Annotated in this window: 51 protein-coding genes, 1 tRNA gene and 2 pseudogenes (1 of these 54 cut by a window edge); 28 read left to right on the forward strand and 26 right to left on the reverse strand. The window is 69.8% G+C overall.

The window, feature by feature from the left end:
• Positions 1-335: 335 nt before the first annotated feature.
• On the reverse strand, positions 336-1,277 hold the full coding sequence (locus tag FHR82_RS47755; RefSeq protein ID WP_184815113.1) for an ArsR/SmtB family transcription factor: 942 nt from the start codon (positions 1,275-1,277) through the stop codon (positions 336-338).
• Between the two features lie 96 nt (positions 1,278-1,373).
• Between FHR82_RS47755 and FHR82_RS35975 the strand changes: the two genes are divergently transcribed.
• Positions 1,374-1,832 (forward strand): DUF4440 domain-containing protein, encoded by a 459-nt coding sequence (locus FHR82_RS35975; protein ID WP_184815114.1) that lies wholly within the window; start codon positions 1,374-1,376, stop codon positions 1,830-1,832.
• Between the two features lie 51 nt (positions 1,833-1,883).
• Here FHR82_RS35975 and FHR82_RS35980 read toward each other — a convergent pair whose 3' ends face one another.
• Positions 1,884-2,204: a YciI family protein gene (locus tag FHR82_RS35980; RefSeq protein ID WP_184815115.1), complete on the reverse strand. Its 321-nt coding sequence runs from the start codon at positions 2,202-2,204 to the stop codon at positions 1,884-1,886.
• A gap of 141 nt (positions 2,205-2,345) precedes the next feature.
• Here FHR82_RS35980 and FHR82_RS35985 point away from each other — a divergent pair, with 141 nt between their 5' ends.
• The 4 genes from FHR82_RS35985 to FHR82_RS36000 all read left to right on the forward strand — a co-directional run bounded on the left by FHR82_RS35985 (position 2,346) and on the right by FHR82_RS36000 (position 4,758).
• Complete coding sequence (locus FHR82_RS35985) at positions 2,346-2,933, forward strand: ArsR/SmtB family transcription factor (RefSeq protein WP_184815116.1); 588 nt, start codon at positions 2,346-2,348, stop codon at positions 2,931-2,933.
• Positions 2,933-3,658, forward strand: a complete 726-nt coding sequence (locus tag FHR82_RS35990; RefSeq protein ID WP_184815117.1) for an SRPBCC family protein — start codon at positions 2,933-2,935, stop codon at positions 3,656-3,658. The genes FHR82_RS35985 and FHR82_RS35990 overlap by 1 nt, the downstream gene beginning before the upstream one ends.
• Entirely contained in the window at positions 3,655-4,446 is a 792-nt protein-coding gene (locus FHR82_RS35995; protein WP_184815118.1) for an alpha/beta fold hydrolase, read from the forward strand. The genes FHR82_RS35990 and FHR82_RS35995 overlap by 4 nt, the downstream gene beginning before the upstream one ends.
• 126 nt (positions 4,447-4,572) lie before the next feature.
• The gene (locus FHR82_RS36000; RefSeq protein ID WP_184815119.1) at positions 4,573-4,758 is read left to right on the forward strand and encodes a hypothetical protein; all 186 of its coding nucleotides are present in this window, start codon (positions 4,573-4,575) and stop codon (positions 4,756-4,758) included.
• Between the two features lie 121 nt (positions 4,759-4,879).
• Here the strand turns inward: FHR82_RS36000 and FHR82_RS36005 are convergent, their stop codons facing one another.
• The gene (locus FHR82_RS36005; RefSeq protein WP_184815120.1) at positions 4,880-7,621 is read right to left on the reverse strand and encodes an alpha-amylase family glycosyl hydrolase; all 2,742 of its coding nucleotides are present in this window, start codon (positions 7,619-7,621) and stop codon (positions 4,880-4,882) included.
• 303 nt (positions 7,622-7,924) lie between these two features.
• Between FHR82_RS36005 and FHR82_RS36010 the strand changes: the two genes are divergently transcribed.
• The 3 genes from FHR82_RS36010 to FHR82_RS36020 all read left to right on the forward strand — a co-directional run bounded on the left by FHR82_RS36010 (position 7,925) and on the right by FHR82_RS36020 (position 10,777).
• Entirely contained in the window at positions 7,925-8,905 is a 981-nt protein-coding gene (locus tag FHR82_RS36010; protein WP_311771440.1) for an LLM class flavin-dependent oxidoreductase, read from the forward strand.
• Positions 8,906-9,097: 192 nt separating this feature from the next.
• Positions 9,098-9,949: an aldo/keto reductase gene (locus FHR82_RS36015; RefSeq protein WP_184815122.1), complete on the forward strand. Its 852-nt coding sequence runs from the start codon at positions 9,098-9,100 to the stop codon at positions 9,947-9,949.
• A 408-nt stretch (positions 9,950-10,357) separates the two neighbouring features.
• Positions 10,358-10,777, forward strand: a complete 420-nt coding sequence (locus FHR82_RS36020; RefSeq protein WP_184815123.1) for a winged helix-turn-helix transcriptional regulator — start codon at positions 10,358-10,360, stop codon at positions 10,775-10,777.
• A gap of 53 nt (positions 10,778-10,830) precedes the next feature.
• Here FHR82_RS36020 and FHR82_RS36025 read toward each other — a convergent pair whose 3' ends face one another.
• The 3 genes from FHR82_RS36025 to FHR82_RS36035 all read right to left on the reverse strand — a co-directional run bounded on the left by FHR82_RS36025 (position 10,831) and on the right by FHR82_RS36035 (position 14,850).
• Positions 10,831-13,539, reverse strand: coding sequence for an MFS transporter (locus FHR82_RS36025; protein ID WP_311771441.1), 2,709 nt, complete (start codon positions 13,537-13,539; stop codon positions 10,831-10,833).
• 594 nt (positions 13,540-14,133) lie between these two features.
• On the reverse strand, positions 14,134-14,298 hold the full coding sequence (locus FHR82_RS36030; RefSeq protein WP_184815125.1) for a hypothetical protein: 165 nt from the start codon (positions 14,296-14,298) through the stop codon (positions 14,134-14,136).
• Between the two features lie 21 nt (positions 14,299-14,319).
• On the reverse strand, positions 14,320-14,850 hold the full coding sequence (locus tag FHR82_RS36035; RefSeq protein ID WP_184815126.1) for a TetR/AcrR family transcriptional regulator: 531 nt from the start codon (positions 14,848-14,850) through the stop codon (positions 14,320-14,322).
• A gap of 71 nt (positions 14,851-14,921) precedes the next feature.
• Here FHR82_RS36035 and FHR82_RS36040 point away from each other — a divergent pair, with 71 nt between their 5' ends.
• Positions 14,922-15,695, forward strand: a complete 774-nt coding sequence (locus FHR82_RS36040; RefSeq protein ID WP_184815127.1) for an SDR family NAD(P)-dependent oxidoreductase — start codon at positions 14,922-14,924, stop codon at positions 15,693-15,695.
• Here the strand turns inward: FHR82_RS36040 and FHR82_RS36045 are convergent.
• Positions 15,680-16,633, reverse strand: a complete 954-nt coding sequence (locus FHR82_RS36045) for a helix-turn-helix domain-containing protein (RefSeq protein ID WP_184815128.1) — start codon at positions 16,631-16,633, stop codon at positions 15,680-15,682. The two genes, FHR82_RS36040 and FHR82_RS36045, sit on opposite strands and share 16 nt — an antisense overlap.
• A 71-nt stretch (positions 16,634-16,704) precedes the next feature.
• On the opposite strand from FHR82_RS36045, the gene FHR82_RS36050 reads away from it, so the two are divergent.
• The 3 genes from FHR82_RS36050 to FHR82_RS36060 are packed head-to-tail and all read left to right on the forward strand — an operon-like array spanning position 16,705 to position 19,302.
• Complete coding sequence (locus FHR82_RS36050) at positions 16,705-17,646, forward strand: saccharopine dehydrogenase family protein (RefSeq protein WP_311771442.1); 942 nt, start codon at positions 16,705-16,707, stop codon at positions 17,644-17,646.
• A 5-nt stretch (positions 17,647-17,651) separates the two neighbouring features.
• A complete protein-coding gene (locus tag FHR82_RS36055) occupies positions 17,652-18,566 on the forward strand; it encodes an SDR family oxidoreductase (RefSeq protein WP_184815129.1) in 915 nt (304 codons plus the stop codon).
• A gap of 16 nt (positions 18,567-18,582) precedes the next feature.
• Positions 18,583-19,302 (forward strand): GTP pyrophosphokinase, encoded by a 720-nt coding sequence (locus FHR82_RS36060; protein ID WP_184815130.1) that lies wholly within the window; start codon positions 18,583-18,585, stop codon positions 19,300-19,302.
• Positions 19,303-19,556: 254 nt separating this feature from the next.
• Here FHR82_RS36060 and FHR82_RS36065 read toward each other — a convergent pair whose 3' ends face one another.
• The 5 genes from FHR82_RS36065 to FHR82_RS36085 all read right to left on the reverse strand — a co-directional run bounded on the left by FHR82_RS36065 (position 19,557) and on the right by FHR82_RS36085 (position 25,274).
• On the reverse strand, positions 19,557-20,564 hold the full coding sequence (locus FHR82_RS36065) for a helix-turn-helix transcriptional regulator (protein WP_184815131.1): 1,008 nt from the start codon (positions 20,562-20,564) through the stop codon (positions 19,557-19,559).
• Positions 20,565-20,669: 105 nt separating this feature from the next.
• On the reverse strand, positions 20,670-23,735 hold the full coding sequence (locus FHR82_RS36070) for a non-ribosomal peptide synthetase (protein WP_184815132.1): 3,066 nt from the start codon (positions 23,733-23,735) through the stop codon (positions 20,670-20,672).
• A 264-nt stretch (positions 23,736-23,999) separates the two neighbouring features.
• On the reverse strand, positions 24,000-24,200 hold the full coding sequence (locus FHR82_RS36075) for an MbtH family protein (RefSeq protein ID WP_184815133.1): 201 nt from the start codon (positions 24,198-24,200) through the stop codon (positions 24,000-24,002).
• A 192-nt stretch (positions 24,201-24,392) separates the two neighbouring features.
• Positions 24,393-24,818 carry an ATP-binding protein gene (locus tag FHR82_RS36080; protein ID WP_184815134.1) on the reverse strand — a complete coding sequence of 142 codons (426 nt, stop codon included), beginning with the start codon at positions 24,816-24,818 and terminating at the stop codon, positions 24,393-24,395.
• Between the two features lie 72 nt (positions 24,819-24,890).
• A complete protein-coding gene (locus FHR82_RS36085; protein ID WP_221464742.1) occupies positions 24,891-25,274 on the reverse strand; it encodes an STAS domain-containing protein in 384 nt (127 codons plus the stop codon).
• 485 nt (positions 25,275-25,759) lie between these two features.
• Here FHR82_RS36085 and FHR82_RS36090 point away from each other — a divergent pair, with 485 nt between their 5' ends.
• Complete coding sequence (locus tag FHR82_RS36090; RefSeq protein ID WP_311771443.1) at positions 25,760-26,530, forward strand: SDR family NAD(P)-dependent oxidoreductase; 771 nt, start codon at positions 25,760-25,762, stop codon at positions 26,528-26,530.
• Positions 26,531-27,010: 480 nt separating this feature from the next.
• Here the strand turns inward: FHR82_RS36090 and FHR82_RS36095 are convergent, their stop codons facing one another.
• Together FHR82_RS36095 and FHR82_RS36100 are read right to left on the reverse strand one after the other, a co-directional pair.
• Positions 27,011-28,984: an ABC1 kinase family protein gene (locus FHR82_RS36095; RefSeq protein ID WP_184815136.1), complete on the reverse strand. Its 1,974-nt coding sequence runs from the start codon at positions 28,982-28,984 to the stop codon at positions 27,011-27,013.
• A gap of 508 nt (positions 28,985-29,492) precedes the next feature.
• Positions 29,493-30,155 (reverse strand): type 1 glutamine amidotransferase domain-containing protein, encoded by a 663-nt coding sequence (locus FHR82_RS36100; RefSeq protein WP_184815137.1) that lies wholly within the window; start codon positions 30,153-30,155, stop codon positions 29,493-29,495.
• A gap of 69 nt (positions 30,156-30,224) precedes the next feature.
• Between FHR82_RS36100 and FHR82_RS36105 the strand changes: the two genes are divergently transcribed.
• Together FHR82_RS36105 and mug are read left to right on the forward strand one after the other, a co-directional pair.
• Positions 30,225-31,088: a LysR family transcriptional regulator gene (locus FHR82_RS36105; protein ID WP_184815138.1), complete on the forward strand. Its 864-nt coding sequence runs from the start codon at positions 30,225-30,227 to the stop codon at positions 31,086-31,088.
• 63 nt (positions 31,089-31,151) lie between these two features.
• Positions 31,152-31,688 carry a G/U mismatch-specific DNA glycosylase gene (mug, locus tag FHR82_RS36110; protein WP_221464743.1) on the forward strand — a complete coding sequence of 179 codons (537 nt, stop codon included), beginning with the start codon at positions 31,152-31,154 and terminating at the stop codon, positions 31,686-31,688.
• Between the two features lie 176 nt (positions 31,689-31,864).
• On the opposite strand, the gene FHR82_RS36115 is transcribed toward mug, so the two are convergent.
• The 3 genes from FHR82_RS36115 to FHR82_RS36125 all read right to left on the reverse strand — a co-directional run bounded on the left by FHR82_RS36115 (position 31,865) and on the right by FHR82_RS36125 (position 35,186).
• Positions 31,865-33,064, reverse strand: coding sequence for a hypothetical protein (locus FHR82_RS36115; RefSeq protein ID WP_184815140.1), 1,200 nt, complete (start codon positions 33,062-33,064; stop codon positions 31,865-31,867).
• Positions 33,065-33,078: 14 nt separating this feature from the next.
• Positions 33,079-34,584 carry an alkaline phosphatase D family protein gene (locus FHR82_RS36120; RefSeq protein ID WP_184815141.1) on the reverse strand — a complete coding sequence of 502 codons (1,506 nt, stop codon included), beginning with the start codon at positions 34,582-34,584 and terminating at the stop codon, positions 33,079-33,081.
• Positions 34,585-34,748: 164 nt separating this feature from the next.
• A complete protein-coding gene (locus FHR82_RS36125; RefSeq protein WP_184815142.1) occupies positions 34,749-35,186 on the reverse strand; it encodes a MarR family winged helix-turn-helix transcriptional regulator in 438 nt (145 codons plus the stop codon).
• A 112-nt stretch (positions 35,187-35,298) separates the two neighbouring features.
• Here FHR82_RS36125 and FHR82_RS36130 point away from each other — a divergent pair, with 112 nt between their 5' ends.
• Together FHR82_RS36130 and FHR82_RS36135 are read left to right on the forward strand one after the other, a co-directional pair.
• On the forward strand, positions 35,299-36,039 hold the full coding sequence (locus FHR82_RS36130) for a pirin family protein (RefSeq protein ID WP_184815143.1): 741 nt from the start codon (positions 35,299-35,301) through the stop codon (positions 36,037-36,039).
• A 14-nt stretch (positions 36,040-36,053) separates the two neighbouring features.
• Positions 36,054-36,518 (forward strand): VOC family protein, encoded by a 465-nt coding sequence (locus FHR82_RS36135; protein WP_184815144.1) that lies wholly within the window; start codon positions 36,054-36,056, stop codon positions 36,516-36,518.
• A 71-nt stretch (positions 36,519-36,589) separates the two neighbouring features.
• Here the strand turns inward: FHR82_RS36135 and FHR82_RS36140 are convergent, their stop codons facing one another.
• Positions 36,590-37,012 carry a hypothetical protein gene (locus tag FHR82_RS36140; protein ID WP_184815145.1) on the reverse strand — a complete coding sequence of 141 codons (423 nt, stop codon included), beginning with the start codon at positions 37,010-37,012 and terminating at the stop codon, positions 36,590-36,592.
• 290 nt (positions 37,013-37,302) lie between these two features.
• On the opposite strand from FHR82_RS36140, the gene FHR82_RS36145 reads away from it, so the two are divergent.
• Positions 37,303-38,760, forward strand: coding sequence for a plasmid pRiA4b ORF-3 family protein (locus FHR82_RS36145; protein ID WP_184815146.1), 1,458 nt, complete (start codon positions 37,303-37,305; stop codon positions 38,758-38,760).
• 203 nt (positions 38,761-38,963) lie between these two features.
• On the opposite strand, the pseudogene FHR82_RS48120 reads toward FHR82_RS36145, so the two are convergent.
• From FHR82_RS48120 to FHR82_RS36175, 6 genes and pseudogenes are all read right to left on the reverse strand, one after another.
• Positions 38,964-39,056: pseudogene (locus FHR82_RS48120) on the reverse strand (DNA/RNA helicase domain-containing protein); the annotation flags it as partial.
• Positions 39,057-39,095: 39 nt separating this feature from the next.
• Positions 39,096-39,460, reverse strand: a pseudogene (locus tag FHR82_RS36155) (nucleotide pyrophosphohydrolase).
• A gap of 45 nt (positions 39,461-39,505) precedes the next feature.
• On the reverse strand, positions 39,506-43,543 hold the full coding sequence (locus FHR82_RS36160; protein WP_184815147.1) for a TIGR02680 family protein: 4,038 nt from the start codon (positions 43,541-43,543) through the stop codon (positions 39,506-39,508).
• The gene (locus FHR82_RS36165; RefSeq protein WP_184815148.1) at positions 43,540-44,784 is read right to left on the reverse strand and encodes a TIGR02678 family protein; all 1,245 of its coding nucleotides are present in this window, start codon (positions 44,782-44,784) and stop codon (positions 43,540-43,542) included. The genes FHR82_RS36160 and FHR82_RS36165 overlap by 4 nt, the downstream gene beginning before the upstream one ends.
• Positions 44,781-46,286 carry a TIGR02677 family protein gene (locus tag FHR82_RS36170; RefSeq protein WP_221464765.1) on the reverse strand — a complete coding sequence of 502 codons (1,506 nt, stop codon included), beginning with the start codon at positions 46,284-46,286 and terminating at the stop codon, positions 44,781-44,783. Before FHR82_RS36170 ends, FHR82_RS36165 begins: the two co-directional genes overlap by 4 nt.
• 86 nt (positions 46,287-46,372) lie before the next feature.
• Positions 46,373-47,512, reverse strand: a complete 1,140-nt coding sequence (locus tag FHR82_RS36175; protein ID WP_311771444.1) for a TIGR02679 family protein — start codon at positions 47,510-47,512, stop codon at positions 46,373-46,375.
• A gap of 319 nt (positions 47,513-47,831) precedes the next feature.
• On the opposite strand from FHR82_RS36175, the gene FHR82_RS36180 reads away from it, so the two are divergent.
• Together FHR82_RS36180 and FHR82_RS36185 are read left to right on the forward strand one after the other, a co-directional pair.
• Entirely contained in the window at positions 47,832-48,785 is a 954-nt protein-coding gene (locus FHR82_RS36180; RefSeq protein ID WP_184815150.1) for a hypothetical protein, read from the forward strand.
• Positions 48,763-49,053: a hypothetical protein gene (locus FHR82_RS36185; RefSeq protein ID WP_184815151.1), complete on the forward strand. Its 291-nt coding sequence runs from the start codon at positions 48,763-48,765 to the stop codon at positions 49,051-49,053. The genes FHR82_RS36180 and FHR82_RS36185 overlap by 23 nt, the downstream gene beginning before the upstream one ends.
• Positions 49,054-49,196: 143 nt before the next feature.
• Here the strand turns inward: FHR82_RS36185 and FHR82_RS36190 are convergent.
• Both FHR82_RS36190 and FHR82_RS36195 read right to left on the reverse strand, forming a co-directional pair.
• Positions 49,197-49,272, reverse strand: a tRNA-Arg gene (locus tag FHR82_RS36190).
• A 38-nt stretch (positions 49,273-49,310) separates the two neighbouring features.
• Positions 49,311-50,141: an NAD(P)H-binding protein gene (locus FHR82_RS36195; RefSeq protein WP_184815152.1), complete on the reverse strand. Its 831-nt coding sequence runs from the start codon at positions 50,139-50,141 to the stop codon at positions 49,311-49,313.
• 85 nt (positions 50,142-50,226) lie between these two features.
• On the opposite strand from FHR82_RS36195, the gene FHR82_RS36200 reads away from it, so the two are divergent.
• The 8 genes from FHR82_RS36200 to FHR82_RS36235 all read left to right on the forward strand — a co-directional run.
• On the forward strand, positions 50,227-50,916 hold the full coding sequence (locus FHR82_RS36200; protein WP_184815153.1) for a helix-turn-helix domain-containing protein: 690 nt from the start codon (positions 50,227-50,229) through the stop codon (positions 50,914-50,916).
• Between the two features lie 71 nt (positions 50,917-50,987).
• Complete coding sequence (locus tag FHR82_RS36205; protein WP_184815154.1) at positions 50,988-51,320, forward strand: ArsR/SmtB family transcription factor; 333 nt, start codon at positions 50,988-50,990, stop codon at positions 51,318-51,320.
• Positions 51,317-52,036, forward strand: coding sequence for a DUF4440 domain-containing protein (locus FHR82_RS36210; RefSeq protein ID WP_184815155.1), 720 nt, complete (start codon positions 51,317-51,319; stop codon positions 52,034-52,036). The genes FHR82_RS36205 and FHR82_RS36210 overlap by 4 nt, the downstream gene beginning before the upstream one ends.
• Positions 52,037-52,046: 10 nt before the next feature.
• Positions 52,047-52,694 carry a VOC family protein gene (locus FHR82_RS36215; RefSeq protein WP_184815156.1) on the forward strand — a complete coding sequence of 216 codons (648 nt, stop codon included), beginning with the start codon at positions 52,047-52,049 and terminating at the stop codon, positions 52,692-52,694.
• A gap of 54 nt (positions 52,695-52,748) precedes the next feature.
• A complete protein-coding gene (locus tag FHR82_RS36220; RefSeq protein ID WP_184815157.1) occupies positions 52,749-53,705 on the forward strand; it encodes an ABC transporter ATP-binding protein in 957 nt (318 codons plus the stop codon).
• Positions 53,702-54,907 carry an ABC transporter permease gene (locus FHR82_RS36225; protein ID WP_184815158.1) on the forward strand — a complete coding sequence of 402 codons (1,206 nt, stop codon included), beginning with the start codon at positions 53,702-53,704 and terminating at the stop codon, positions 54,905-54,907. Before FHR82_RS36220 ends, FHR82_RS36225 begins: the two co-directional genes overlap by 4 nt.
• Positions 54,908-54,989: 82 nt before the next feature.
• Positions 54,990-55,637, forward strand: coding sequence for a response regulator (locus tag FHR82_RS36230; RefSeq protein ID WP_184815159.1), 648 nt, complete (start codon positions 54,990-54,992; stop codon positions 55,635-55,637).
• Positions 55,638-55,670: 33 nt separating this feature from the next.
• On the forward strand, positions 55,671-56,374 hold the 5' portion of the coding sequence (locus FHR82_RS36235) for a zinc-binding dehydrogenase (RefSeq protein WP_184815160.1). 256 nt of this gene lie beyond the right edge of the window; the window shows 704 of its 960 coding nt (coding positions 1-704); its start codon is at positions 55,671-55,673; the stop codon falls past the right edge of the window.

The raw sequence follows: 56,374 nt of genomic DNA on the forward strand, positions 1-56,374 counted from the left end.
AGCGCGAAAAGTGCTCACCCACCGGCCGGCTACCACCAGGAGTGTGCCGGATAACCCACTCCCACCACTGATTAGGCGCGTTCAGGACATCGCCGACGCTGTGAAAGGCGCGTTGAGGACGGTGAGCGCCCTGAAAGCGCCTTTCACAGCGTGGCCAACGCCGTGAAAGCGCCTTTCACGGCACCACGGGACGTCGTGAGGGTGCGCAGGACGCCGGGGGCGCAAGCCCCACACCCGAGGCAAAGCCCGCCGGAGGCAAACCCGTCCGGCGACGACGCCCGTCCGGCGAGGACAAACCACGAACCCACCCCCGGCCAACGCAAGTGGACGCGGCACTAGCCGCGAGCTAGTGCGTGGCCCGCGTCGGTGCGCTGGTAGAGGACGAACAGGCCGTCGCGGTGGGTGACGACCAGGCCGGTGCGTTGCAGGACCTTCAGGTGGTAGGAGACCGTCGGTGGCGCGAGGTGGTGCCGGGCCGCGAGGGTGGCCGTCGAGCGCGGTACGTCCAGGTCGCGCAGCAGCGCGGCGCGGGTCGTGCCCACGAGCCGGTCCACCGCGTGCGGGGCGCCCGCGCGCCTGCCGACGCCGGCGGCGGGGTAGCCGAGGACCGCGTCGTCCGGGTCGCACAGCTGGATCGCGAGCTTCGGCCACGCCAGCACCGCGGGCACGCAGACGATCTCCACGCCGTGCAGTGTGAACTCCTCCTGCCACGCCGACTGGATGCTCAGCGTGCCGTCCGCCCAGGTCACCGCCTCGTGCAGGGAGCCGAGCAGCGCGCCGACACCCTGTGTGGCCATGGTGCGGGCGCGGTCGGCGAGGTCGGCGTCCATGGTGGCCTTCAGCGCCGTCCACCCGTCCCCGATCGCGGATCGCCAGAAGCGGCGGAGCCCCCGCGCGGCCCTCGGCGCGAACGTGCCGTCGTCGACCGCCGCGCGCACCTGCGGCGGCAGCGGCCTGCCGGTGCTCGCCAGCTGGTCGGCGACCATGTCCTCGGGGGTGGCGGCGATGCGGTCGAGCTGGTCGTCCAGGTCCTTGCCCGGTTTCGGGGTCAGCAGGTCCGGCGTGTACGCCCGCGTGCCAGGCGGTGGCAGTACCGACGCAACGAGCCGCGCGTCCTCGTCGGCGAGCGCGGCGCGGGCGGCGGCGCCCGGATCGCCGAACACCGGGTGCCGTCCCCGGCCCGCGGTCAACGTCAGCCACGCCGTCGCCTCGGCGGCCGGGGACATCGCGAGCCGCACCTTCGCGAGGGTGTCCGCGTCGAGATTCGCCCTGATCACAGGTGGAGGGTACGTCGGTGGAGCACTGATTAGACCCTCCTCGAATCGCTGCTGTGCGGGCCCGGTGCGCGGTGGACTACGCCCATGTCACTTCGTATGAGAATCATCGCCACCGGGCTCGCGCTCGTCGCCGCCGCGGGTGGCGCCACCGCCGCGGCCGCCGCCCCCTCCGCCACCGCCTCGGGCACCGGCTGTGCGCGCCAGTTCGACGCCGCCGTCGACACCTACGTCCGCACCACCGACGACCGCGATGCGCGCGGCTTCAACGCGCTGCTGCACCGCGACGTGACGGGCGTCCTGCCCGGCGGCGCCGTGTTCAGCGGCAAGCGGGAGATGGCCTCGTTCATCGACGGGTTCTTCGCCCGCACCGACTGGACGCAGACCTTCGCGGAGAAGCGCAGGTCAGCGGACTGCGACACCGGGTTCGTGCTGTTCGAGTCCGTCTACGCCGAACCGGCGGCCGGGTTCTCGCAGTCGCTGATGATCGGGATCACGTGGACCCGCGAGCACGGCCGCTGGCTCGTGCTCGCGGACCAGAACACCGAGGTCCTCTAGCCCGTCCAATTCGCCGCACCGGCGAAGGAGCCCCGCGCGGACCGGCAACGATCAGAGGACCTGCCGCACCTCGATGAAGCCGATCCTCGCCCACGGGTGCGTCGCCGCGATCTCGCGTGCCTCCTCCTGCGACGCCGCCTCGATCATCGCGAAGCCGCCCATCTGCTCCTTCGTCTCGGCGAACGGGCCGTCGGTCATCAGCACCTCGTCGCCGCGGACCCGCAGTGTGCTCGCGGTCCGCGGCGGGTGCAGGCCCACGGTCGTGACCAGCTTGTCCCGGGCGGCCAGCCCGTCCTGCCACTCGGCGCAGCCGGGCAGGTCGTCCGGGGCGGGGGTCGTGTCGTCGGCGCACATCAGGAGCAGGAACCTCATGTCCGCGATTCTGCCCGTCCGCGCGCGTTCCTTCGAGGCATCCACGTCGCGTCCGCCCCGGTCCTGGCCTGAGTGATCGCCGCTCCAACCGACAGGTCAAGTTGTCTTGACAAACAATATTGTCGGTGCGATGGTTCTCGCATGTTCGATGTCACGGTTATCGAGGACCCGGCCGCCGCCGAGGTGTCGCTCGACCCCATCCGGGTCCGGCTGCTCGCGGCGCTGGCCGAGCCGGGGTCGGCGACCACACTCGCCGGCCGGGTGGGGCTGCCCCGCCAGAAGGTCAACTACCACCTGCGCGCGCTCGAGAAGCACGGGCTCGTCGAGCTGGTCGAGGAGCGCCGCAAGGGCAACGTGACCGAACGCGTGCTGCGGGCCACCGCCGCCTCGTACGTGATCTCACCCGTCGCGCTCGCGGCCGTCGCGCCCGACCCCGACCGGTCGTCCGACCGGCTGTCGGCGCGCTGGCTGCTCGCGCTCGCGGCACGGCTGGTCAAGGACGTCGGCTCGCTGATCACCGGCGCCGACAAGGCCAGGAAGCGGGTCGCGACGTTCGCCGTCGAGGGCGAGATCCGGTTCGGGTCGGCACAGGACCGGGCCGCGTTCGCCGAGGAGCTGGCCGCCGCGGTCACCGGCCTCATCGGCAAGTACCACGACGAGTCGGCCGAGGGCGGGCGCAAGCACCGCCTGGTCGTCGCCGTCCACCCGAGTGCGGAAGGAGACTCGTGATGGGACACGAGTTCAGCAGGACCGACGAACTGCGCGTGGACGCGACGCCCGACCAGGTGTGGGCCGCGATCGCGACCGGTCCCGGCATCGACTCCTGGTTCATGGGCCGCAACGAGGTCGATCCCGGCCAGGTGGTGCGGCAGGCGTTCGCCGGCTACGAGCCGTCCCACACGGTCACCGCGTGGGAACCCGGGAAGTGGCTCGCGTACGGCGGCGACCGCGCGCCGGACGGCCGGTTCGTGGCGTTCGAGTTCCTCATCGAGGGCCGCGACCACGGCAGCACCGTCCTGCGCATCGCCAACAGCGGCTTCCTGCCCGGCGACGACTGGGCCGACGAGTTCGAGGCGATGGCCAAGGGCAACGCGCTCTTCGTGAGCACCCTCGCCACGTACCTCAACCACTTCGCGGGCCGGTTCGCGACGCCGATCACCGCGGTCGGCCCGATGGTCACCGACTGGCCGCGCACCCGCGCGAAGCTCGTCGAGGCGATCGGCCTGGACGGTGACCGCGTCCGGTTCACGCCCGACGGTCTCCCGCCGGTCGACGGCGTCGTCTACTTCGAGAACGAGGACATCATCGGAGTCCGCGCCGACGACGCGATCTACCGGTTCATGCGTGGTTTCCGCGGCCCGGTGCTGGCCTGCCACCACATTTTCTCCGACATCTCCCGGGAAGCCACCGAGCAGGCCTGGGTGGCCTGGCTGAAATCAAAGGACCTGACATGACCACGACGATTTCCGCGGACGGCACGAGAATCGCGTACGAGGTCACCGGCGACGGTCCGCCGCTGGTGATCGTGGACGGCGCCATGTGCTACCGCGACTCCGGCCCGTCCCGCCCGCTCGCGGCCGAACTGGCGGCCGACTTCACCGTGTACACCTACGACCGCCGTGGCCGCGGCGAGACCCCGGACGCGGAGTTCACGCGGGAACGGGAGATCGAGGACCTCTCCTCGATCGTCAAGGAGGCGGGTGGCTCGGCGTACGTGTTCGGCGCGTCGTCGGGTGCGATGCTGGCGCTCGAGGCCGTGAACGCCGGTGTGGGCGCCACGAAGCTCGCGATGTACGAGCCCCCGCTGATCGTCGACGGCACCCACGCGCCCGCGCCGGAGTCGGCCTTGCCGGAAATGCGGAGAATGGTGGCGGAGAACCGTCGCGGCGACGCGGTGAAGGCATTCATGAAATCGGTCGACGTGCCCGGCTTCGGCATTGTGATGATGCGGCTCATGCCGGTGTGGAAGAAGCTGAAGGGCATCGCGCACACGCTGCCGAACGACCTGGTGCTCGTCGAGGGCCTGCGGCAGGGCCGCCCGCTGCCCACCGACCGCTGGACGACCGCGACGATGCCCATGCTGGTGGCGGACGGCGGCAAGAGCCCCGAGTACATGCGCAACAGCGCGGCGGCGCTCGCCGGCGTGCTGCCGGACGCGCGGCACGAGACCGTGCCGGGGCAGACCCACCTGGTGAAGGCGAAGGCCCTCGCACCGGTCCTGAGGGCGTTCTTCCTCGGGTAAGGGGTGCCCTTACCCCCTCTTACCCGCTGGTCCGCCGCGAGTGGTGGGTGATCGTCCGATGCCGGGGTGCCCGCCTCAGGACGAGTCTTCTCCTTGTCAGCACGAAGACCGGACGAGGAGATCGAGATGAACTGGGCACCTGAGGCGCTGCGGGCAGAGATGGACTACCGGGTCGAGCGAGCCCTTGGCGACCCGAAGACCACCCTGGCTCACCGGCGCGCGGCACAGCACGCACACCGGAGCTGGTTGCAGCGGTACCGCGCCAACCACGCAGCACACCACGACGAGACGGGGTCTTCCCGAGCCGCCTGACCCGGCTCGGACCGCGCCACCGCCACGCGCTCCGGCGACGGCACGGTCCACGAGTCCCTCGTCCGAGAAACACAAGGGCCCGCGACCATTTCCGGTCGCGGGCCCTTGCTCATGCGCTCGGTCAGGCAGGCGGCTGTGTCGCGTAGACCACCGGATCGCCCTGCTTGATCCACACCTCCGGGGTGTCGATCGGGCGGAAGGAGCGGTCGCCGCCGGGTTCGCGGGTGTCCGGGACGGCGTCGCCGCCCGGCAGGTGCATGATGAAGTTCACCGGTTTGGTGTCGTCCACCAGCGGGATCTCGTACACGGCCCAGCCGTTCTCGACCCTGGTCACCGGCCACGGCTTGTCCCACGCGATCTGCGCGAGCACCGCCGGGTCGACCGCGTCGCCCCACAGGTGCAGGCCCCACTGGCCGTAATCACCGGCCGGGCGCAGGTACCGCAGCGTCGTCGTCTCCAGCGGCGGGCCCGCGTACCGCACGTTCCGCACCTCCGACCGCGCCCCGCCCAGCGTCGCCCGGTACGCCACCGGCGTGCCCGGTGCCAGGTTCAGCGCGCCGAGGTCGTCGAACACCGTGTACGCGGGCGAGGTGCTGTCGCTGCCGATCGCGGTCCACGGGCCGCCGTCGACGCTCCGCTCGAACGACACGACGTGTGTCGCCTTCTCCGGGTCCGCCGACGCCCGCACCTCGACCGTGCCGCGCACGCCGCCACCCTCGGCCGGTGCCTCGATCGTCAGCTTCGGGTCGGGCACGCGGCCGCGGACCGTACCGCTCGACCGCGTGTGCTTGCCGTTGTCCAGCACCACCGCGCGGTACTCGACCGGCGTGCCGGGGGCGAGCGCGGTCGTGTCGTGGAAGACCCGGTACGGCGCGTTGTCGTCGGTGCCGATCGGCTGCCAGCGGCCACCGGCCACCCGCGCCTCGAACGACACCTCGTACAGCGACGACCCCCGCACGTCGGCGGCGATCCGCACCCGGCCCTGCGCGTCGGCGGCAGGCGCCGCCAGCGAGATCGCGGGCGCGTGGTGCGAGCGCGGGATCCGGCCGTCGAGCGCGTAGACCACAGTGGACAGCGCGGGCACGGTGACCGTCAGCTTGCCGTCCCTACCGGACTTCACGCGGGACGCGCCGGTGCCGTACACCTTGCTGTAGTTCGACTTCGTCGTGTACGTCGGGATCGCCGCGGTGACCGGCGCCTCGCTGTTGTTGAGCGCCACCACGTACTCGCGCTGCCGCGACCGGTCGATCCGCGAGAACGCGTACACCCCGGCCGAGGCCGACGACAGCCTGCTCTGGTGCACGCCGTCCCGCAGCGCCGGGTGCCGTTCGGTCACCGACGCGAGGCCCGCGATCGTGCGGTACAGCGGGTGCCGGGTGTCGTAGTTGTCGGCCGCGTGGGTGGCGTCGGTGCCGAGCAGGTCGTCGTCGAGGTACTCGGGGACCTGCGAGGCGAACAGCGTCTGCCGCGCGTCCTGGTCGCCGCCGGGGCCGGTGAAGCCCTGCTCGTCGCCGTAGTAGATCACCGGGTTGCCGCGCGAGAAGTACATGAGCTCGTGGCCGAGCCGGTCCCGCGCCAGCCACTCGTCGTCGCCGGCACCCGGGTTGTCGGCGACGACGAACCCGCCGAAGCGGCCCATGTCGTGGTTGCCGAGGAAGGTCGGCAGCTCGTAGACGTTGGAGTCGGCGTCGGTGTACCAGTCGTCGTCGGCGAAGAACGTGGCGAGGTTGTCGGTGGGGGCGCTGCTCGCCGCGAACTCGCGCGCCGCGTCCTGGAACGGGAAGTCCAGCACGGACTGCATCGTGCCGGTCGTGGTGAAGTGCGACGTGTAGCTCTTCGTGGTGTCGAAGACCTCGCCGAACATGAAGAACTCGCGCTTGCCGTGTTCGTGGGCAAACTTCAGCACGCGCGGCCCGAACTGCTGCCAGAACGCGTCGTCGACGTGCTTCATCGTGTCGATGCGGAAGCCGTCGATCCCGAAGTCCTTGATCCACTTCTGGTAGATCTCGACCATGCCGTCGACGACGCGCGGGTTCTCGGTGAACAGGTCGTCGAGGCCGAAGAAGTCGCCGTACTGGGAGTCCTCGCCGACGAACGTGGTGTCACCGCGGTTGTGGTAGAGCGTGACGTCGTTCAGCCAGTCCGGGACCTTGAGGTGCTGCTCGGCGGGGTCCAGCACGGGCGTGTACGGGAAGGACGTCGCCGGGTCGAGCGCGGGGAAGTCCGTGCCGCCCGCGTAGTCGCGGTCGTCGAAGACGGTGCCGTCGGCGGTCGTGTAGGGCGAGACGTCCTTGGACGTGTACGCCTTGCGGGCGCCCTCTTCGTAGCCGATGACGTCGGCGGTGTGGTTGGTGATGATGTCGAAGTAGACCTTCATGCCGCGGTCGTGCGCGTCGTCGATCAGGGCGGCGAGGTCGTCGTTGGTGCCGAGGTGCGGGTCGATCTGGGTGAAGTCGGTGATCCAGTACCCGTGGTAGCCGGCCGACGGGCCGTCCTCCAGCTGGACCGCCTTGTTCTTGAAGCTGGGGGTCAGCCAGATCGAGGTGGTGCCGAGGTCCTGGATGTAGTCGAGCTTGCCGCGCAGGCCCGCGAGGTCGCCGCCGTTGTAGAAGCCCTTCCTGGTGGGGTCGAACCCGGAGACCAGCGGGTCGGCACCCAGCCCGCCGCGGTCGTTCGCGGTGGAGCCGTTCGCGAACCGGTCGGCCATCACGAAGTAGAAGTTCTCGTCGGTGACCGGCCCGCGCAGTGAGTGACGCGCCTGCGGCCCACCGTCCCGGTACTCACGACTCGCGACGGCCGGTGTCGCCAACCCGGCCATCAGCAACGGAACCAGAAGCGCCACCGCGGCGCGACGGACAGACATAAGTGGGCCCTCCATCGGGATTTTCTCGGCGGGGAACGATAACCGCGCCGGGGCCCTCCCAGCGAGCGCCAACCAGACCAATTCCAGTGCCGGGCGAGGCCCCTGTGGACAACCACCCGGAACTGTCGGTGCCCACTGGTAGCGTCGAATCCGGGGGCCCCTGGGCGTGCGAATGGGACTTTCGTACGGACTCGATGGCCGGGAACCTTGCACCGCGTCTGCCATGCGGGTCGGGCGCGGCGAGCGGGAAGAAACCAGCGTGCGCGCGGGTTGTCGTCTGCTGTGACTCCGGTACCGCTTTCCGTGCTCGAACTCGCTCCCGCCGCCCGCGACGCCACCGCGACCGAGGCGCTGCGCAACACCGCTGAGCTGGCAAAACGGGTCGAACAGCTCGGCTATCGGCGGATCTGGGTCGCCGAGCACCACAACATGCCGTCGATCGCCAGCTCGTCGCCCGCGGTGCTGATCGCGCACCTCGCGGCGGTGACGTCGACCATCCGCGTCGGGTCCGGCGGTGTGATGTTGCCCAACCACGCGCCGCTCGTGGTCGCCGAGCAGTTCGGGACGCTCGAGGCACTGCACCCGGGGCGCGTCGACCTGGGCATCGGCCGCGCGCCGGGCACCGACCAGCGGACCGCGCTGGCACTGCGCCGCACGATGGCGGGGCTGTCGGCGGAGGGGTTCCCGCAGGAGCTTGCCGATCTCATCGGCTACTTCCAGGGCGACAACGACCTGATCGAGGCGGTGCCGGGCCACGGCAACGAGCCCACGATCTGGCTGCTCGGGTCCAGCGGTTTCTCGGCCCAGCTGGCGGGGATGCTGGGGCTGCCGTTCTCGTTCGCGCACCACTTCAGCTCGGCCAACACGGTGCCTGCGCTCGAGCTGTACCGCGAGCACTTCCGCCCGTCGCGGTGGCTGTCGGAGCCGTACGCGAAGGTCGCGGTGAACGTGATCTGCGCCGACACGGACGACAAGGCCCGCTGGCTGGCCGGCCCGTCGGCGCTGGCCTTCCTGAAGCTGCGGACCGGCAAGCCGGAGGCGCTGGTGCCGCCGGAGGAGGCGGCGGAGTACCCGTACAACGAGCTGGAGCAGGCGTTCGTCGAGGACCGCTGGCGCGACCAGGCGGTCGGCTCACCGGAGACGGTGGAGCGGCAGCTGCAGAACCTGCTGACCCGTACCGGCGCGAACGAACTGATGCTGACGACGATGGTCTACGACCTCGAAGCCCGCACCCACTCGTTCGAACTGGTGGCGGAGAAGGTAGCCCCGACCCTGACCCGCTGAGCCACCCCCGGAAATCGCTCGCGCGCGTTACCCAGCCCCCACCCTGTCCCGGGGGCGTCCCGCCTTGCCAGCTTACCGGGTGGTACCGACGGATACCCCGTTGTCGATCTTGCCTGTGGACAACTCGGTCGGCTGTGGACAACTCGGGGTTCGCGGCAGGCGGGTGTCATGGCCCCGGCCTACTGTGGCGGCATGACTGACGCGGTGGCTTCTGGCACCTTCCAGCTCGGCGGCGATCTGCCGGTGGTGCGGCTCGGGTACGGCTCCATGCAGCTCACGGGATACGGCGTGTGGGGCGAGCCGGACGACCCCGCGCAGGCGGTGCGCGTGCTGCGGCGAGCCGTGGAGCTGGGGGTCAACTTCATCGACACGGCCGACTCGTACGGGCCGTTCGTGGCGGAGCTGCTGATCCGCGAGGCGCTGCACCCTTACGACGGGGTGTTCGTCGCGACGAAGGCCGGGTTCACGCGGCAGGGGCCGCACCAGTGGACGGCGGTCGGGCGGCCGGAATATCTGCGGCAGCAGGTGGAGCTGTCGTTGCGGCACCTCGGCGTGGAGCGCATCGACCTGCTGCAGCTGCACCGGATCGACCCGACGGTGCCGGTCGCGGACCAGGTCGGGGAGCTGGCCGAGCTGCGGTCGGAGGGCAAGATCCGGCACATCGGGCTGTCGGAGGTGTCGGTCGCCGACATCGAGGAGGCGTCGCGGACGGCGCGGATCGTGTCGGTGCAGAACCTGTACAACGTCGCCAACCGGCGCGCGGAGGACGTGCTGGAGTTCTGTGCGGCGGGGGACATCGGGTTCATCCCGTGGTTCCCGCTGGCGACCGGTGAACTGGCGGGGGAGCGCGGGCCGTTGGCCTCGATGGCCCGGGAGCACTCGGCTTCGCCTTCACAGCTGGCGCTGGCCTGGTTGCTGCGGCGGTCGCCGGTGATGTTGCCGATCCCGGGGACGTCGAGCGTCGAGCACCTGGAGGAGAACATCGCGGCCGCCGGGATCGAGCTGACCGACGACGAGTTCGAGGCGGTCTCCAAGGCCGCGTGAGGTCGTCGGCCTGGCCACCGGGGGCCGCGCCCGTCGATCCCGGGCGGCCCGGCCCACTCCCATCGAGGCGTTGGGGGCCGCCTGAGGGGCGGCTCAGGCGGCCGGAGCAGGCCGACGGTGGCGCCGACAAACGTGGATGAGGATGGTCATCCACGGCTCGGATTGTCTTGGCGCCACCGTCGTCCCGGCTCCCCGACCCGCAACCGAAGTTGGCGCGGTCCCCCATTTCGTACACGGAAGGCCTCGGCACACTGCAAGGTGCGTAGCACCCTGACATGTGGGTGCGCCGCCGCGACCTGCGGAGACGAAGAAGTGCCTTCACTCGTTCGGCGTAGTGCATCCAGGGGAACACGGAGCGTTCCCATCGGGCACACTGGGATCCGAACACCATGTCTGGAGGGGGCAGGGATGCACGAGGAGAACCTGCCGTACCGGCACGGCATCCACGAGGCGATGGGCGTGCTGTCCGGGCAGTGGGTGACCGCGGTCCTCGCGTCGCTGACCGCCCGGCCGATGACCTACTCAAAGTTGCTCGAACACATCAACCACTCCGAAGAGCGACACGGATGGGTTACCCATGAGCGCCCACTACGACAGAAGGTGCTCACCGACACGTTGCACCGCATGCAACGCGACGGCCTCGTGGTCAAGATCAGCCGCCCGAGCCGCTTCGGCTCGACGTGGTACCAGCTGACCCCGATGGGACGGTCGTTGTTGCGGTCGTTGCTGCCACTCGCGAAGTGGGCGGAGGACCACCGGGGCGATCTGTCACAGGCGCGGGCGGCGTACTTGGCGGCACAGCAAGCCGCGGTGAAGTCGGACAAGTAGGCGCGCCAGGGCCGCCGAGCCCAGCGCGCCCCGACCGGACCGTTCGCCCGGCCTCAGTGCCCGTTGAGGTCACCGATCGCCGCCACGATGCTCTGCACCTGGTTCCGGCCGGAGTCCTTCGCGACGAACAACGCGTCGTCCGCCGCGAGCAGCACATCCTGCAGCTCAGGCCCGAACTCCGGGTACAACGCGATCCCGATGGACACGGACAGCCCGTCGATCACCGCGCCGCCCTCGGTCGGGACCCGCAGCTCACGCACCCGCTCGCACATCCGCTCGGCGATCGCCCGCAGCGCCTCGGACGTGACCTCCGGGCACAGGACCACGAACTCCTCGCCGCCCCACCGCCCCACCACGTCGTACCGACGCGCTGACGCGGCCAGCACATCGGCGACCGCCTGCAACACCTGGTCGCCGACCAGATGCCCGTGGGCGTCGTTGACCGCCTTGAAGTGGTCCAGGTCCACCATCAGCACCCCGACCTGCGACTCGTCCCGCGCGGCGCGCTGGATCTCGGCGGTCGCGAGGTTCGTCCACGATGTCGCGTTGGCCAGCCCCGTCTTCTGGTCGGTGGAAGCGGCCTCCTCCAGCTGCCGCATCAGCACGCTGCGGTGCAGCACCAGCAACGCGGGCACGATCATCACCGCCCACAGCGGGTTGAAGCTGATCAGCAGACCGGTGATCGCACCGAGGCCGAGGGTGCCGTACTCGAGCGCGTTCTCCTTGCCGGTGCCGAGCGCGCGACGAATGTCGAGGCGCTTCTCGTGCAGCGTGATCGCGCAGGCGACGAGACCCGAGTTCACGCACGAGTAGGCGACCACGGCCACCGCGACCGCGACCACCACCAGCGGCTGGTCCCACGCGCCGAGGCTTTCCGGCGCGAACAGGTGCCGGATGGTCCACGCGGTGTGCGCGGACAACACGACCGTCGACGCCGTGAACACCAGCCGGTACGGGCGGACGCCGCGGACGCGGTACCAGCTGCGCCAGAACAGGTGGATGTAGAGCAAGCAGATCACGACCGGTGTGAGCACGGGCGGCAGCACGAGCGCGGCGGAGAACGTCCACACCGACGTCAGGTTCACGTGCGGGGTGTCGTTGAAGCGCCGCCGTACCCGCTCGACATGCCGGGACAGCTCACCCATCGTCACACCGAGGAAGACGATGATGCCGAGCGTGACCATCGCGTTCCGGTCGACGACGGAGTGGCCGGCGAGGAAAGCCGTGACCCCGATCGCCGCGGCTTCCACGAACAGGATGAGCGCCAGCACTCTCGCCGGCTCGTCCCACAGCGCCCAGCGCCACGGTGCCCTGGACCGCTCACCAGTCGAAAGGGATGCTGGTTGGGCCGATCGGGCGAAAACCACCTGATCAGCGGCGCCATTGCCGTGCTCGGCGGCAGTCCCCGCGGGAGGAGGTGCGAACGATGACGAACAAGGACTGGTGATCTCCGTGCTCTGACCTATGGCCTGGTCAGAGGCCTTGACGTCGGATTCGTCATCCCCATCCGCGGGAGGAGGTGCCTTCGATGATGAACAAGGACTGGTGAGCTCCCCGTGCTTCTCGGCGTCGTCGGGTTCGCGCCCACCCGTCCGTTCGGGTGACAGCTCTCTGCGGGAGCGGGCGCGAAGCCACGACACGCCACTGAGTCCGGTCAACGCCACTCCGGCTACACCTCCGGTCGCGACCGCGAGGACGGGATCGGTCGCGTCGGCCAGGACACCGGCGGCGAGCACCGCGACGCCCTGTGACGACAACACCCCCGCGCCCGCGAGTCCGGCGGCAGCGCCCCGACGGTGGTCGGGGACGCCGACGACGAACGCCGCCTGCGCGAGGATCAGATAGGCGGTGGCGCACGCTCCGGAGATCGCCCAGAGCAGCACCACCACGACCAGCGGTGGCTGGAAGAAGCACAACACGAGTGGCACGCCGGAAGCGACGGCGAGCCAGGACGTCATCTCGGCCCGCCGATCCTGCGGCAGCCTCGGCACGAGCCATGCGCCGACGATGCTGCCCGCGGGATCGGCGGCCATCAGCAACCCGACGCCGATGGCGGCGGCGCCGAGCGTGTCGGCGTACGGCGCGGCGAGACCTTCGGGGATGGTGAAGATCCCGACCGTCCAGGACAGTGCGACCAGCGCGCGGAGCCTGCGGTCCGCCCAGAGCATCCGGACGGTGCCGGTGTCCCGCGGGTGGGACTGGGGTGCGGACGGCACGGGCCGGTGCCGGACGCGGGTGGCGACCACGACCGCCGCGACCACGAACGTGACGGCGTTGAGCCCGAGCGCGACGTGCGGGTCGAGCACGACGAGCAACGCGCCGCCGCCGAGGAACCCGGCGACCTGCGCGAACTGGTTGCTGACGGTCCGCAGTGAGAGGCCGGTGACGTACCGGTCGCCTTCGAGGATCGTGGGGAGGAGCGCTTGCTGCGCGGCCTTGAACGGCGCGCCGCCGAGGGTGAGCAGGAAGACCAGCGGCAGCAGTACGGGCAGCGGCAGGCCGGGCAGGGCCATGCCGCCGGCGATGACGGCCCGTGCGAGGTCGGAGCCGATCATCAGCTCGCGGCGCGGGAACCGGTCGGCCAGCGGGGACAGCAGAACCCCGCCGAGGAGGGCGGGGAGAAAGGTCAGCGCGTAGGTGAGAGCGGTCCAGCCCGCCGAGTTCGTATGTCGGTACACGAGCACGGCGAGGCCGACGCGCGCGAGCTGGTCACCCGCGACCGACAGCAGCTCCGCGGCCCACAGCGCGCGAAACTCACGCACCGCGAGAACATCGCGAAACCCCGCCTGACGCCCCATCCCGCCGTCCTCGCTCCGCTGCCGACGGGCCGTCCGGCCGAACTCGCACGACCCGTCGTCACGACCCTAGGTCCAACCCAGACCGAGAACGCGGTCACGCCCGTTGTCCACCCAAATGGCCCATCGGGGTAACTGATAGTGATCTCGCTGGGGAGCCTCCGTTTCGTCTCCACGCTACCGGTACCCACCGACAGGCCCGTTTCACCTGCGGTTCAGGGGTCCGGTCAACCCCGTGCGCCGGGAGGACGGTGGGCTGGGGACAACCGGCTCGCGACGGCCCGGACCTGTCGGTGGACGCCGGTAGCGTGGAAACCGGGGGCCCCTGGGCGTACGAATGGGACTCTCGTACGGGTTCGCGCCGGCCGGCACTTCGGGTTCGGCGGCGCTCGGTCGTAGGCTGGAAATCGGGGGACCCCTGGGCGTGTGAATGGGACTCTCGTACGGAGTCGCGTTCTTCGGCGCTTCCCGGCCGGCCGCGGTCGCCGTAGGCTGGAAACCGGGGGACCCCCGGTCGTACCAATGGGACTTTCGCTCGGGGTCGCTCGGATGTCGCCCGGCTCAGCGCCCGCGCAGGTCCGCTCCAGCACCGGCTCCGTGTCCGGACCAGGCGCCGGCGTGTCGAACCCGCACCCGCAGCTCCCCGTCGAGAACGTCCCGCTCCGCCAAGCCGTCGGCCAGCAAGCAGTCCGCGACCGCCTCGAGCGACGAGTCCCGCAGCGCCACGTTCGGAATCTGACGCGGTCGTTACGACCTCGCCAATCCGCGCAGCGTCAGCGAGACGTGCCGCTCGACCAGTGAAGGTCCCGCCAGCTGCGCCACCCGTATCAACCCCAGCAGCTGGTAGGCGATGTCCGGCGCCGTCACGTCGTCGGCCAGAGTGCCGTCGTCGCGGTCCAGTGCCTCCTGGCCCAGCCCTGTCAGGTGCGCGACGCACCGTGCCACGTCGGATTCGGATGGTGCCCCGGCCGCCAGCAGGTCCGTCATCGCCTTGTTGTCCGCCAGTTCGGTCAACATCGTCGTGACGAACTCCCCGAGCGCGGTCAGCGCCGGACCCTCCGGCAGCGCCGCGAGCCCGGCCAGGTCCGTGCCCGTCACCGCGTGGATCAGGTCCTCCCGCGTCGGGAAATGGCGGTACAGCGTGCCGACCCCGACACCCGCCGCCGCCGCGATCGCGCGCATGTCCACGCCCATGCCGTCCTCGCGCAGCACCTCGGTCGCGGCGGCCAGGATCCGGGCGCGGTTCGCTACCGCGTCCCGTCGTTGCCTGCGCTCCACGCAGCCAGCATAGCGGAACCAGCGTTCCGGTTACTATGGTCAAACGGAACCTACGTTCCGGAAAGGGCACCATGAGGACGATCGTGATCACCGGTGGCACCGACGGCATGGGCGCCGCACTCACACGCCACTTCATCGAGGCGGGCGACCGCGTCGTCGTCATCGGCCGCAGTCAGGCCAAGTTCGACGCGCTCACCGACGGGTCGGCCGAGTTCGTCGGAGCCGACCTCTCCTTGGTGGCTGACAGCCGTCAGGTGGTGGACCACCTGACCGCGCGCCGCGAACGGATCGACGCCCTCGTGCTCGCCGCCTCCTTCATCCGGCAGCGGCGGCACACCACCACCGAAGGCCGCGAAGCGTCCTGGGTGCTGTTCTTCGTCTCCAAGTACCTGCTCACCACCGGGCTCGCAGGCCTCCTCCGCGCCGCGGACCGGCCGGTGATCGTCAACACGGCCGTGCCCGGCGCCCGCGCCGACGCGATCGACTTCGCGGACCTCGAGCTGACCCGCGGCTTCACCTTCCGCCGCGCCAACGCCCAGCAACGACGGGCCAACGAACTCCTCGGCATCACCGCAACGCGCGACATCCCCGGCCTCTCGTACGTGACCTGGGGTCCCGGCCGCCTCGTCCGCACCAGCTTCGCCGGTGAACCGGGCCTCGCGATGAAAACCGCCGCCGCGGTCCTCGGGCCCTTGCTCGGACAACGTGCCGATGACGCCGTCCGCCCGGTCGTCGAGCTCATCGACAACCCCGTGCCCGGCCGGTCCGCACGCCGCGGCGCCAAGGAGGTCCCGCTCGTGGTGGGCCCCGACGACGAGCGGGACGCGGCTCAACTGTCCACATGAGACGCGCGACGGAACGTGCGCCGGTAGGTGTCCGGGGCGACGCCCACGGTGCGGTGGAAGTGGCGGCGCAGCGTCGCGGCCGTGCCCATGCCCGTGCGGGTCGCGACCACGTCGATGTTGAGGTCGGTCGTCTCCAGCAGCTCCTGCGCGCGGTGCAGGCGCTGGTTGTGCAGCCACCGCAACGGGGTCGTGCCCGTGGTGGCGACGAAGTGCCGCGCCAGGTTCCGCGAGCTCATGCTCGCCATGGCCGCCAGCTGCTCGACCGTCAACGGCTCGTGCAGCTGCTCGATCGCCCACCGCATGACCGGCTCGAGCGGGTTCCCCGTGACCGGCGACGGGGTGCTGATGAACTGCGCTTGACCACCGGACCGGTGCGGCGGCACCACCAACCGCCGCGCGAGCGTGTTCGCGGCCGCGGCACCGTGGTCCTTGCGCACGACGTGCAGGGACAGGTCCATGCACGCCGCCTTGCCCGCCGATGTGAGGATCGGCTCGTCGTCGACGTACAGCACGTCCGCGTCGACCTCGACCCGCGGGTAGCGGCGCGCCAGGTCCGCCGCGTGCGCCCAGTGCGTCGTGACCCGCCTGCCGTCGAGCAGGCCCGCCGCCGCCAGCACGAACGCGCCCGTGCACAGCGACATGATCCGCGCGCCACGCGCGTGCGCGGCCCGCAGCGCGGTGACCACATCGGACGGTGGGTCGGCGTCGACGTCGTGGCACGACGGGACGATCACCGTGTCCGCGCGGGCCACCGGGCCGAGGTCGGCGCACGTCGGCACGCGCGCCAGCTCACCGAGCCACGCCGCCCTCGGGCCGCAGACCGTGAAGTCGTACCAGGGGTCCGCGATGTCGTCGCGGACCACGCCGAACACCTCGACCGCGGTGGCGGCCTCGAACAGCATGGCGCCCTCGTACAGTGCCAGCACCACCGATCGCATGTCCGAAAGTATACGGACGTGGTCTGATCGGACACTCGTGTCGGCGGCGTGACCGCGTGACCATGGTCTTCGTGAACACCACCGTCGCCGTCGTGGGCGCCCACGGGCACACCGCGAAGTTCGTCCTCACCCACCTGCGTGCCCTCGGGCTCACCCCGGTCCCCTTCGGTCGCGGCACCGCGCTCGACTTCGACGGCGTCGCGGCGGTCGTCAACTGCGCTGGCCCGTTCGCGGACACCGCCGTGCACGTCGCCGAGGCCGCGGTCCGGGCAGGCGCCCACTACCTCGACATCTCCGCGGAACAGGCCGTGACCATGGCGCTGCTGGCCCGGTTCCGGGACGCCGGCGTCGTGGTCGCACCGTCGGTCGCGTTCTACGGCGGGCTCGGTGACCTGCTGGCGACCGCGGCCATGGGGGACTGGCCCGACGCCGACGAGATCCGGATCGGCATCGTGCTCGACAGCTGGCGGCCGACCGCGGGCACGCGCCGCACGATCACCAGCAACGCGGGGAAGCACGTCGTCTACACCGGCGGCGAGTTCGTGCCACCGCCGAGCGCGCCGAGCACGGTCGTGTGGGACTTCCCGGCACCGATCGGCGAGCAGAAGCTGGTCGAGCTGCCCACCGCCGACCAGGTGACCATCGCCCACCACCTCCGCACGCCGCGGATCACCGTCCACATGAACGCCGCGCCGCTCGCCGACCTCGCCGACCAGCAGACCCCGCCGCCGGTCCCGGCCGACGACCTCGGCCGGTCCGGGCAGACCTTCCTCGTCGAGGTCGAGGTGCGCAGGGGAGACGAGTGCCGCCGGGCGAGCGCGTCGGGCCAGGACATCTACGCGGTGACCGGTCCGATCGTGGCGACCGCGGTCACCCGCGTGCTCGGCGGCCGGTACGCCGGTGCGCGCACGGCCGGACAGCTCGGCGACCCGGCCGCCTTCCTGCGTGCACTCGCTCCGGAACACCTCGCCGTAAACCTTGACAGCGGATGTCAGGTTTATCCGGCATCGTGATCCACATGGACGAACTCAAGGGAAAGGTCGCGCTGGTCGCCGGTGCGTCCCGGGCCGCTGGCCGGGCAATCGCGGTGGAGCTGGGCAGGCGCGGCGCGACCGTGTACGCGACGGGCAGGACGACCCGTGCGCAACGGTCGGAGATGAACCGGCCGGAGACGATCGACGACACGGCCGAGCTGGTGACCGCGGCGGGCGGCGAGGGCATCGCCGTGCGGGTCGACCACCTCGAACCGGAGCAGGTGAAGGCGCTGGTCGAGCGGATCGACCGCGACCACGGACGGCTCGACGTGCTGGTCAACGACATCTGGGGCGGCGATGTCTACCTCAAGTTCGGGCAGAAGCTGTGGGAGCACGACCTGGCAGGTGGCCTGCGCATGCTGCGGCTGGGCGTCGACACGCACGCCATCACCAGCCATTTCGCGTTGCCGCTGTTGATCCGGCGGCCGGGCGGGCTGGTGCTGGAGATGACCGACGGCACCACCGAGTCCAACGCCACCTACCGCGCGGACGCCGGGTTCTTCTACGACCTCGTGAAGGTGTCGGTGCAGCGGATGGCGCTCGCACAGTCGGTGGAGCTGGCGCCGCACGGCTGCACGGCGGTGGCGCTGACACCGGGCTGGCTGCGGTCCGAGGCGATGCTGGAGGCCTTCGGTGTGAGCGAGGACAACTGGCGCGACGCCACCGCGCACCAGCCGCACTTCGTGATCTCCGAGTCACCCGCGTTCGTGGGGAGGGCGGCGGCCGCGCTCGCGACGGATCCCGACGTCGCGCGGTGGAACGGGCAGTCGGTGTCGTCGGGCGAGCTGGCGAAGGTCTACGACTTCACCGACGCGGACGGCAGCAGCCCGGACGCGTGGCGCTACATCGCGGAGGTGGAGAGCCAGGGCAAGCCCGCCGACGCGACCGGCTACCGCTGAGGCACTATGGATGTCGATGAGATCTTGGCAGCCCACCCTGGACATCGATGACTTCCGTGCACTGCGCGCGCAGTTCACGGATTTCATGCTGGGTTACAAGTTCGCGATCGACGAGATCACCACGAAGATCAACATCCTTCGTGAGGACTTCAACAACGCGCACGAGTACAACCCGATCGAGCACATCAACTCCCGGCTGAAGGCGCCGGAAAGCGTGCTGGAGAAGGTGCGGCGCAAGAACTACCAGATGAACCTGGCCAGCATCCGCGAGAACGTGCTCGACATCGCGGGCGTCCGGGTCATCTGCAGTTTCATCTCGGACATCGTCAAGATCCGCGACATGATCGCGGGCCAGGAGGACGTCACCGTCCTCGACGAGCGCGACTACATCGCCCACCGCAAGCCCAACGGCTACCGGAGCCTGCACCTGATCGTGTCGATCCCGGTGTTCCGCTCCGACCGCACGGACCGCATCCCGGTGGAGATCCAGATCCGCACCATCGCGATGGACTTCTGGGCGAGCCTGGAACACAAGATCTACTACAAGTACCGCGGTGAGGTCCCACCGAACCTGCAGAGCGAGCTCACGGAGGCGGCGGAAGCCGCGGCCGCGCTCGACGAGAAGATGGAGTCCCTGCACCGGCTGGTCGACCACGGCAAGACCCGGTCGGCCCCGGTGGCGGACGAGCTGGACCTCACCGCGCTGTACATGGGCTTCCTGGGCAACAACGGCTGACCGGCGGCCTCGTGAGGCGTGTGGTTTGCCGGTCCGTGTGGCCTCCGGCCCCCGGTTCAACGCTACGGCGTACCACCGACATTTCCGGACGCCCGGACGACGGTTGTCCACAGCCGGCCGCGGGCTCGGTTCGGCAGCGTTGAGGGGTGTGGACAACCTCCGCTCCGCGGCCCGGAACTGTCGGCGCCTTGCCGTAGCGTCGAACCCGGGGGCCGGAGGCCACGCCAGGTGAGCGGGCTCACTCCCACCCAGCGTCATGACGACCCCGGCGACCCGTCCCCCCGCTGCCGGTCCTCGACCGGCGCGTTGCGGGCCGCGATGGCCAACCCCAGCTCGGCCAGAGCGGTCCGCAACTCAACCGGGGCCACCACCTCGACGCCGACCCCCAGCGAGAGCAGTTGGGTGGTGGCCACCGGGAGACTCTCGACCTCCAGCTCCACCTCCCGCCACCCCTCCTCATCCGCGGGCCCGGCCGAAGCGATGGCCGCCGCGGCCGCGTCCTCGTCGGTCACGCTCCGCAGCGCGCGCAGCCCGTGCCGATTCAGCCGCAGCCGCACCGTCTCCCGCAGCAGCGACCGCTCGAACCGGGCCGACGACCGTGCCCACCACGTCGCCAACGAGAAGTCCGGCGGCCGGGTGAACTCGGACAACGAAGCAGCAGCCGCGATCCGGGCCACCCGGTAGGTCCGGATGTCCGGCCCGACCCGCGCCACCAGGTACCAGACACCCGCCTTCACGACCAGCCCCAGCGGGTCCACCTCACGGGTCACCACCGACTCGCCGCGCCGGTAGTCCATCCGCAGCCGCCGCGTCGACGCCACCGCGTCCGCGACGACCGTCAGCAGCGTGGCCGTCTCCGGCTGCTGGAACCAGCCCGGCGCGTCCAGGTGGAACCGGTCCGCGATCGCCGACGCGTACTCCCGCAACGGTGCGGGCAGCCCGGCGAGCACCTTCGCCCGCGCGACCGTCAGCGACTCGCCGAGACCCAGCTGCGCCAGCAGCTCCGGCACGCCGACCGCGAAGATCGCCGCCGCCTCGCGGCCGGTCAGCCCGTCGAGCCGGGTGCGCCAGCCCTCCATCAGCCGGATCCCGCCCGCCCGGCCCTGCTCTGTCCACAGTGGAACACCGGCGGCGAGCAGCGCCTCGACGTCCCGGTACACGGTGCGTTCCGACACCTCGAGCGCCGCCGCCAGCTCGGCGGCCGTCGACCGTCCGCGCTGCTGCAACAGGAACAGCAGCGTCACCAACCGTTCAGCCCGCACCCCCGGATTCTGCCACCGCCGTGATCGGGTACCGGGCCTGCGAGTCCCGCCGAGCCGGACAACCGGCGCCCGCCACGAGGATCGGACGGTCACTGCCCTCGTCGATCAGGTGGCGAGCAGCTTGCCGATCTCGGCGTCGGACAGGTCGTCGAGCCGGTCGAGCAGCGTGCGTGATCGGTCACCTGCCTGCGCCCGCGCGATCGACGCGCCGAGGCCGGCGATCGTCGGCGTACCGAACACGGAAGCGAGCGGCAGGTTCACCGAGAGCTGGGTCCGGACCCGGGCCAGCAGTTGAGTCGCGGTCAGCGAATGGCCGCCGAGAGCGAAGAAGTCGTCATGCACACTCAGATCCACGGCAGGCCCGAGGTGCAGGACGTCCCGCCAGAGCAGGGCGAGCCGCCGCTCGACGTCGTCGCGCGGCGCGACCACCCGCGTGCGGGTCGGCGCCCACACCGGATCCGGCAGCGCGGTCCGGTCGACCTTGCCCGTCGGCGTCCTCGGCACCGCGTCGAGCGTCATCACCAGGTTCGGCACCAGGTAGTCCGGCAGCCGCGCGGACAGCCAGGGCCGCAGCTCGTTCGGGTCCAGCCGGGGACCGGGCAGCACGTACGCGACGAGCCGCACGTCGGTCTCGCTGCCGCGCCACACGGTCACGACCGCGTCCCGCACCAGGTTGTGCTCGCGGAGCACCGACTCGATCTCGCCCAGCTCGATGCGGAACCCGCGGACCTTCACCTGGTGGTCGGCGCGGCCGAGGAACTCCAGCCGCCCGGACCGCATCCGCACGAGGTCGCCGGTGGCGTAGAGCCGCGCGCCGGGGGTGGTGCTGAACGGGTCCGGCAGGAACTTCGCCGCCGTGAGCCCCGGCCGGTTGAGGTAGCCACGCGCGACCCCGGCGCCCCCGATGTACAGCTCACCCAGCACACCGTCAGGCACCGGCCGCAGCGCCGGGTCGAGCACGTGCAGGGTGGTGGCGCCCACCGGGTCGCCGAGCCGGACCGGCGCCGGGCTCGCCGGGACGGTCCCGGCGGTCGAGTACACCGTGGTCTCGGTCGGGCCGTACCCGTCGACCAGCCGCGCGCCGCCGGACTGCAGCGCGTCGGCGAGTTCGCGGGTCATCGCCTCGCCGCCGCTGATCCGCAGCCGCACGGCTGCGGGCACCCCACCCGCGGTGACGAGCATCCGCCACGCGGACGGCGTCCCCTGCACGACTGTCGCGCCGGTGTCGATCAGCCGTTGCCGCAGGCGTAGCCCGTCGGACACCTCGCCCGCGGGGACCACGGTGACCCGCGCGCCCCGCAACAGCGGCACCAGCAGTTCGACGGTTGACACGTCGAACGATGGCGTGGTGATCGATGCGACGCGGTCGTCCGGCCGCAGGTCGAGCAGCTCGTCCATGGCGGACAGCAGGTTCTGGACGCCGCCGTGGGTGACGGTGACGCCCTTCGGCGTGCCCGTGGAGCCGGACGTGTACAGCAGGTAGGAGACGGTGCCCGGCGCGGCGGTCGGGCCGGGCGGGGTGGCCGGCTGTGCCGCGAGGTCGGCGGTGTCGAGGTTGATCACCGTGCGCTCGCCGGGCAGCGCCACCGCGGCCGCGTCGTGGGTGACCAGCACCGGGCAGCCCGCGTCGGTGACCATCGTGGCGAGCCGGTCGGCGGGCCAGGCCGGGTCGAGCGGCAGGTAGCCACCACCGGCCCGCCACACGGCGAGGATGGCGGTGACCACGGGGACGCCGCGTTCGAGGCACAACGCGACCGGCACGTCCGGGCCGACCCCGTTGGCACGCAACAGGTGCGCGAGCCGGTTCGCGTTCTCGTCGAGCTCCCGGTAGGTGAGCAGGCGGTGCGCGTCGGCGACGGCCGGGGCGTCCCCGAACCGGGCGAGGTCGAACGTGACGGTGCCCGCGGCCGGGGTGTCGACGACCGTGCGGGTGCCGTCGCGCAGCGGCAGCTCGGCGATCGGCCGGTCCGGGTCGGCGGTCACGGCCGCGCAGAGCACCGCGTACAGGTCGGCGAACCCTTCGACGGTCGACTGGTCGAACAGGTCGGTGTCGTAGTTCCACCTGGCCAGCCACCGGTCCGGGCCGGGCTCGACCGTGAGGCACAGGTCGAACTTCGACCCGCCGGTGGGCAGCAAGCGTGGCGCGATGGTCAGACCGTCCACAGTGATCGGCTCGGGCGCCGGCTCGACCGCGAACATCACCTGCGCGACCGGCGCGTGCGCGCGCGAGCGCTCGGCGGGGAGCAGGTCCACGAGCTCCTCGAACGGCATGTCCTGGTTGGCGAGCGCGCCATGGACGGCGTCGGAGGTGTGCTTGGCGAGCTCGGCGAACGTGGTGCCGGGCGGGATGCGTGCGGGCAGCGCGAGCGTGTTGGCGAGGAACCCGACCAGGTGCTCGGTCTCGGGGCGGGTGCGCCCGGCCACCGGGGTGGCGATGAGGAACTCCTCCTGCCCGGTCAGCCGGTGCAGCATCGCCTGGTAGACCGCGAGGAGCGTGCCGAACGAGGCGTCCGGCACCGGCTCGAGGTCGCGCACGAGGTCGGCGCCGTGGCCCGCCGCTGCCGACCGAGGGCGGTCGGTCGGCAGCGGCAGGACTGTGGGGATGCCTGCGAGCTCGGCCTGCCAGTACCGGGCCGCGTCGGCGAACGCGTTGGCGTCGGCCTGTTCCCGCTGCCAGACCGCGTAGTCCGGGTACTGGATGGCGGGTTCCGGCAGGTCTTCGCCCGCGTAGGCGCGGGCCAGCTCGTCGACCAGGATCGCGCAGGACCACTCGTCGACGACCGCGTGGTGCACGACGAGCACGAGCACGTGCTCGTCGGGGCCGGTGGCGGCGAGCCCGGCCCGCAACAGGGGCCCGGTGGCGAGGTCGAACCGATGCCGCACCAGAGTGTCCACTTCGGACTCGACGAGGTCGGTCAACCGCACGTCGGCCCGCGTGGTCACCACCTGGCTGGGCACCCCGTCGGTGGCGGTGAACGTGGTGCGCAGGGCTTCGTGCCGGTTGACCGCGGTGGTGAGCGCGTGTTCCAGCCGTCCTCGGTCGAGTGTCCCGGTGAGCGTGATCCGCCAGCCAACGTGGTACGCGGGGCTGCCCGGGATGAGCTGGTCCAGGAGCCACAGTCGCCGCTGGCCGGAGGAGGTGGGGAATACGAACGTGTCGTCGGTGTTCACGACTGACCTTCCTCAGCGCGGGCAGCCTGCTCCGGCTGTTTTCGGGTGCACGAGACCTCCAACGCACTCCTGGCGGAATGCGAAGTCGTCAAATCCGGGGGCAAATGCTGATCGTCATATGCCCATGGTGCGTTTCCGGCACGCGTTCGCCGGCACCCCGAAATATGTGCGAACCTGGTCAAGGGCACGTGAAGCCCGAACAGGTGACAAGAACCCCAGTTCCTGCGGGTTGTTCAGCGGGCGCCGGCCGTCACGGCCGCCCGGTTATGCGGACAGGTACTCCCGCACGCTGCGTGGCCGCATGTCCGTCCAGACCCGCTCGATGTGATCGAGGCAGACCGGCCGGTCGCCTTCGGTGCCCTCCACGTGCCATCCCGCGGGTAGCTCCTGGTCAGCAGCCCAGATGGAGTACTGCTCCTCGTCGTTGACCACCACCCGGTACCGGCGGCCGTCGACATCACTCATGTCCCACGCCTTTCCTGCCATGCCCTCTCGGAGCAAGACGCTACCGGCGTAGTGACAAGGGCGAATCGCCCGAACGGCCTCATCCGACCATCCGGGACGGACCATCGAGAGTAAATCGATTACGGACCGGAAGCAGTCGGATACGGGATGACAATTGCTTCCTTTGCGAATGGATTCGCAGATTTCGAATGGCTACTTCGGCAGTGGCCAGAACATCGTCACCGTGGTGCCTGCGGTGGTCGGGGTGATTGTGGACGTACTCGTGAGGCCCTGGATCAGCGGCAGTCCGCGGCCGCGCAACCCACCACTGGGTTGTGGCGGCCGCCACTTGCCGTAGTCGGTGACGGTGACGACGACACGGCCTTGCTCGGTGTCCACTTCGCCTCGGAGGTCGAGCAGGCCCTGCGTCTGATCGCGGTAGGCGTGCTCGACCGTGTTGGCCATGGCCTCGTAGCTGGCGAGCACGAGCGCCTCGGTGTCCGCGTCGGACAGTCCGACGCGGCCCGCCCAGACGGCGAGTGCGTGCCGCAACCCGGCCAGGCGCGCGGCCACCGCGGGCACCCGGAAGTGCAGTTCCCCTTCCGGGACGTCATCCGGGTCCAGTTGCCCCAGGTTCACGGCCGAAGCCTCCAACGTTCAGCCTTCCGATCCTCCTGCTCACAGGCGTGAGCCGACCGGAGTAAATCGCGTTCAGTCGGCAGTGAGCGCCTCATCGCGGGTGGGGAAGATCGAGATCTCGTCCGTCATTCCTGTCAGTTCCATCGGGCGGAACGTGGCGCTGCCGGTCGCGACGATCCGGAACCGGATGGTGCCCTTCGCCTGCTGGTGGCAGCCGATGAGCACAGCCATGCCGGCTGAAGCGAGGAAGTCGACCTGACTCAGGTCCACCACCAGCGTCTCCGGCCGCTGCTCCATGGCAGCGTTGATCGATTCGCCCAGTTGCGGGGCGGTGGCCAAGTCGATCTCCCCGGCCACGTTCAGCACCACTGCCTCGCCGTGGGGTTCCACCAGAACAGACAGTCCGGGTGCGGCGGGCGTGCTCGTGTCAGCTTCTCGGAACGGCTCTGAACTCACCGGACCATCATCCAATACTTCTCAAGGCCACGTGTGACCGCCGCTCCTACTGACACTTTGGGCTGGTCGCCCCGTACATCCACTCGGTCCTCCGCTCGGCTCACGGCTGATCGACGCCGGGGGTCCAACCGGCGTGTCTCGAGGGATAGCCGTCCACGCGAACTTCAAACATTTCGTGCCAAGGAAGTTGCAAATGCGCGTCGACCAGCGGTTTCGCGCAGTCTGTGCACTCGTACGGTACGAACGTATGGGAGGACACCGACCTCCGCACACGCCTGTCCGAAAGCGGGCCTGACGGACGACCAAGCCGCCCAGCTGGCACTTCTGGACGGCGCGGCACTCCACTGCCCGGTGCTCCCGATGACATCGCGGCAGATGTGATCGATCGCACAGTGCTGCCGTTTCTGGCCAGGCTGACGGAATGAGCGCCGACCGGCCGGGTAACCGCCCGCATGACCGATGCGAACGATCGCCCACTGGCAGTGGTGACAGGAGCGTCCAGCGGGATCGGCTACGCCTTGGCGGCGGAACTCGCCGACCAGGGCTTCGACCTGCTGGTAGCGGCCGAGAACGAGGAGATCACTAGGACGCCGGCCCGCCTGGAACGCCCAGGAGCACAGGTGACGGCCATCCAGGTCGACCTGACGGTGCCGAAGGAGGTGGACGCCTTCGCCGAAAGGATCATGACGTTGAACCGCCCGGTGGCCGTGCTGGCGATCAACGCGGGCGTGGGCGTCAGCGGGGGCTTCGTCCAGGACACGTCCCTGAAGGACCAGCTGGCCGTGGTGGACCTGAACGTCCGCTCGGCGGTGCACCTGGCGAAGCTGATCGTCCCGGACATGGTGGACCGGTCCCAGGGAAGGGTGCTGTTCACGTCGTCCATAGCGGCGACCGCCCCGGCCCCGTTCCAGGCGGTGTACCACGCGTCGAAGGCGTTCCTGCAGTACTTCGCACAGGGCTTGCGCGAGGAACTGAAGGGCACCGGCGTGACGGTCACCGCCGCCATGCCCGGCCCGACGGAGACCAGGTTCTTCGAACGAGCAGGCATGACGGACACCAAACTGGGCGCAGGCCCCAAGGACGACGCGGCCGAGGTCGCCAAGGAGGTTGTGCAGGCCCTGCTGGCCGGCAAGGACCACGTGGTGACCGGCTCACTGCGCAACAAGGCCCAAGCGGTGGTCGGCCACCTCCTCCCGGATCGCATGCTGACTGCCATCCAGCGCCGCGTCTCGGCCCCGGGCACAGCCAAGAAGTGACTCGGCCCGGCCGGACCTACGACGCGGAGCCCGCAGCCCGCAGCCCGCAGCCTGTCGCCCCGGAGCCCCGGAGCCCCGGAGCCGAAGCCGAAGCTCGCTGCCCGAACTCGCAATCCGAGCCTGCGGCTCGAACCCTCATCCGAGCCTGAGCCTGAGCCTGAGCCTGAGCCTGAGCCTGAGCCCGAGCCCGCAGCTCGAAGTCGAAGCCCGAACTCGGAGCCTGAGCCCGAGCCGACGCCGAAGCCCGCGCCCGAACCCGTCAGCCGTCGCCTGCCCGCCTGCCCGCAGCCCGTTGACTGGAGTGGCAGCCTTAAGCGCCCGGAATCGGTCGCTCAGAACCCGTGCCCCGAGGTCTGCCCCGAGCGCGCATGCTCGGAGCCAGCCGCGCAGAGCCCACCCCGGGAGTTCTGCGTTCCGGAGCGCGCCGTCGGAGTCAGCGCGGGGCCCCCACTCCCCAGAACGTCCCGGCGGCGTCCTGGGTCAGGTCGAGCCGTGGGTTTTGCCGGTGACGTTGCGTTGTAAGCGGAACACGACGAACAGCAGCCGCAGGCCCAGTAGGGCGCTCACGACCAGCAGGTTGTAGCCGAACAGCTGGTTCAGCGTCAGCTCCGGGCTCACGCGCGGCCCGCCAGTGCTCGCCAGCAGCAGCACCGCCATGACACCCGTCGCCGTGCCGGTGAACGCGAGCAGCAACTCGTGCAGCATGCCGGTGACCACCGCGCGGTCGCGTTCGTCGGCGAACAGGCGGATGTTCACCGACAGGCGGCCCTGTTCGAGGGCGGACGTCACCCGGTCGATGCGCCGCGGGATCCTGCGCAGCACCGGCAGCAGTGACATCAGTTCCTCGGTCGCGGTGCGGCGCAACGACTCCGGCTGCAGCTGTTCGCCTATCAGCTTGTTCGCGAACGCCCGCGACGCCACCAGGATGTTGAAGCCCGGGGACAGCAGACCCAGCGTGCCCTCGACCGTCGCCAGTGCACGGAACACCGCCGCGATCGCCGGTGGGATCGACAGCCGGAACTCGGCCACGACGCGGAACAGGTCCGTGAACATGTCGATGTCCGGTGCCTGTCCGTGCGACAGGTGCTTCGCCATGAGCGCACCCAGCGCACGTTCGAGCCGTTGTTCGTCGATCTCGTCCGGGCGGTCGACGATCTCCAGGAGTCCGTCGCGCAGGCCCGCCGGGTCGCCTCGGTCGATGGCCGCGAGCAGGTTGCGCAGGCCGCCGCGCAGTGTCGCGTCGAGGCGGCCGACCGAGCCGAAGTCGAGCAGGCCCAGCTTGCCGTCGGCGAGGAGCAACACGTTGCCCGGGTGTGGATCCGCGTGGAACACGCCGTGCAGTAGCACTTGTCGCAACACGCAGTCGAGCAGCGCCCGTGCCAGGTCGTCACGGCGGTCGTCCGCCACGTCGCCGATCCCGGTGCGCACCGGTGTGCCGTCGAGGCGTCGCATCACCAGGACACGCTCGCTCGACAGTTCACTGTGGACGGCCGGCAGTGCGATGTCCGCTCCGCTGTCGACCGCACTCACCGCTGCGATGTTGCGTGCCTCGACCCGGAAGTCGAGCTCCTCGGTGAGCGCGGCGGCGAACCCGTCGGCGAGGTCGACCACCCCGAGCGACCGTGCCCACGCCGCCCGCAGCTGCAGCGACCGCGCGACCCGGTAGACGATGTCGAGGTCCCGGTCCACCACCCGGTCGATGCCCGGCCGGCGGACCTTCACCACGACGTCGTCGCCGTTGTGCAGCCGCGCCCGGTACACCTGCGCGATGGACGCGGAGGCCAGCGGTTCCCGGTCGAACTCCGCGAACACCTCGGCCACCGGCCGGCCCAGCTCGTCTTCCAGTTCCTGTTCGACGCGATCGAACGGAACCGGGGCGACCTGGTCCTGCAGCTTGCTGAGCTCATCGATGAACGCGGGCGGCAACAGATCCGGTCGCGTCGAAAGGACCTGGCCGAGCTTCACGAACGTCACCCCGCCGTCCTCCAGCGCCTTGCGCAGGGAACGTGCGAGCACCGTGTGGCGAGTGCCGTCGGCGGCGCGTCCGCCACCGAGGTACGGCCCGATGCCGTGCTTCACCGCGATCCGGCTGACCTGCGAGTACCGACGCGCTCGAGCCATCCGGCGCCGGATCGACCGCAACCGCCCGACGAACCCCAGCCCACCACCGCTGGGAAACGCCATCTCGGCGAGGAACAGGAACGTCAGCGTCCCCAGGAACGCACATCCCGCGACCGGGATGAGCAGCCCCGCGAACAGCCCGGGTGACTCGTGGACGCTCGGGAACAGCCAGGTGAGCATCCGCCCCGCCACGACCCATCCGACCGCGGCACCGATCAGCGCCCGCACGGTTCTGATCCGCACCCCAAGCACCCGCCGCGACGCCACAACCAGCGGCCACAGCATCAGGAGGTAGAAGGGGAGCGAGAGCAAACCGAAGAGCAAGGCGGACATGCGGTTCCGAACGTCGGCTGGACTGGCTGGTCGCCGTCGATCGAAACACAGCCGGGCTCGGCGCACTGGCGAAACGTCAACCGCGTGTCGCGTTGGTTCGTGAAACATCACCTCTTTCGGGGTCGGGACGGTCGGACGGTGGTCTGTGGACGTACAGAGGCCCCCTTTGGGCGTGGATTGATGGGTTGGTGCCGGACGAGGTCATGGGGCCAGACACGGTCGACGGCGGCAGACCGGACTTGGCGAGATCGACTGGGGCGGACAGTTGGAAGGCGCGGACGCGGACTGGCAGACCTGGGACCGCGGGCGCGGGCGGAACGGATGTGCGATAGGCGGGCGGACCTGGGTTAGGTGGATGTGGGACGGCGACCAGCGACAAGTTGATTGAGGGACTGCTGGACGAGGGCGGGCAGATGACGAATCGGTGGGGCAGGGCGGTCGGACGAGGGACAGGCCCGACGACGGACAGATGGACGGTGAGACAGGGCGCAGTCGCGGTTCTCGGAGATCAGCGACGTGCCCTCAGCAAACGCACCACCTCCTCTGCGACCCGGGTGGCGGACGCGGGGTTCTGGCCGGTGACCAGCCGCTCGGACACCGAGACCTGGCTTTCGAAGTCAGGCGCCGAGACATGCTTCGCGCCTCGTTCATCGAGCGTTGACTGCAGGAGGAACGGAACGACGCCTGCCAGACCGACCGCCTCCTCCTCCGTGTTCGTGAACGCGGAGACTTCCTTGCCTTCCACCAGATAAGTGCCGTCGGACAGGGTCAGGTTCAGCAGCGCCGCCGGGCCGTGGCAGACCGCTGCCACCACACCGCCGCCCTCGTAGATGTCGCGGCCCAGGCGGGCGAGGCCTTCGTCGTTCGGGAAGTCCCACATGGTGCCGTGGCCGCCCACGTAGAAGATCGCGTCGTAGCCCACCGCGTCGGTCTCCATCGCTCGTGGGGTCGTTGCCAGGTCCGGCAGCTTGATGAAGTCGCGCTGGGTGGCGTCCTCCGGGTCGAAGCCGTCCATCGGTGGGCGGCCGCCTTCGACGCTCACCAGGTCCACCGCGAAACCGGCGTTGCGGAACAGCCGCCACGGGTGCGCGGCCTCGGGTACGTAGAAGCCGGTCTTGCGGAGTCCGCCGAGGTCGTCGTGGCTGGTCAGGGCCAGCAGGATTGCGTTCATGAGCCAAGGATGGCAGGCGAGAGGCATCGAGCACCAATAGAACTATTGGGCTGTATTATCAGTTTTCTGATGACTTCACTTGACCTGCTCAGGACCTTTCTCGCGGTGCACCGCGCCGGGTCGGTCACCGCCGCCGCGCAGCTCCTCGACCTGTCCCAGCCCGCCGTCACCGCCCAGCTCAAGGTGCTGGAGAAGAACGTCGGCAAGCCGCTCTTCCACCGCCACGCCCGCGGGGTCACCACCACCGCGGCCGGTGAGGACCTCGCAGGCAGGCTCGCCGGGCCGCTCGACGACCTGACCGCCGCGCTCGGCGACTTCGTCGGCGGCAAGGTGTCGCTGCACGTCGGCGGGCCAGCCGAGTTCATGACGCTGAAAGCCCTGCCCGCGCTGGTCGAGCTGCCCGACACCGCGCTGCGCGTCACCTTCGGGATGCCGGACGATCTGCTCGACCAGCTGGCCAAAGGCGGCCTCGACCTGGTGATCGCCGGAGCGCGACCGCGGATGCGCGGCATCCTGACCGCGGCGCTGTACGAGGAGGAGCTCACCATCGTCGCGGCGCCGCGCTGGTACTACCCGGACGGGGCCGGCGTGCTCGGGGACGCGCCCTGGGTGGCGTATGCGGAGGACCTGCCGCTGATCCGCCGGTACTGGAAGACGGTCTACAAGGCACTGCCGCCGGGACGTGCCGTCGTCGTGGTGCCTGACTTGCGCGCGGTGCTCGCGGCGACCGTCGCGGGTGCCGGGGCGACTGTTCTGCCCAGGTACCTGTGCGAGAACGAGCTGGCGACCGGTGCGCTGCGCGAGCTGATCGTCCGCGGGGACGGTGAGCTGCCGACAAACACCATCTACCTGGCCGTGCGCGCCGGTGCGTTCGCCGAGCCGCACATCGCGCGGGCCCGTGACGTGCTCATGTCCAGCGCGAAGGAGTGGTGAGCAGGTGCGCCACGCCTAGCGTGGCGGGGCAAGGTCGTCATGGTGATCCGTACGCTGGAGGACATGAGGCCGACCGCGGCCGAATTGGCCGCCGCACGTGCCAGGACCCTGCCCGACGTGGTGGGGCCGGGGTTGTCGGTGCTGTTCTGCGGGATCAACCCGGGGCTGTACTCGGCGGCGACCGGGCACCACTTCGCCAGGCCGGGCAACAGGTTCTGGCCCGCGTTGCACAACTCCGGGTTCACGCCGCGCCTGCTGCACCCGTCCGAACAGGACGAGCTGCCGACGTACGGGCTCGGTGTCACGAACATCGTCGCGCGTGCGACGGCGCGCGCCGACGAGCTGACCCGTGAGGAACTCCGTGCTGGGGCGCTGAGGTTGACGGAGCTGGCTGCCCGGTACACGCCCACATTCGTGGCGGTGGTGGGTATTTCGGCGTACCGGACGGCGTTCGACCGGCCGAAGGCGACGGTCGGGCCGCAGGTGGAGCGGATTGCCGCGTCGCGGTTGTGGGTGCTGCCGAACCCGAGCGGCCTCAACGCGCACTACCAGGCGGATGCGCTGGCCGCCGCGTTCCGCGAACTGCGCGAGGCAACGTGATCCACCGGCGATCGTGATCCCACAGCCATTTGACCCGCGACATTCGCCGAACCGGCCAGTACGCAACCCCCACCCGAACCCGGGGGCGTCCCGCCTTGCCATTCTACCGGCTGGGTGGGACGGCCCCGGGTTGTCGATCTTGGTTGTGGATAACCGGGTGTGCTGTGGATAACTTGTCACCACGTGCTGTTGATCAGTCCCGTGCCGACGTTCACCTCATCGAAGTCGTCGCCGTCCGCGTCGTCGCTGTAGGTCATCGTGATGTGGCCGTACGGGCTGACCGCCAAGGCCGGCTGGTTCTGCCGGCCCGTGGCGGACGGGTTGGCCCGCACCTGTGGCTGGCGGCCCGCGCCGGTGCCGTCCGGGTTGAGTCCCCGCAGGTACACGTCGTCGCCGAGGGTCCAGTACGCCACCGCGTAACGCTGGTCGTCCAGGCCCACCTGTGGGTCGTTGCCCGGGAGGAACACCTCGGCAGGCGCTGTACCCGTTGCGGTGAAGGAACGTACGCCGATCTGGTCCGCTCCCTGGTGATCGGTTTCCCAGCCCACCACGAAGTCGCCGTTGAAGTTCGCGGCCACCGTCGCGTTCCGCTGCTGGTCGCCGGTGGCCTGGTTCGCCACACGTTTGGCGATCTTCACGGCACCGCTCGGGGTGAAGCTCGCAAGACCGACGTTGTAGTACCCGTTGGCGTCGATGTCCTCGTCCCACACGACGATCGCGTTGCCTGCCGCGCCCATCGCGACGTCCGGGTGGCGGTTGGTGCCGCCCGCGGCGTGCACGCGGATCTCGTAGCTCTTCGACGTGACCGACGCGAAGCCGGACAGGCGGACCGTCGGTTCGGCATCCGTCTGCTCGTCCTCGAACACGACCGCGAAGCCCGCTCCGTCGGGGTCGGCGGCGACCTCGGGGTTGACCTGCTGACCCGCGGCGGTCGCGTTGGCCACTGTCGAGCCGGTCTGCGTGCCCGCGGCGTTGAACGTCAGGACCCTGATCTGGTAGTACCCGTTGCCGTCCGGATCCTCGGCGAACACGACCACCGCGCTGCCGTCGTCGCGGACCGCCACGTCGGGCTGGACGTGCCGCCAGTTCCCCGTGCCGCCCGTGGACACCTTCTTCTCGTACAGCGAGGTGCCGTCGCGATACAGCCGTATGAACACCTCGGTGTGCACACTGTCGTTCGGGGCTGTGGTGTCGCGGTCGTCCTCCCACACCACCGCCGTGTAGCCGGTGCGGGACACCGCGACCGACGAGTTGTCCTGGTCGCCGGCGGCCGTCGTGTTGACCCTGGCCCAGGTGAGCGTCCCGTCCGCCGTGGCGAGGGGAGCGGTCAGCAGTCCGAGGGCGACCACCAGCACCGGGATGATGACGTGTCTCATGAACACACCCCTGTTCACGGGTTCTGGAGGCCCGGGTTGCCGGCCTGGACCAAGTAGCTCTTCGCGGTCTTGATCGGGTGGTCTCGGACGGTGACCTTGTCGAGCACGCGGAAGTCGACGTTCATCTGCGTCGGCGTGATCCTCGTGCGGACGTAGCCGCGTTGGTTCTTGTTGAACTTGACGTGCGGGTTGCGGCTCGACGTGCCGTCGTCGGCCGCGTTGCCGTCGCCGCCGGAGGTGATCGACGTGGTCACCAGCTCGGTGCCGACGATCTTGTCCTGCGACGTGTAGTTGTTCATGAGGTTGGCGGCCCAGTGCTTGTGCACGTCGCCGGTGAGCACGACCGTGCTGGTGTTGCCTCTGGCCTGCCAGCCGTCCTGGATGCGCTTGCGGTTGGCGGTGTAGCCGTCCCACGCGTCCATGCTCCGCGCGCCCTCCGCGTTGTTGAGGCGCTGCGCGAAGAACACCTGTTGTCCGATCAGGTCCCACGTGCCGAGGCGCTGGCCGAGTCCGTCCAGCAGCCACGACTCCTGGGCGGCGCCGGTGATCGTGCGGGCCGGGTCGTCGGCCGCCGGGCACACCTTCGAACCGTCGTTGCACGCCTGGTCCATGCGGTACTGGCGGGTGTCGAGCATGTGCAGCGTGGCGAGGCTGCCCCACCGCAGACGCCGGTACAGCTGGAGGTTCTCCGCCGACGGCAGCTGCGCCGACCGCAACGGCATGTGCTCGTAGTACGCCTTGTACGCCGCCTCGCGCCGGGCGCGGAAGTCGCCGGACGGGCTGTCGTTCTCGCGGACCATCGCGGCGTAGTTGTTCTCGACCTCGTGGTCGTCCCAGACCACCACCCAGGGCGCGACGTGGTGTGCGGCCTGCAGGTCGACGTCGCTGCGGTACTGCGCGTGCCGTACCCGGTAGTCGGCGAGACCGGTGATCTCCTTGGCGGGCAGGTGGGCGCGGACGTCGGACGCGCCGGACTCGTAGATGTAGTCACCGAGGTGCAGGATCAGGTCGGGGTTCTCCTCGGCCATCCGCCGGTACGCGGTGTAGTAGCCGGAGGCGTAGTGGGCGCACGACGCGAACAGCATCGTGAGCGCGGGGGAGGTGTCGACTGCGGGCGCGGTACGAGTACGACCGACTTGCGAAGTGTGGCCGTTGGCGCGGAAGCGGTACCAATACACCCGACCCGGGACCAGGCCGGTGACCTCGACGTGCACGCTGTGCGCGGATGCCCGTACAGCTGTAACAGCACCGTTCGCGACGACGTCACGGAAGTACTCGTCGTTCGCGACCTGCCATTCGACGCTGACCGGCTGGTCCGGCATACCGCCGAACCCGTCGAGGTTGAGCGGGTTCGGGGCGAGGCGGGTCCAGATGACAAACCCGTCCGCGGCCGGTTCGCCGGAGGCGACACCGAGTGCGAACGGGTAGGTGGCAGCGGAAGAGGCGGAGCTGAAGGCGATCAGACCGGCGCCGGCTCCGGCAAGACCGCCCAGCAGGAAGGTTCTTCTTCGCAGGGGCATAGGTGCGATATGTACGACACCAAGGCGCACATTCAAGGTCTTGCAGGTAAATAACCCACATAAAGGCGCGTAACGGAGCCTTTTCACTGCTCCGAACGGGCTCACGACCGAAGATCGACGACCCGGGAGGCCCTGCTGGTCGACCGCGCGCGTGGTCGGCACTCCTAGCCGTTGGCGGTGCGCAGGTCCCGCATCGTCTCGGCCAGCGTCACGCACCGCTCGGCACCCAGTGGCCCGAGCAGTCGCTCCCGGAGGATGTCCGCGCAGGCCTTGCGGGCGCGCTCGGCCACGCCGCGCCCGTGGTCGGTGAGCACGGCGAACGTGACGCGCCGGTCGGTCTCGCTCGGTTCCCGGCGAATCAGGTCGGCCGCGACGAGCCGGTCGGCGACCTTGGTGAACCCGCCGCTGGACAGCGCCGCCTCCTTGGCGAGACGCGTCATCGGCAGCCGGTGATCGGGGGAGCGGAGCAGGCGGATGACGATGTCGAACGCGCCGGGAGCGAGCCCGACCTGCTCCTCGATCCCGCTCATGAGCTGGTTGTGGGTGGCGTAGTAGCCCTCGATGACCAGGCCCCACCAGCTCACGATCTCGTCGTCGTCCATGCGGTCACTGTAGCGAAAGAAGCTCGCTTGGAATAATCTCGCGTAGAGTTATCTTGCGCAGAAGAGATTGGCGAGCTACTGTCTTGCGCAGAAGACATCCGCAGGAGGCGGCATGAACCACCCGAAGATCGACGTCCGCCGAGCAGACGACCGCTTCACCACCAAGATCGACTGGCTGGACTCCAAGCACTCGTTCTCGTTCGGCGGCCATTTCGACGACGCCAACACCCACCACGGCGTGCTGCTCGTGAACAACGACGACATCGTCGAGCCGGGGACCGGGTTCGACACCCACCCGCACCAGGACATGGAGATCGTGACCTGGGTACTCGGTGGCGCACTGGTGCACCAGGACTCGGAGGGACATTCGGGCGTGATCTACCCGGGTCTGGCGCAACGCATGAGCGCGGGCACCGGCATCCTCCACTCGGAGAAGAACGACACGTGGCGCATGAAGAACGACCCGGAGCCGGTCCACTTCGTACAGATGTGGGTGCTCCCGGACGAGCCGGGCATCAAACCGGGCTACGAACAGCGGGAGATCGACCACGAACTGCTGGCGGGCGGCCTGGTCCCGGTGGCGTCCGGAATGGACAAGCACGAGTCGGCGATCCGCATCCACAACAAGTACGCGGCGCTGTACGCGGCAAGGCTGGCGCCGGGCCAGAGCGTCCAGCTGCCGGACGCCCCGCTGCTGCACCTGTTCGTACCGAGGGGAACCGTGACCCTGGAGGGCACCGGCACCCTGGCCCCGGGCGACGCGGCCCGCTTCACCGCGACCGGCGGCCAGCGGGTCACCGCGGTGGAACCCGCGGAACTCCTGGTCTGGGAAATGCACGCCACCATCAGCTGAGAAGGGATTCGGACATGACTACCCGAGAAGAACTACGCGACAAGTACCTGAACGAAGACCGCCCGGCCACCACAGCACGCGGCCTGCACCACACAGCCCTGATCTCGAGCGATGTCGAGCGGACGATCAACTTCTACCAGGGCCTGCTGGGCTTCCCGCTCACGGAACTGATCGAGAACCGCGACTACGAAGGTTCGTCCCACTTCTTCTTCGACATCGGCAACGGCAACCTGCTGGCCTTCTTCGACTTCCCAGGCCTGGACGTGGGCCCGTACAAGGAGGTGCTGGGCGGCCTGCACCACGTGGCGATCTCGGTGGACCCGGCCCTGTGGGACGAACTGGTGGCGCGCCTGAAGGAAGCAGGCGTGGACCACGTGGTGCACAGCGAGGTCTCGGTCTACTTCCAGGACCCCGATGGTGCCCGCATCGAACTGATCGCCGACCCCCTTGGCGAGATGTACGGCAACCAGGTCCTCTGACGCTCGAACCGCCGATGCGCCCAGCCCGACATGCCACAAGTCCACAGGATGACACCCGTCGTGGGACATCGTTACCGTAGGCCGGGTAGCGATCGGCACGACCGGTCGGATGCGCCTGCCTTCATCGCATCGGTGAGTTCGACGTCGGCCAACGGGTCACCGGCCACTGAGGCGACCTTTGGCCAGACGGTCCCCACCACACGGCCGGTATCAGCCTCGGTCGCCTCCGGCGGTAATGCCGTCAGTGTCCTTCGTCCGTCGACCGTGTCGTCGTGAAGATCGCTCAGTTTGCCGGCCAGGGTGGACACCGCTGTCGAACCACCGGAAGGTGGGGTCTCCGGCAATGACTCCAACTGGGACATGGTCGTCGCCAATGCCTTCGAAGCTGCGTCGAGTTGCGACTCTAAGCGGACTCGTAATGCGCCGGTGCCACCGTCCGCGCTGCTCCACAACGACGTGCGTAGGTCGCCGACCACGGTGCAGAACTCCGTCATCCACGTGACCGAGGATCGCGGGGCCGTTGACGCGACACCGGAACGTGGCGAGGAGGTGGAGGCGTCCCCACAACCTGTCGTGAGCGTCATGGCGAGGGCGAGGGCGAGGGCGAGGGCGAGGGCCAGTGCCAGTGCGAGGCGACTCATCGGCGTCTCTTTCTCAGAATGGGACTCTCAAGTCCGACCAGTCCGGCTGTGAGGAAAGCTGAGGCCAGGAGAGACCGTGCGGGGCTTGGGGACACATCTGCCCCGGTTCCCGGGGGATCTGATGCGTGGGCATAATCGTTGCGATGAGCCCGGTGAGTCGTGGACGGAAGTCCAAGAAGCGCAACAAGTCCGGTGGGCGGCCCGCGCCTATCAGTCTGGTGACCGACACCGAGCCGTGTGACTGTCCGGCCTGCGCCGGTCCGCCGGTCGAGCTGTCCGAGCTGGTCGACGGGATCCTCGCCGATGTCGCGGACGACGCCTCGCCTGCTGATCCGATCGCGGCCGAGTTCGGTGCTGCGCTCTTCGTCGCCATGTGCGAGATGGCCGGTGAGGAGTACGAGGACGCGCTGGCCGGCGGGTTCGTGCCCGAATTCGAGTCGCGGAACGACAGCCGGGCCCTGATCATGTTGCTCGCGCTCGGCTCGGTCTGTGGCGGCCGTGCGGCGACGGCCGCGGCGGACGCCGCGCGGCGGATGGTCGACACCGGGGTCGAACCGCCCGGCTGGGCCGCTGAGCTGACCACGCCGGTGACAGCCGGGGACTGCTGGCGGTTCGCCGACCCTGATGGCGCTGGGGCGATGTTGCTCGGCACCTTCGATCGCGCTGGGCGGGCGCACACCTTCGTGGTCGGCGTCGACCACACCGACTGCGGTGCCGCGGTGAACGTCGAACTGCTCGATGCCGAGGGGCTGCCGGAGGCGGTGGAGATCGTGCGGCAGTCCTTCGGAGCCGTCAGCGAGGAGCGGCTCGACCCGGCGGAGTGGCGTTGGCAGGTCGAGTGCGCCCTCGACGCGCGGGCGTTGCACGACGCGGGGGAGATGCCGTTCGACGAGGACGGTCTGCCGGACTACTACCCACTGGCGATGCTGCTCCGGGCGCGGCTGCGTGTGCTGCCCGAATCCGGCAAGCCCAAGCCTCCGCACGAGGAGTCGTTGACGTCGTTGCCGAGCCTGCTGGACGCGTGGCTGGAGCCGTTGCCGCCGATACCGGTCGGACCAGCGCAGGTGTACCAGCTCAAGGTGGGTCTGAAGGGCGCGAAGCCGCCGATCTGGCGGCGGTTGGAGGTGCCCGCCGACGTCACCCTGGACCGGCTGCACCTGATCATCCAGGTCGCGTTCGGCTGGGACGGCAGCCACCTGCACGTCTTCGAGACCCCGTACGGCGACTTCGGGATCGCCGACGCCGAACTGCGGCACCGGCCTGCCGACGAGGTCTCGCTGGCCCAGGTGCTGCCTGCCGCACGATCGAAGATCACCTACGTGTACGACTTCGGAGACGACTGGCGGCACGAGATCCTCGTGGAGAAGGTGCTCGACCCGGACGAGTCGGTGACCTACCCGCGCTGCACCGGTGGCCGCCGCGCCGCGCCGCCCGAGGACAGTGGCGGCGTCTGGTCCTACGCCGGCATGCTGGAGATACTCGCTGATACTGCGCACCCGGATCACGTCAGCACAATGGAGTGGCTGGGTCTCGACAGCTCGGCTGAGTTCGACCCGAGCACGTTCGACGCCCAGGCGATCACGAAGGCGCTCACGTCCTGACAAGTCCTATCGGGCCGGACCGAGAAGGCTGGTGAGGTACTCCTGTGTCTGCTCGTCTGTCTAGTACAGGCGGCACCCGCGAGTTCCCCGGCTCGCGAGGACGTAGTAGATGTTGGCGGCGAGCCGGGCGTACTCGGCCGGAGTGATTTCTCCTTGCATCGCCGGGTCTTTGGAGCGTTACGGGCGCCGACCCATCGACCTTCGCGGCGGACGAAGTCCGGTCCGAGGATGACACCCGCGTAGTCGTACTCGAGTCCCTGGCAGGTGTAGATGATAAGTCGGCGGAGACCTATCAGACCACAGGCTGGATAGCGTGGCGTGTATCTCGGGCCCTGCTAGGTCTCGTCTGCGTGTATCTGGTCGTACTTGTCCGCCCGCCCCTTGGCGAGTGCCACCGGGTAGCGCTGCTCGTTCCGGCGGACCTTCTCCCGCAGGGCCCCGGCGAGATCGATATCGAGATGGTCGGCGAGTTGCAGCAGGTAGGCGAAGACGTCCGCGACCTCCTCACGGACCCGTTCCGCCTGCCTCTCGGTCGTCATGACGGCAGCCGACTCATCGGGAGTGAGCCACTGGAAAAGCTCCACCAGCCGCCGGCCTCTCCGGCGAGCGCCATGACGAGGTTCTTGGGGGTGTGGAATCGCTGCCAGTCGCGCTCGGCGGCGAACGCACGCAGTTCTCGCTGAAGGTCGTTCAACACCATCCCGGTTGCGTACCACATTCCTCGGCCGGGCCCGTCTCCGGTGGTTCAGCCTTCGTCGGGAACAACGTCCTGGCCGTTCCACACGAATCGTGCCGTGGTGACCGCGTCGTCGCCGTCGTCGCCGGTGATCAGTTGGTGGATCGCGACGCCGCTCAGTTCGGGGTAGGTGCACCACTCGTGGTCCGACGTCAGCAGCAGGTCCAGGTCCAGTGCGGAAAGCAGCGCGAACACCTGCCCCCGGTTGTTGCTGTCGACGCCGACGAACACCTCGTCGAGCAGGATGATCCTGGGTGCCGTCGGTACCGCGTGGTAGTGCGCCGCGACGGCGGCGAACAGCGGCAGGTGCAGCGCGATGGCCTTCTCACCGCCGGAAAGCGCGCCGTGCAGTTTCTTCGTGAGCAACTGCCAACCCAGGCCGTTCGCGCGGTCCACCTTGACATCGAACCTGTGCCAGGCCGTGTAGTCGAACACCTGCGCCAGTTGCTGTTCCCAGCTCGCCGCGGTGTCGTCGGCTTTCGCCTGTTCGATGCGCTCCCGGAAGAACTGGTGCAGGGACTCACGGTCCGCGTCGGTCAGCCGGACCGGGTCTTTGAGGAGCAGGTCCCGCGCGGCTTTGGTGCCCGTCGGCAGGTCGGGTGCGATCTGCCAGACGAGCCGGACCGCCACGTTCGACGCCGTCCGCACCCGTTCCAGCCGGGCGTTCATCGCGTCCACCAGTTCGCCTGCCTGGCGGATGCGTGCCGCGAGGTGGCGACGGGTGTCGCCGGTCAGGGTCTGGTCGAACAGCTGCCGTTCGCGGTCTGTGATGTCGAGCCTGCTCTGCTCGGCGTCCTCCTTCAGGATCGTCAGCAGCTCGGCCGCGCCGACCCGGACTCCGTCGACCATGGCGGTGAACACCTGGACGTCCTCGTCGGTCTCGAGGTCGAGGTCGGCGCGTGCGGACAGCGCCGTGCGGCACTCGTGGACCGACTCGGAGAGCCGGTGCAGGGCGTCGCCGAGGTTGTTCGGCTCGTGCGGGACCGTCGGCCAGGCCGCGGCGACCAGTCGTGCGGTGTCCAGTGCGGCACGCACTCCCTCGGACCCGGCGAGCGTAGCGGTGAACCGGTCGAGCTCGCCGAACGCGCTGTCCTCGGGGAAGCTCGTGGTCGCGAGGTGCCGGAAACGGCGGGCCGCGGTGTCGCGGACCGCGGTCGCGTCATCCCGGGCCGCGGCGTCGGCCTTGCTCCGTTCCGCGAGCACGCCCAACCGCTCGGCGAGCGTCGTGACCCTAGTCCGTGCGGTGCCGATTTCCTTGCTGGCCCGGGACAACCGCCCGCGCAGTGCGGAGAGGTCGGCGAGCACCTCCCGGTAGTCCACCCCGACCGTGTGCTCGATCGCGTCGAGCTTCGCCGCGAGCCGGCGATGTGTGCTCTCGGCGTCCTCGGCCTCTTCCTCCCGCTGCGTGGCGGTCGCGTCCGACCGGCTGGCTCGCTGCGCGGCGTCGCGGGCGGCACCGCGGGCCGCGACCAGGTCGCGGTGGCCGTCGAGCCACAGCTCGGCCTGTTCCCGGAAGCCGTCCACGGCCTGTTCATGGGTGCTGAGCGCGGCCCGTTCCGTGGGAAGACCGTGCTCGGCCGCGACGACCGTGAGGGCGTGCAGGGCGGCGGTCGCCTCGCTTTCCCTTCGGGACAACGTGTCCAGCCGCTTCCGGACGGCCCCGTTGGCGGCGCCCACGACGGACTCCGCGCGAGTCAGCGCGTCCCGTGCGTCCATGGTCGTGGCATGGGCGGGCCGGGACTTCCGCTCGCTCGCGAGTATTCCGCGGCGTGCGTCGATCGCGACCTGGCGCGTCACCAGTCCGCTCAGCACGTCGTCGGCCTCGGCGATCAGCCTGCGCAGCTCACGCGCACGGCGTTCCCTGGCCCGTTCCCTGGCCACCGCGCCGATGTACTCGGCGTGGGACTTCCGCCAGCTGCCGCGCAGGTTCGCCAGTCGCCAGCCACCGTCCGCGCCGATGGCGACCAGGTGTTCGTCCGGAGTCCGCTCGCCGTAGGCGATCGCCGCGAGAAGCCGTGTCACGACGGCCACCGGCACGGGTGTGTCCACCTCGGGCACCACGACGTCCGACAGGGACCGCCCAGGTGCGGCGGGGACGGCGTCCGGCTCGGCGAAGACGTCGTTGCCTGCCACGGCTCCGGTCGCACCGACCCAGGCGTCCAGCAAACCGGCCGACTGCAGAGCGGCTTCGACGCCGGTCTGGGTGGCCTCTGGTACCTCGTCGGCGAAGCGGATCAGCCGCCACAGGGGAGCGCCGACCATGGTGGCGCGGTCTGTCGTGCGCGTCGGTGGTGCCTCCGGCGGTAGGTCCCGCTGACCGGCGAGGCTGTCCAGTTCCGCTGAGAGACGAACCCGCTCGGCCTGCGCCGCCGTGCGTTCCGTCGCCACGACGGTCTCCTCGCGCACCAGGTCGGCGCGCACCGCCTCGGCGACGGACTCGACGTGTTCGACGAGCGCGGTCTCGTTCTCGACCAGATCGGTGAACACGTCGAGGTCGCCGAATCGCAGTTCCCGGCATGCTGCGGCCCACTCGAGGAGTGCGCCGGTGAGCCGGTCGAGCTCCTGTTCGTACGCGTCGGCGGCCTCGGCCCGGTTCTCCTCCGCGTCGGTGAGGTCGGTGCGTGCGTCGTCGAGGTCCTCTTCGGCCTGCCGACGCCGGTCCACCGCCTTCTCGTGTGTGTCGAGTGCCTGCCGCACCGCCGTGATCTGGCTCAGCCGCCCCTTGACCGCCGCCCGGAGGAGCGGGCGGGACCGTTCGGGACCGGTGTCCAGACTCGCGGCCACCTCGCCGTGGACGCTCGCGAGCCTGGCCCGGGTCGCGGCCTGGCGGGTGTCGTCCGCGCGTGCCGCCACGGTGTGTTGCCGTGCGGCCACGTGGTTCTCCGCGGTCGCGGCGTTCTCGGCGTCGTCGCCGGCCTGCCCGCGCTTGCCTGCCGCGTCGGCGCGGACGGACGTCGCGCGCACCTCCGCCTCGGTCGTGCGCTGCCTGAGCTGGTCCAGCTCCCGGCCCTGCTGGTAGGCCTCGCTCTCGACGAGCCCATCGATCCGTGCCTTGGTCTCTTCCTCCTGGTGGACGAGGGTCTCGACGAGCGTCTCGGTGGCGGCCTTGTCGGTCGCCACGCGTTCGTGCTCGTCGGCGGAGCGGCGCGCCGACTTGGTGAGGTTGTCCAGGTCGGTGGTCGCGGAGATCAGCGCGGCCGACGCCGCGCGCAGGACCCGCTGCGCGTAGGTGCGTTGCCTGGCCGCGAGACCGCGGGCGGCGGCGACCTCATCGTCCAGTTTGGCCAGTCGTTCCCGCTGCCGGTCGAGCCGCTCGAAACCCTCGGCCAGGTCGGCCACTTCCTGCTGCCCCAGCGGTGGCAGCGCACGGGAGAGCAGTGTGGACAGCAGCGACGGGTCCAGCCGCTGCGACAGTTTGGGGGTGCGTAGCTGAAGGAGCGCGGTGATCAGCGCGTCGTAGCGTTGCTCGCTCAGTCCCGGGAAGAGGGTCGTGCGGACGGCGGACCGGTACTCGGTCGCGTTCGGGTGGAGCACGCCGTGCTCGCCGAGAGCCTGCTCGAGTGCGTTCCTGGTGAGCGGGGTGCCCGCCTCGGTGACGAGCGACAGGCCGTCCGGGGTACCGATCCGCAGGGTCGTCGTGAAGTAGTCGGCGTGCACCGTGGTGGTGTGGTTGCTCGCCTGCAGTCGTGCGCCACAGCTGAACCACTCGCCTGCGAGGTGGAACTCCAGCCACGCGTACCCGACCCGCGTCGTGCCGGACGCCCCTTCACCCATGAGGTTCCAGTGCATCGTGCGCTCGCCGGTGCCGAACGTCGACAGCCGGTTCGCCCGCAGGTTCGCGTCGAACAGGAACGGCAGCAACAGTTCCAGCGCCTTGGACTTGCCGGTCCCGTTCGGGCCCCGCAGCAGCAGCCTGCCCTGGTGGAACTCGAACACCTCGTCGTAGTACCGCCAGACGTTGAGGATGCCCGCGCGGGACGGGAGCCAGCGGGCGGCCCGGGGCTCCGGTGGCTCGGTCGTGTGCCGGGGCAGTTCGGTGACGGTCACGGCGTGTCCTCCCCGGAGTCGCTGCTCCTCGTGGTGCCCACGGCGTACCGCGCCGCCGCGGGCAACGGGTGCACCCGCCCGTCGGTGACCCGGACGAGACCGAACCCGCGCAGCACCTCCAGTGCGTCGGTCACGAGCGCGTGCGTGCCGTTGTCGCCGCGGTATCCCTTGGCCCACGAGGGAAACCGGGCCAGCAGCGCGGCCGCGGACACGCGGAGCTGCTCGGTCGTCGTCACCGGGCCGATGCCGTCCAGCAGGAGCAGGGCAGCCACCTTGGCGTTGTTGCCGTCGTCGGGGAACCGGCTGTCCGTGGCGATGCCGTCCTGGTCGACGAACAACACGCCCTCGGCTCGTTCCTCGACCAGGAAACCACCCTCGTCGGCCGCCCGCCGCAGCAGCCGGCGTCCGGTCGGCGAGTTGAGGTAGGCGCGCTCGTCCTCGGTCAGGTCGTCGAGGTGGACGACCGGGTCGTCGACGAGCCTGCGGAAGATCGAGTGCCGCAGCCACAGGTTGCGCTGGACCTCCGAGACCGGTGGGGTGCCCGAAGCGTGCTCCGCCGCGGCTCCGTACCGCCGTTCCCGCGAGACCGCCGACAGCAGCTCCTCGAACCGGGCCGGGACCTCGTCGACAGGGATGGCCAGCTGGGAGACCCCGGTCGGCGCGGCCAGCAGGCGCATGAGCAACGTGGCGTCGACCCGGTAGAGGACCTTGGCCTCTGTCGAGTCCACAAAGGATTCGGTGGCGCCGTCGAGCACCTCGATGGCGCCGAGGTGCTCCAGCATGCGCAGCGCGTCCACGAAGGCCATGCGCTCGCCGCGTGCCGACGTGTCGAAGTCCACGAGCACCGGATCGGTCGTCGTGGCACGGGTCATCCGGTCGGCGAGCAGCCCGATGGTCGTCACCGGGACGCTCAACAGTTCCGCGGCCGCCACGCACAGCAGGACGTAGCGGCGCCGGTCGAACGGCGCCCGCCCGGACCGGTGCCTGCGTGGCGGGCGACTCGCGTCGGCCATCGGGCGGACCTTGGCCAGCCGCGCGTAACCCTGCCGCGGCTCGACGACCAGGGTCCAGCCGCAGTAGTAGTCGAACCACTTCCTGATCGGCTCCCGGCGACGTCGTATGAGATCGAACGACTCCGGGGCGCCGCGTTCGTGGACGAGCGGACTCGCCAGCATGATCCGGATGCCCCTGGCGACCTCGTCCCGCTCCGCGATCACCAGCTGGTTGGACAGGTTGCTCATCGAGCGGCCTTCCGCAGGTGCCGGTTCCCGAACGCGCGGATCTCGATCTCGTAGTCCGGCCCGCTGAACCGGCCGTGGGGCGTCGTGAGGTGCGCGATCGCGTCGTCCACCGGCGGGCGCAGGATGATCTCGACTTTCCCGTCCGTCGTGGTGGCACGCCGGGTGCCCGATGTCGGACTGCTCGCGAGAGCTCGGCCGAGCAGTTCGAGGAGACGCTCGAACGCACTGTGTTCGAGGCGGCCGAAGCCTGACAGGCGTAGTGGCCCGCCGGTGTCGAGCAGGTTCCACGCGGCCTCGAGCTGAGCGCGTTCGTCCCGTGCCTGTTCCGCGCGGGCGGCCTTGATCGCGTCGACGTCGCGCACGCGCCCGGTCCGGCTGAACCGCTCGGTTCTGCCGGACGATCGCAGCAACGCCGACACTTCCACCGGTGGCGTCTCCGACCAGCTCGCCGAGGTGCTGACCAGTTCCGGATCCGGGTGCCCGAGGTGCGCGTGCCGCGCCGGGCCGAGCCCGAACGCCGTCGACCACAGCCGGTGGAGGTCGTCCTGTGCGGGCAGGACGGTGAACCACCTTGCCAGCTCACGGAAATCGGCCACCGCGCTGCTGGCCCGCCGTCGTGACTCGGTGATGCGGTCGAGCACCTGCAACAAGGTGATGATCGCGCGCCGGGCCACCAGGTGCAGCTGCTCGACCCGGGGACGCATGCCGTCTTCCGGCGCGAACCAGGCGCGCAGCCCTTCCCAGCGGGCGTGGCGGTGCGCGAGCCATTCCGGTCCCGGATCCTCGCCTGCGAGTCGCGGTAGCTCGGCGCCCAGTAGCGCTCGGTGGTGCAGCAGGCTGACGCCGTGTCCCGCCACCCGGCGAATCCGGGTCTCGATCGTGTACGTGCGCTGGTCCAGGTTCGTGAGGAACTCCTGAAGATAGGCCACAGTGGCGGCCTTGACCTCGTGGAAGGTCGACAGCTCCGCGCCGTCCGCCCGCAGCAACCGCTGCAGCTCACCGTTGAACTGTTTGGTGTTGGCGCGCAGGGCGTCGAGATGTCCCTCCAGTTCCATGAGCGTGCTGAAGATCCGGCGATCGCCGCCGGTGTCCTCATCGAGGAGGTTGCCGAGGTCACCGAGACGGTCCGCGATCGCGTCGAGCACAGCTGTCTGGAGCGCTCCGCTGGACGACAGGACGGTCAAGGCGTGCAGGACACCGGCGAACGCCGCTTCCCCTTGCCTGGTGAGGGAGTACTGGAGGTTGCGGCGCTCGTACTCGCTCGCGGTGCGGTAGTTCTCCGCGTGGTTCTGCGTGACGTCGACGAGGTTCCAGTCGCGTAGCTGACCCAGTGCCGACGCGAGATCGTCGTCGTCGATCGCCTCGAGCCAGCCGACGGACCGGAGGCGCGCTCGCACGTCGTCCAACCCGAGCGCCGTTTCGAGGCGCTCATTGGCCTCGCCGAACGCGTGGAGAACCGCGACGTAGAGACCCGCGCGGTCCCCGCTGGTGAACCGGAACATCTCCGGCGGGACGCGGATGGGTGCCACGAAGTCCTCCCCCTGTCCACTCCATTTCATCGTTGCGCCAGCCGATCGGTAAACGGAACTCATGCGGTTGGGCGGTATCTGTGCAGTTCTTCCATGAGGAGGTCCGCGACGCGTTCCTCGCTCACGGTAATGCCGTGCTCGCGCATGCGGTCGGCGAGCGCCGCGTCCCAGGGCGCGTCCGTGACCCGCCCGACCGTGGGGCCGGTCGCATGAGGACCGAGCGCGGCGAGGTAGTCGTCCGTGGACATGCGCCACGGCACGGCCCCGGTGCGGGACGCCACGTTCGCCGCGATGCGAAGCCCCTCACCGTCGAGGTCTCCGTGGTAGCGCAGCGTACACCCTGCCGCAGAGAGTCCTTGCAGCACAAGGATTCCCGCGCTGTTGGGCCAGCCGGAGGTGCACACCATCGGTGGACACCTCGTGCCGAACCGGGCGAGCGCCACCGCGACGACGCTCGGGTTCTCGAACACCCACACGATCTCCGGCAGCCCGGCCGGCCATGTCGTCACCCGCACCTGCCCGAGCGTCAGTGCCGCCACCTGTCCGGCGTCCGCGCACAGGCGGAGAATCGCGCTGACCAGTCCCTGTTCGGGTGGTCGAAGCCCCGCGACCAGCACCACGGACGACAGTTCGTCGTCGGCCACCCCCGCCCGCTCCCAGAGCCGGCGCCGCTGCGCCACGTCGGACGGCGCGGGCGTCTCGTAGATCGCGGCCAGTGCCCGCAGCACCAGCGTGGAGCAGCGGGTCCCGTCGTCCAGAGCGTGCGAATCCCGCAGTGTCCGCTCCGCCAGTACCGGCAGCGGCACCCCGGCGGCAGGCAGTTCGGCGAGCACCCGTAGCACCTGCTCGAGCGTCGTCCTGGTGCGCGCGACCGAACCACCGACCAGTCCTGTCCTGCGGACGAACTCGACCCAGTCGAGCAAGGCGGGCTGCGCGCCCACCACGGGGTGGTGCGAAAGCCATGACCACAGTTCAGCCCGCGCCTCGGCCGCCTCGGCACGCCGCCCGGCCCGGTCGTCGAGCGGCCCGACGAGCCGCGTCACCACGTCGCGCAGGCCGTCACCCGTCTCGGCGAGCACGTGGTCGAGCCTCGTCACGGCCACCGACACGTGCTCGGGTGGCAGCCGATCCATCCCGAGCAGGTCCGCCAACGCGACCCGTTGCTCCTCGGTCAACGGCCCGACCCGGATCCGGCTCACCGACCGCCCCGACGACAACCGGTCGTGCGCGGCACGCCAGAGCGGGGACAACGCGGGCGAGAACTCTCGGATCGTTCCTCCACGTGACGGGTGGTCGCCTCAGCCAGAGGGTACTGCGGGCGGGTCTGTAGGGCGTTCGCCGGACAACACGAGGACCGCCGCTTACCTAGCCTTCCCGCACATGTCCTACCGGCCACCACCGCGGCAGCAGCCGCCGAACCAGTACGGCTACCCCGGCCCCCAGCCCTATCCGGCCCAACCGCCGATGGGAGAGGCGCAACGGCCGAAACGCGGGCGGCGTGGCGTCATCGCGACAGTCGTGGCCGTCGCGGTGGTGACTGGGATCGCCGGGGGTGTCTGGCTGTGGCAGCGGGACGGCGGCTCGTCCGCGGCAAGCCAGAGCGACCTGCCGAAGAACCCGAACCTCGAGACGTTGGCCGTTCCCGACCCGGACAAGCTCGGCTATGGCGGAGGTGCCGCCGCGATGTGCGGGAGTGTCGAGGAGGTGATGATCCAACGCGGGTACAGCCGGTCGACCGAAGGAACCACGGAAGGCGGGATCTACTGCCGGTCCATCACGCCCGCGCTGTCGTTGCTGGAAGACGGCTCGTACCGGATCGGGGCGGATGTCGCTGTCTGGCGGGACAACGCGGAGGAGCGGTATCAGCGCTTCCTGGACAAGGCGACCGGGGAAAGGGACGTCCAGAAGGACAACCCCGATTACCGGCTGAGCAAGATCGAGCAGTTTCCCGCCGGCGACGTGGGGTTCATCTTCCATCGGGAAGCCGACACCCAGGGAATGAACCGAGCCGACACCGAGGCGGTCTTCCGGTCGGGCGGTGACGTGCTGATGATCTCGGTGTGGGGCTCCATCGAACACGTCGGCGGGGAGGTCGGTGAGCCACCGCCGAGCGAGCCGCTCACCGAGGAGACCACCTATCGGGAGATCACCGATGTCCTGATGGCGCTCAGCGGGGAGGGACAGCCTGGAAAGCCGCAGATCACCGCGCCGAACCTGCAGGAGAGCCCGATCCTGGCCGCGCTGCGGGACCTCGAGCCGCCGGCGGGGGCGACGGACGAGGTCTGCGGGAAGGCCGCCGCTGCGGCCGGGCAGCTGGGCGTCAAGCGCAAGGACGGCAACACGTGCGTCTTCGAGCCGATCGCCGATGAGGACGCCGAGAACTACCACCAGGAAGGCTACGTCGAGCGTGACATAACCGTCGGCGTCGAAGCGCTGGCCAAGGACAGCAATGTCGACAAAGTTGGGCAATGATCTCAAGTCGCTGTCGGACCGGACCACGGGCGACGGCTACCAACGTGGACCGCTGTATGAACTGCCCGTCGGCGACGGTGGCTACGCCATCCACTACTCACTCAGGGAAGGCATGGGCTTCCTCCAGGCCGGCTACACCCTTGACGGCACCCACTACACCTTGATCGAGATCCGCGGCTTCAAGAAGACCGGAGGGGAACTCGTGGCGTTGACCGAACAGGAGCTCTTCGCCGACCTCGCCACGCTCCTGACCGCGATGGCCGGCTGACCTGCGGTCCTCGGACGGTCTGACCAGGCGCCAGCGGTCCAGATGCGGCACGTATTCGGCACAGCCGGCTGACGACCACCGGAACAGCACGGCCCACGACAGCGTCAGCGCTGATCGTGGGCCTTGTTTGTGCTGGTCAGACGTGGTGCCCCCGGTAGGATTCGAACCTACGACACCCGCTTTAGGAGAGCGGTGCTCTATCCCCTGAGCTACGAGGGCGTTGCCCCGACAGCCTAGCGGCAGCCGGGGGCGGGATGTCACCGCATTGCGGCGAACATCGCTCGATGGTCCCTCGCCCACTGTTCGAACGTGCTCGCCGGGCGGCCGAGGATGCGGCTGACGTGCTCGGTCACGTACTCCGTGCCGCCGGCTGATGCCCAGGCGGCACCCACGCTGACCTGCTCGATCGCTTCCGGCGGCATGCCGAAGGACGCGAGTTGGCCTCGGAGGTCGACGTCGACGGTCTTCACCGGACGGCCGAGTACGCGTTCGAGGATCGCCGCCTGATCGTTGAACGTGAGCAGCTCCGGTCCGGTCACGTCGTACCGCCGACCGTCATGAGCGCTGTCGAGGAGCGCTTCCACCGCGACAGCCGCCACGTCGCGTGGGTCCACGACTGGCTGGCGGGCCGCACCGAACACGTTCGGCAGCGGATCGGAGGCCTCGATCAACTCCCGGTACTGCAGGAAGTTCGACGCGAAGCTCGGCGGTCGCAGCACGGTCCACGCGAGCCCACTGGCCGCGATCGCCTCCTCCGCTGCCACGTGCCAACCGCCGACGGTGGTGCCGTCGAACGGCTCCCCGCTGCCGATCGCGGACAGCTTCACGATCTTCCGCACGCCCGCTGCCTTCGCCGCGGTGACCAGTGCGATGTCGTGCTCTGCCGACGGGACGGGTGGCACGGTGACCAGGAAGACCGCCTCAACCCCGGCGACGGCCGTGGCTAGCGACTCCGGGTCGGTGAAGTCGGCGCGCACGCCGTTCGGCAGGTCGTTGCGTGACATGCCGCGGAACGCCACGCCCCGGTCGGTCAGGAGCCGGGCGACGTGGCCGCCGATGGTGCCGGTGGCACCGGTGACAAGGATCATGAGCCGACTGTCGCGTCCCGCGCACGACTGCCTATAGGAAGTTTCGGCACATCTGGATGTCGGTGGTCGCGGTTACCGTGGCGACATGGGAACGCATGTGGTGCCCGACGAGCTGCGGCCGTGGGTTGCGGGCATCGACGTGGCCGCCGCGTCGGGTGTGGACGCGGTGGACGTGCCGGACCACGCCACGACGCTCGTGGTGCGCACTGTCCCGGGCTTACCGCGCGAGGTGATCGTCATGGGGCCGAGGACCCGTGCGGCGTACCACGTCGCCGACCCCGGGCCGTCGTGTGTCCGGGTGCGCCTGCGGGCTGGGCGTGCGAAAGCCCTGCTCAGCCGACCTGTACGGGACCTCGCCGATCGGGCTGTCCCGGTGGGTGCGCTGCCTGGGCTGGACGTCGACGGTCTCATCGAGGACCCGGTCGGCGCGCTGGCGGCCGCGTTCGCCGGGCGCCGGGTGGACGACGACCTGGTCGCGGAGGCGGCCGACCTGCTGGCGGACGAGGGGGTCGCGGCGACGGCTCGGCGGCTGCACGTCAGTGAGCGCCGGTTACGGGTTCTGTTCGCCGACGGCGTAGGGCTCTCGCCGAAGCACTTCGCGCGGATCAACCGGGTGCGGACGGTGCTCGCGTCCGAGGGCCGGTGGGCCGATGTCGCTGCCGGGGCCGGGTACTACGACCAGTCGCACATGACCAGCGAGTTCCGCCACCTCATGGGCGTGCCGCCGGCCGCGTTCGCCGCTGGAAGACGGCCCGCCGCCCGGCGCTGCGGCTGACCGGAAGCAGTCATCCACAGCCTTGTCGGACCCGCTTGACATACTTAACGACAGCGTTAATAGTTGTCATTGTGCGTACTGAAGTGGATGAGGTGCTCGTCGCGCTCGCAGACCCCGTACGGCGGCAGGTGGTCGACGAGTTGCGGCAGAGGCCCAGACGGGCTGGGGAACTGGCCGACTCGGCGGGGATGAGCTTCCCGGCGATCAGCCGGCATTTACGGGTGCTGCGTGCCTGCGGGCTGGTGGAGGTCCGCGCGCTCGACGAGGACGCGCGGGTGCGCGTCTACCAGCTGCGGGCGGAGCCGTTCCTCGCGCTGCGTGCCTGGCTCGACCAGGTCGAGGGGTTCTGGACCGAACAGCTCGACGCCTTCTCCGACTACGCGAAGAAGAGGAAACAGGAATGACCGAGGCCAACGTGGCGGTCGAGGTGGAGGTCGACCCGGCCACCGCGTTCGACCTGTTCACCAGGGACATCGCCGCGTGGTGGCGTGCGGACCGCTCGCTGTGGGGTGAGACAGAGGGGGAGTTGCGCTTCGAGAACGGTGCGCTGATGCAGGGCGACACCGAGGTCGGCCGGGTGTCCACATGGGAGCCGGGGCCGCGGCTTGCCTTCAGCTACGGCCCGCCCGGTGTCGATCCGGCGGAGCGGACGGATGTGGAGGTCCGTTTCGAGGCGGTGCGGGGCGGCACCCGTGTCGTCGTGCGGCACGGCGGCTGGGAGAAAGCGAACTGGGCGGGGCTTTTAGCCGGGTTCGCCCGGCACTCACTGGAACGGATGCTGCTCGCCCGGCTGGGGGACTTCCTGGACGCGATAGCGGAGGGGAACGTCGAGTTCTTCGAACGGAACCTCACTGACGAGGCGATGCTGATCTTTCCCGGTGAGGGCAACACATACACGAAAGCCCAGTGTGTCGCCGCGATGGTCGACCATCCCGTGTACCACAAGTACGAACTGACCGATCCGCATATTGTCCACATTGGAGAGTCGACGGCGGTGCTCACGCATCGCGCCACGGTCATGCACGAGCAGCACGAACGACCGATGTCGGTCGCGGTGTCGACGGTGCTCGTGCACCGGGACGGCGAGTGGCGTCTGGCGCTCCACCAGTGGACCCAGTGATGGGAGCACGATGTACTACGTGATCCGCGCGCCGGACCTGGCGCGTGCCAAGGACTTCTACACAGCCGTGTTCGGCTGGAGCTACACCGAGGACCACCACATCCAGGGCAGTTCGCCTGCTGGCGGTCTGGCCGAGGGCGAGCCGGGCACCGACCTGTACCTCGAGGTGCCGGACGCGGCGGCGGCCGTGGCGCTGTTGCGTGAGCTCGGCAGGGAGGCGCCCGACCCCGTGCTGTCGAAGTCCGGGTGGAGTTGTCAGGCCGAGGGCGGCCTGCTCGCGCTGTGGCAGCCCGCGGACGGGTATGCGCAGGACAACCCCAAATGCGCGGAAGGTGACCTCTTCTACTTCGTCGTCCCGGTCGCGGACGACGCGGCGTTGGAGCGCTACCGAGCGGTGCTCGGCTGGGAGTTGTCGACCGGCTCCCATCCGAACGGGTGGAACATCGAGAACTCCGAACCGCCGGGTGGTGTGTTCGTTGATCACGCCGGACGTCCTGACCTGTACTTCCGGGTGGCCGACGTCGACGAGGCCGCGCGGCGCATCCGTGACGCCGGTGGCACCGCGGGCGACACACAACCGAATTCGGCCGGTTGGCATGCCTCGTGCAGCGACGATCAGGGGGTGAGTTTCAACATCGGTGCACTGCGTCAGAGCTGACGTCGCGTACTAGGGTTCCTCCGACGGCGGTGTGTTTTTGGGGAGGGGTCCGAGTTGGGTGACGGACGGTTGGAGATCGACCGCATCTCCAAGCGATACGGCGATGTGGTCGCGTTGCGGGACACGACATTCGACGTACGCGCGGGAGAGCTGTTCGGTTTCGTCGGCAGCAACGGTGCAGGCAAGACCACGACGATGCGCATCACTCTCGGTGTGCTCGCCGCGGACTCCGGTGAGGTGCGCTGGGGCGGTGAGCGGATCACGCTCGAAACGCGGCGGCACATCGGGTACATGCCGGAGGAACGTGGGCTCTACCCGAAGATGAAGGTCGGCGAGCAGCTGATCTACCTCGCCAGGATGCACGGCCTTTCCGCCAAGGACGCGAAGGCATCTACGGAGGAGTGGACCGAGCGGCTCGGTGTCGCGCACCGGCAGGGCGACGACGTCCAGAACCTGAGCCTGGGCAACCAGCAGCGCGTGCAGCTCGCTGCCGCGCTGGTGCACAACCCGAGCATCCTCGTGCTGGACGAGCCGTTCTCCGGGCTCGACCCGATCGCCGTCGACGTGATGAGCAAGGTGCTGCTGGACAAGGCGGCCGAGGGCATCCCCGTGGTGTTCTCCAGCCACCAGCTGGAACTCGTGGAACGACTCTGCGACCGCGTCGGGATCATCCGTAGTGGGCAGATGGTCGCGATCGGCGAGGTCGACGAGCTGCGCTCGGGCGGGGCGGCCGAGCTGGTCGTCGTCGCGCCGAACGCCGCGCCGGGCTGGGCCGCCGGACTGGCCGGGGTCACGGTGCGCGAGCAGGACGGTGACCGCACCGTGCTCGAACTCGGTGACGGGGCCGACGACCAGGCCGTGCTGCACGCGGCGCTGGCGACCGGGCCGGTGACCGAGTTCAGCAGGCAGCGCCCGTCGCTGACCGAGCTGTACCGCGAAGTGGTGACGCAGGAGACCGACGAGGACGCGGCGCCGGGCGCCGAGCGGAACGAGGCAGGTGTCACGGCATGAGCACTCCGGATGTCCGGCTGGGGGCGTGGGAAGCGGTGCGGCTCGTCGCGAGCCGGGAGGTCACCACGAAGATGCGGTCGAAGGCGTTCATCATCACGACCGTCGCGACGCTCGTGCTGCTCATCGGGTTCGCGCTGGTGATGAAGCTGAGCGAAGGGTCGGGCGAGACGGTCGGCGTCACGCAGGAGACGCAGGCGCTCGCCGAGCCGCTGAAGGCCACCGCGGGGCAGATCGGGCAGAGCGTCGACACCACGGTCGTCTCCGAGGAGGAGGGCCGCGAACAGGTCGCCGACGGGACGCTCGACGCGCTGCTCGTCGGTGGCGACGACGATCAGCCGCTGCGGGTCGTGGTCGAGAAGGATCTCGACGGCGATCTCAAGAACGCGTTCACCGTGCTCGCCGGGCAGCTCGCGCTCAACCAGGAGATCGCCGAGCTCGGTGGTGACCCGGCACAGGTGCAGTCGTCGGTCGCGAGCGCGCAGGTGGACGTCGAGCCGCTGGAGGAGCCCTACCCGTACCAGCCGGAGCAGCTCGTGCTGGGCATCATCGCGGGCGTTCTGATCTACATGTCGCTGCTGTTGAACGGGCAGCTGGTGGCGCAGGGTGTGGTCGAGGAGAAGTCCAGCCGCGTGGTCGAGCTGCTCCTGTCGACCATCCGGCCGTGGCAGTTGATGGCGGGCAAGGTGCTGGGCATCGGGTTCGTCGGGTTCGTGCAGATGGTCGTGGTCGGCGGCGGCGGTCTCATCGCGGCGCTGGCGCTCGACGTGCTGTCGATACCGGTGTCGGCCGCCATCGGCACGGTGGTGTGGCTGATCGTCTGGTACATCCTCGGTTTCGTCATGTACTCGCTGGTGTTCGCCGCGCTCGGGGCCCTGGTGTCCCGGCAGGAGGACGTCGGTGGCGTCATCACGCCCGCGCTGATGTTCGTCATCGTCGGTTACGTCGTCGGCATCTCGGTGCTGCCATCGGAACCGGACAACACGCTCGCGGAGGTGCTGTCGGTCATCCCGGTGTTCGCGCCGACGCTGATGCCGATGCGGCTCGCGATGGGTGGTGTTCCGGTGTGGGAGATGATCGTCTCGGTCGGACTCGTCATCGTGCTGATCCCGTTGCTCGTGTGGCTGGCAGGGCGGATCTACGCCAACGCCGTGATGCGCAGTGGGGCGAAGGTCAAGCTGCGGGATGCGATGAAGCCCGCATAACCGCTGGTCACTCACGGCAACGGGGTACGATCATTACTGTCAAGTAGACCCGCCATGACCGCCCACTGTCGGGGAGGCGTTCGTGATCAAGGTGCTGCTCGCGGATGATGAAGATCTCGTCCGCTCAGGACTACGCACAATTCTGACCAGCGCCGGTGACATCGAGGTGGTCGCCGAGTGTGACGACGGCGTGCACGTCGCCGATCTGGCACGGCAGCATCGACCACATGTCGTGCTGCTGGACATCCGGATGCGTTCGGCGGACGGGATCGTCGCTCTGCGTAAGATCCGTGCTCTGCCGGACCCGCCGGTCGTCTCCATGCTGACCACCTTCGACGTCGACGAGTACGTCCAGGAGGCGCTGCGCATCGGCGCGAGCGGCTTCCTGCTAAAGGACACCGAGCCCGCCGTGCTGATCAAGGCCGTGCGTGATCTCGCGCGCGGCGGCGCGGTGCTCGACCCGAAGGTCGCCGCACGCGTGCTGTCCGCGGTTGCGGACGGTGAGCGAGCGGCGGAGCCTGCGCGCCGCCTGCTGGCGTCTCTGTCCGACCGGGAGCGAGAAGTGGTCGCGCTCATCGGGCAGGGGCTGTCCAACGCGGAGATCGGCAGCGCGCTGCACCTGTCGGAGGCCACGGTCAAGGGGTACGTGTCCGCGGTGCTCGGCAAGATCGGCGCGGTGAACCGGGTGCAGGCGGCGCTCGTGGCCTACCGGGGTGGCCTTATCGCTTGACCTCTACCTTGCTTGAGGTTCAAGACTGGCCGCATGCGAGCTGTAGAGGTGACGAAGCACGGCGGACCCCAGGTGCTGGCCGTTCGTGAGGTGCCCGACCCCGTGGCCCGAGCCGGCCAAGTGGTGATCGACGTCGCGGCGGTCGACGTGCTGTTCGTGGACACGCGGATCCGCGCAGGCTGGGGCAAGGAGTGGTTCCAGGTCGAGCCACCGTACGTGCCGGGCAACGGGGTCGCGGGTGTCGTGCGCGAGGTTGGCGCGGACGTGGACGAGTCGTGGGTGGGGCGGCGCGTGCTCGCCTACACCGGCGAGAACAACGGCATGACGCCGACCGGTGGGTATGCCGAGCGCGCGGCGGTGCCCGTGTCCGCGGTCGTGCCGGTACCGGACCGGCTCGGACTGCCCGAGGCGCTCACCTTGCTGCACGACGGCCCGATGGTGGTGGGCACGCTGAAGACGGCGGACGTGCGGACGGGTGAGCGGGTGCTGATCACCGGCGCGGGCGGCAGCCTGGGCACGCTGCTGGTGCCGATGCTGAAGGCGGCCGGAGCGGTGGTCGTCGGCGCGGCAAAGGGCGCGCGCAAGCTCGACTTCATCCGTGAGTGGGGCGCGGACGAGGCGGTCGACTACTCCGTTCCGGAGTGGACAGAGCAGGTCGGCGCGGTGGACGTGGTCCTCGACGGGACCGGCGGGGACATCGGCACGGCCGCGTACCAGTTGGTGCGTACGGGCGGCCG

The sequence above is a fragment of the Actinophytocola algeriensis genome, assembly GCF_014203735.1.
GTDB lineage: Bacteria > Actinomycetota > Actinomycetes > Mycobacteriales > Pseudonocardiaceae > Actinophytocola > Actinophytocola algeriensis.

Excerpts from the sequence above, each read along its gene's own strand:
- FHR82_RS35975 (WP_184815114.1), top strand. The coding sequence starts at position 1,374 with ATGAGAATCATCGCCACCGGGCTCGCGCTCGTCGCCGCCGCGGGTGGC.
- FHR82_RS35980 (WP_184815115.1), bottom strand. The coding sequence starts at position 2,204 with ATGAGGTTCCTGCTCCTGATGTGCGCCGACGACACGACCCCCGCCCCG.
- FHR82_RS35985 (WP_184815116.1), top strand. The coding sequence starts at position 2,346 with ATGTTCGATGTCACGGTTATCGAGGACCCGGCCGCCGCCGAGGTGTCG.
- FHR82_RS35990 (WP_184815117.1), top strand. The coding sequence starts at position 2,933 with ATGGGACACGAGTTCAGCAGGACCGACGAACTGCGCGTGGACGCGACG.
- FHR82_RS35995 (WP_184815118.1), top strand. The coding sequence starts at position 3,655 with ATGACCACGACGATTTCCGCGGACGGCACGAGAATCGCGTACGAGGTC.
- FHR82_RS36000 (WP_184815119.1), top strand. The coding sequence starts at position 4,573 with ATGAACTGGGCACCTGAGGCGCTGCGGGCAGAGATGGACTACCGGGTC.
- FHR82_RS36005 (WP_184815120.1), bottom strand. The coding sequence starts at position 7,621 with ATGTCTGTCCGTCGCGCCGCGGTGGCGCTTCTGGTTCCGTTGCTGATG.
- FHR82_RS36015 (WP_184815122.1), top strand. The coding sequence starts at position 9,098 with ATGACTGACGCGGTGGCTTCTGGCACCTTCCAGCTCGGCGGCGATCTG.
- FHR82_RS36020 (WP_184815123.1), top strand. The coding sequence starts at position 10,358 with ATGCACGAGGAGAACCTGCCGTACCGGCACGGCATCCACGAGGCGATG.
- FHR82_RS36040 (WP_184815127.1), top strand. The coding sequence starts at position 14,922 with ATGAGGACGATCGTGATCACCGGTGGCACCGACGGCATGGGCGCCGCA.
- FHR82_RS36045 (WP_184815128.1), bottom strand. The coding sequence starts at position 16,633 with ATGCGATCGGTGGTGCTGGCACTGTACGAGGGCGCCATGCTGTTCGAG.
- FHR82_RS36055 (WP_184815129.1), top strand. The coding sequence starts at position 17,652 with ATGGACGAACTCAAGGGAAAGGTCGCGCTGGTCGCCGGTGCGTCCCGG.
- FHR82_RS36060 (WP_184815130.1), top strand. The coding sequence starts at position 18,583 with ATGAGATCTTGGCAGCCCACCCTGGACATCGATGACTTCCGTGCACTG.
- FHR82_RS36075 (WP_184815133.1), bottom strand. The coding sequence starts at position 24,200 with ATGAGTGATGTCGACGGCCGCCGGTACCGGGTGGTGGTCAACGACGAG.
- FHR82_RS36095 (WP_184815136.1), bottom strand. The coding sequence starts at position 28,984 with ATGTCCGCCTTGCTCTTCGGTTTGCTCTCGCTCCCCTTCTACCTCCTG.
- FHR82_RS36100 (WP_184815137.1), bottom strand. The coding sequence starts at position 30,155 with ATGAACGCAATCCTGCTGGCCCTGACCAGCCACGACGACCTCGGCGGA.
- FHR82_RS36105 (WP_184815138.1), top strand. The coding sequence starts at position 30,225 with ATGACTTCACTTGACCTGCTCAGGACCTTTCTCGCGGTGCACCGCGCC.
- mug (WP_221464743.1), top strand. The coding sequence starts at position 31,152 with ATGAGGCCGACCGCGGCCGAATTGGCCGCCGCACGTGCCAGGACCCTG.
- FHR82_RS36115 (WP_184815140.1), bottom strand. The coding sequence starts at position 33,064 with ATGAGACACGTCATCATCCCGGTGCTGGTGGTCGCCCTCGGACTGCTG.
- FHR82_RS36120 (WP_184815141.1), bottom strand. The coding sequence starts at position 34,584 with ATGCCCCTGCGAAGAAGAACCTTCCTGCTGGGCGGTCTTGCCGGAGCC.
- FHR82_RS36125 (WP_184815142.1), bottom strand. The coding sequence starts at position 35,186 with ATGGACGACGACGAGATCGTGAGCTGGTGGGGCCTGGTCATCGAGGGC.
- FHR82_RS36130 (WP_184815143.1), top strand. The coding sequence starts at position 35,299 with ATGAACCACCCGAAGATCGACGTCCGCCGAGCAGACGACCGCTTCACC.
- FHR82_RS36135 (WP_184815144.1), top strand. The coding sequence starts at position 36,054 with ATGACTACCCGAGAAGAACTACGCGACAAGTACCTGAACGAAGACCGC.
- FHR82_RS36140 (WP_184815145.1), bottom strand. The coding sequence starts at position 37,012 with ATGACGGAGTTCTGCACCGTGGTCGGCGACCTACGCACGTCGTTGTGG.
- FHR82_RS36145 (WP_184815146.1), top strand. The coding sequence starts at position 37,303 with ATGAGCCCGGTGAGTCGTGGACGGAAGTCCAAGAAGCGCAACAAGTCC.
- FHR82_RS36165 (WP_184815148.1), bottom strand. The coding sequence starts at position 44,784 with ATGAGCAACCTGTCCAACCAGCTGGTGATCGCGGAGCGGGACGAGGTC.
- FHR82_RS36170 (WP_221464765.1), bottom strand. The coding sequence starts at position 46,286 with ATGTTCCGGTTCACCAGCGGGGACCGCGCGGGTCTCTACGTCGCGGTT.
- FHR82_RS36185 (WP_184815151.1), top strand. The coding sequence starts at position 48,763 with ATGTCGACAAAGTTGGGCAATGATCTCAAGTCGCTGTCGGACCGGACC.
- FHR82_RS36195 (WP_184815152.1), bottom strand. The coding sequence starts at position 50,141 with ATGATCCTTGTCACCGGTGCCACCGGCACCATCGGCGGCCACGTCGCC.
- FHR82_RS36200 (WP_184815153.1), top strand. The coding sequence starts at position 50,227 with ATGGGAACGCATGTGGTGCCCGACGAGCTGCGGCCGTGGGTTGCGGGC.
- FHR82_RS36210 (WP_184815155.1), top strand. The coding sequence starts at position 51,317 with ATGACCGAGGCCAACGTGGCGGTCGAGGTGGAGGTCGACCCGGCCACC.
- FHR82_RS36215 (WP_184815156.1), top strand. The coding sequence starts at position 52,047 with ATGTACTACGTGATCCGCGCGCCGGACCTGGCGCGTGCCAAGGACTTC.
- FHR82_RS36225 (WP_184815158.1), top strand. The coding sequence starts at position 53,702 with ATGAGCACTCCGGATGTCCGGCTGGGGGCGTGGGAAGCGGTGCGGCTC.